Source organism: Bradyrhizobium diazoefficiens (assembly GCF_016612535.1).
Taxonomy (GTDB): Bacteria; Pseudomonadota; Alphaproteobacteria; order Rhizobiales; family Xanthobacteraceae; genus Bradyrhizobium; species Bradyrhizobium diazoefficiens_C.
Genome location: NZ_JAENXS010000002.1, coordinates 560,986 through 618,656, shown reverse-complemented (window position 1 = coordinate 618,656; position 57,671 = coordinate 560,986). Strand labels below are relative to the sequence as shown.

Here is a 57,671-nt window from a genome sequence, read left to right as displayed (position 1 = left end):
TCATCCCGGAATTCGTGGCGCTGACGCTGGCGCTGTCGACCTATACCGCGTCATTCATCGCGGAAATCGTGCGCGCCGGCATCCTGTCCGTCCACCAGGGACAGATGGAGGCCGGAGCTTCACTGGGCCTGAGCCGCGGCACCACGCTGCGGCTGATCGTGGTGCCGCAAGCGATGCGCGTGATCGTGCCGCCGCTGACCAATCAGTACCTCAACCTCACCAAGAATTCCTCGCTCGCGGTCGCGATCGGCTATCCGGATCTCGTTTCGGTTTGGGCCGGCACGGCGCTGAGCCAGACCGGGCAGGCGATCGAGATCATCGCCATGACGATGGGCGTCTATCTTCTGATCTCGCTCTTCACCAGCTTTGTGATGAGCGTTTACGGCTGGCGCCTCAACCGGAGCCTCGGCGCATGACCGACATCACTGCGTCATCCTTCGTGCGGCAGGACCTGGTCGCCGAGCGTCCGGCGCCGGTCAAGACCACCGGTATTGTCGGCCTGCTGCGCACCCGCCTGCTCAATTCGCCGACCAATATTCTGCTCACGATCGTCAGCGCCTTGCTGCTCTGGTTCACCGTCATTCCGTCGGTCAAATTCCTGATCGTCGATGCGGTCTGGAGCGGCCAGGACCGGACGGCCTGCCTGGCCGAGAACGCCGGATTCGCGGTCGGCGCCTGCTGGCCCTACATCCAGGCCAAGCTGCCGCAGCTGATCTACGGCTTCTATCCCGAGGCGGAGCGCTGGCGGGTCAATCTCGCACTGATCCTGGCGGCGGCCCTGCTGCTGCCACTGCTCATTCCCCGCCTGCCGGCCAAAGGGCTCAACGCCAGCTTGTTCTTCTTCGCGTTTCCGGTCGTGGCGTTCTTCCTGCTGCATGGCGGCGGCGTCACCGGTTTCGGCCTGAGCTGGACGGCCGGCCTGCTGGAATTGTTCGACGACAGCATCGTCAGCGCCGGACGGGGCCTGCTCAGCCTGAGCAAGACATCGGCGATCGCGCCGCTGCTCTGGGTTGCCGGCAATCTTATCGTGCTGATCGGCACAGGGATCCATTGGCTGATCTTCCCATTGATCTGGCTGCGCGACCAGATCCAGGGGACGGGCCAGTCGGTCTGGGTTGATTTTGCCATCACCACCGCGTTCGTCTCGCTGATCGCTTTCGTCCTCGGCGGCGGCCTGCGCGGCGGGGGGCGCGCGCTCGCATCAAGCATTGCCACCTTCGTCGCCATTGCCATCGTCATCAAACTGATGGGGCTCGACCACGGCGGTTTACCGATCGTCGCCACGAATTTGTGGGGCGGCCTGCTGGTGACGCTGGTGGTCTCCGTCACCGGCATCGTCACCTCGCTGCCGATCGGCATCGCGCTGGCACTCGGCCGCCGCGCCTCGATTCCCCTGATCCGAATCTTCTCGATCGCCTTCATCGAGTTCTGGCGCGGCGTGCCGCTGATCACCGTGCTGTTCTTCGGCACCTACATGCTGCCGCTGTTCCTGCCAGGTAACTTCACCATCGATGGCCTCGTGCGCGCCTTGATCAGCATAGCGCTGTTCACGGGCGCATATCAGGCCGAAAACATTCGCGGCGGCCTTGCGGCGATCCCGCGCGGGCAGGGTGAGGCCGCAGCCGCCCTGGGGCTGTCGTGGTGGAAGACGACCTCGCTGATCGTGCTGCCGCAGGCGCTGCGCCACGTCATTCCGAATCTCGTCAACAGCTTCATCTCGCTGTTCAAGGATACCACGCTGGTTTCGATCGTGGCGCTGTTCGATCTCCTGGGCTCGCTGCGGGCGTCTTTTTCGGATCCGAAATGGTCGACGCCGTCGACCCTGTTCACCGGCTTTGCTTTCGCCGGGATCATCTACTTCATCTTCTGCTTTGGAATGTCGCGCTACTCGCTCTTCGTCGAGCGCCGCCTCAACGCCCACCGCCGCAACTGATCGAGGCCGCCATGTCCGCTGAACCCATCGTCAACATTTCCGGCCTGAACAAATGGTACGGCGAGTTTCACGTGCTGCGCGACATCGACCTCGAGGTCGAGAAGGGCGAGCGCATCGTGATCTGCGGCCCTTCGGGCTCGGGCAAGTCGACCTTGATCCGCTGCATCAATGCGCTCGAGGAGTTCCAGGAGGGGGAGATCGTCGTCGACGGTATCGAGCTCGGGCCCAATCTCAAGCATGTCGATGCGGTGCGCCGCGAAGTCGGCATGGTGTTCCAGAGTTTTAACTTATTCCCGCATCTGACGGTGCTGGACAATTGCACGCTGGCGCCGATCTGGGTGCGCAACATCCCGAAAAAGGATGCCGAAGCGGCCGCCATGAAATTCCTGGAGCGGGTCAAGATCCCGCACCAGGCTAACAAGTTTCCGGGGCAAATGTCCGGCGGCCAGCAGCAGCGCGTCGCCATTGCGCGCGCGCTGACCATGAACCCGAAGGTGATGCTGTTCGACGAGCCGACATCGGCGCTCGACCCTGAAATGGTCAAGGAGGTCCTCGACACCATGGTCGACTTGGCGAAAGAGGGCATGACCATGCTTGTCGTCACCCACGAGATGGGCTTTGCGAAGGAAGTGGCCAACCGCGTCGTCTTCATGGACGCCGGCCAGATCATCGAGGCCAACACGCCGAATGAATTCTTCGCCAACCCGCAGCATGCCCGCTCAAAGCTGTTCCTGAGCCAGATCCTGCGCTGATCTCCGGGACATCCCGGAGGCGCCGCCGGTGGACCGGGCGGCATTGCGAATCAGGTAGACTCTTCGACGGCCATCCTTCGGAGAGCGACCTTGCAGAGCAGCGCCGGCGCGCGCGCATTCCAGAACGCGCGATTGCAGAAGAAGTTCAAGAAGCAGGCGGAGGCCATCATCTCGGCCGCGAACGCGGCCCATGGCCAGGGCCGCTATGCGGAGACCGAAGCGCTCTGCCGCCAGATCCTGAATGAGCTGCCGGAGCATTTCAGCGCCTTGCATCTGCTTGGACTGTGCGCGTTCGCGGGCCAGCGCTTCGAGGAAGCAAGACAGGCATTCAAGCACGCCGTGACCGTTGACCCGCGCTCGGCACAGGCCTTTTCCGATTTGGGAGCTACGCATTTCGCACTTGGACAATATGAGGACGCGCGCACTTGCCTGGAAAAGGCCATCGCTCTGAAGCCGAACTTCCCGATGGCCCTGGCCAATCTCGGCAACGCGCTGCTGCACCTGAGCCTCGTCGAGCCGGCCATCGAAATGTACGATCGCGCGATCAGGCTGAAGCCCGACTACGTCGATGCGCTCAGCAATCGTGGTCTGGCGGAGCTGGCGCTGCGCCAATTTGACCGCGCCAGGCAAAGCTTCGAGCGGGCTCTCTTGTTTCAGCCGCGGCACGTGGAATCGCTCGTAGGCAAAGGTCTAGTCGGTATCGAGCTCAAGAGCTACGACGCGGCGAAAGCCGCACTCGAAGCGGCGCTCACGATCAGGCCCGGTTCGGCGAAGATCCTGGCGCACCGCGGACGGCTCAACTTTGAGCTGTCGCGGTCGAAAGAAGCGGCGGCGGATTTCGATGCAGCGCTAGCGCTCTCGCCAAGGCTCGAGGTGGCCTTGCAGGGCAAGGCGCAGGTCTCGCTCAGTCTGGGGAATACCGCGCAGGCGATCCTGGCCTGCACCACCTTGCTCGAGGAAAATCCGCGCTCCGCGATCGCGATGGCGCTGTTGAGCGCCTGTTTTGCCAACCAGGGAGAGATCGCTTCCGCGATCGAACTGCTCGACGCTGCGCTGGCAATTGCGCCGGATGCGGACTTGATCGGGCGAAAGATCTTCTTTCTGGACTTTCTCGCCGACGCCGATTTCACAGTCCAGCAGGCCGCACGAAAGCATTGGTGGGATGCGATCGGCGCCAAATTGCCACAGAGGAAGCTCTCACCCGGGCCGCTCGATCCCGACAGGCGGATCGTGGTCGGTTATGTCTCTGCCGAGTTCTGGTATCACTCCGCGGCGTTCGCCCTGTTACCTCTGCTGCGCCATCATGATCGCGCCCAATTCGAAATCGTCTGCTATTCGTGCTCGCCGACACAGGATGAGGTGACCGCCAGATTCAAGCAATTGGCGGACGTCTGGGTCGATGCCTGGCGGCTTTCGGACGACGAGCTGGCCGATCGTATCCAGGCGGACAAGGTCGATGTCCTGATCGACGTGTCCGGGCATACCACCGGCAACAGGCTCTCCGTCTTCGCACGCAAGCCGGCCCCCATCCAGGTCTCAGGCTTCGGACATGCGTCCGGCACGGGCCTTCAGACCATGGATTACGTGTTTGCGGATCCGATCTTCATTCCGGAATCGGCGCGGCATCTGCTCGCCGAAAAAGTCTATGATCTGCCGTGTCTGAACACGATCGATCCCATCCTGGATGTGCCGCCTTCAGAGCTCCCGATGCTCCGGAATGGCTACGTGACCTTCGGTGTGTTCAACCGCATCAACAAGATCTCGGACGACGCCATCCGCGTGTGGTCGAACGTGATGCGCGAGGTGACGGGATCGAGGATCATCCTGAAGCATACGCTGCTCGACGATTCCCTGGTGCGCGAGCGCCTGATCGCCCGGTTCGTCGCGCATGGTGTTTCCGAGGGCAATATAACGTGCCTGGGCTCGACCCCGCGCCACGAGCATCTGGCGGCCTTCGCGCAGGTCGACATTTCGCTCGATCCGTTCCCGCAGAATGGCGGTATCAGCACCTGGGAATCGCTTTACGCGGGCGTTCCCGTCGTCGCCAAGCTCGGCAACGCGTCCTCGTCGCGCGCCGGCGGCTCTATCGTGGCGGCCGTCGGCCTCGATGACTGGGTGGCCGAGGATGACGATGGCTACGCCGCGATCGCCTGCAAATACGCGGCGGCGCCGGCTCATCTGGCGGAGTTGCGCGCGGACTTGCCGGCTCGGATCGTGGCCTCGCCCGCCGGCAATGTCGAAATTTACGCGGCCAGGGTCAGCGCAGGCTACCGCCAGTTCTGGCGCGACTATTGTGCCTCGGCTTCGCACGGCGAGGGCCCCGAAGCGTAAAATTCTACGCAATTCCGTCGCCGGCAGGAAACTATGTCTTCTGCGAGCCCCACCGCTTCACGCGTCTGAAAGCTCTTTCTGCGCATGTGACGCAAAAGGGGTGCGTTAAATGCTCGGTTTCGTGTTTGGCCTCAATGCCCGCCTCGGGCGATTGCATTTCTTCCTGGCCTCGGTCGCGCTGGCGATCGTGATGACCGCGATCTGCTTTGCGATCGCGATGGCCGTGCTACGGACGACGTCGCCGAGCATGATCCGGCCGGAAGACATCACCGGAAACTGGGCCATCATCGCCGCGATGATCTTTTTTGGACTTGCGACCTTCACGCTGCAATCGATGCGCATCCGCGACATCGGCTGGGATCCGGTCTGCGTGATTCCGGGCTGGATCGCGCTCATGATCGTCGATCATTTGGTGGCGGGCCGGTTTCCGGCCTGGACGATCGGCGAGGAGCATCAGGCCACGATGGTCGGCGGGCTGGTCAATCTCGCCCTGATGCTGGCACTCATGTTCTGGCCGAGCGGAGACAGCGAGGAATCCTACACGAACCCCTTCGAGCCGCGTGCGCGCACGGTGAAAAATCCTTCGACGTCGAACCAGCGCCTTGCGCGCGTGTCGCAGGGCTCGGCGCGTCCGACCTGGAGCTGATCCTGGGCTAGACGAACGGCAATTTGATGTTGCTGCGCTTCTCCAGCCATTCCGGCACCGGCAGGTTCTTGGCGCGCATGAAGTCGGCGTTGAACAGCTTCGACTGGTAGCGGCTGCCGGAATCGCAGAGCACGGTGACGATGGTCTTGCCCGGCCCGAGCTGCTTTGCGAGCCGCATCGCGCCGACAATGTTGATGCCGGTAGAGCCGCCGAGGCACAGGCCTTCGTGCTGGAGCAGCTCGTAGATTACCGTAACAGCTTCGGCATCGGGAATGAGATAGGCGTCGTCAACCTTCGCGCTCTCGACGATCGCGGTCGCGCGGTTGAGGCCGATACCTTCCGTGATCGAGCCGCCCGGCGTCGCCTTGGGATCGCCGGTCCTGAAGTATTCATACATGCCGGCGCCGTGCGGGTCCGCGCAGGCGATCCGGATGTTCTTGTTCTTCTCTTTCAGATAGCGGCTGGTGCCGGCCAGCGTGCCACCGCTGCCGACCGAGCAGACGAAGCCGTCGACCTTGCCGCCGGTCTGCTCCCAGATCTCGGGGCCGGTCGAGTCGTAATGCGCCTTGGCGTTGTCGAGATTGTTCCACTGGTCGGCGAACAGCACGCCATTCGGCTCGGTCTTGCGCAGCTCGTCGGCAAGGCGGCGGCCGACATGCTGGTAGTTGTTCGGATTGGAGTAGGGCAGGGCCTGTGATTCCAGCAGCTCGGCGCCACACAGCTTCAGAAAGTCCTTCTTCTCCTGGCTCTGCGTCTCCGGGATCACGATCAGCGTGCGGTAGCCGCGCGCGCTCGCCACGACCGCCAGCCCGATGCCCGTATTGCCAGCGGTCGCTTCCACCACGAGACCGCCCGGCTTCAGCTCGCCGCGCTTCTCGGCTTCCAGGATCATCCATTTGCCGGCGCGGTCCTTGACCGACTGGCCGGGATTCATGAACTCGGCCTTGCCGAGAATGGTGCAGCCGGTCAGTTCGGACGCACGCTTGAGTTTGATGAGCGGGGTGTTGCCGATGGCTTCGACAACGTCGTTTTTGATGGTCATGTCAGGCAATTACCGGCTGGTGCATAGGATGGACGCGACCCTAAAGTAGGGTCGCCAGCCTTACAAGCGACCCCTTGGCAAGCCGCCTGTGCAAGTTCTTATTGCTGCTTTGCGAAGATGACCTGCCGGACGTCGATATTTCCAGAGAGGAATCCCGCCTCGCAGTAAGCGAGATAGTACTCCCCCAGCCGCCGGAAGCGGTCGTCAAAGCCGCGCGGAAATTATTTCGCCAGGTGGCAAGCGTCTTGGCATAATCTTGCCCGAAGATGCGCTCGCGGATGACAGGAACACCAAACCGGTCGCCAAGCGACTTCAGCACAGCCGGCGAGGGCAGCCATGCCGCCGGGAAAGATGTAATGCTGGACGAAGGCGACCTCGCGTCGATAGCCCTGGAAGAGCCCGGCGCGGGGTATTGCGGTTGAACCGGTGCTGCACCCGTGCTGCCGGCGATGCTCGTTCCGATGACCGCGATGCGCATGTGTGTAAGCGTCCCGCCTCGTGTTGGACGAGCTACAGTGCATGGCGGCGCGGGTTTCAGTGGAGCGCGGGCGGCGTTCGCTGGTCTTGCTGCGAGTGTGGCCACAATATCACATGAAATCTTGGTAAGCTTGAACGCGCCTCATGATGGCGCAACAAATCAGGAAACCACTGCAACACAGCGATTTCTTGAATTTTCGTCGCTCAGGACAGGGTGCGCCCGGGTGTGCGTTTCGCACCTGCTGGACTGTCCCGCAGTTCCGCGCCCGGCTAGTATGAACTTCAGGTTCCGCAGAAAGCATCACACTGTGAACGAGTTCAAGAGAGGTCCCCGGCCGTCCGCCCGCGAATCGGCTAATCCAGCCGCGCGGTGGCGGCGTGATCTGCCCGGCAGGGGGTGGATGTGACACAGCGGGTTCCGGCCGTCGCCATGCGGCAATTCCTTGGTTCTGCGTCCCGGATGCTGCGTGCGGTCGCTGTGGTAAGCTTGGCATCCGGCTCGGGCGCCTGCGTGCTGACCCAGGACCTGCCCGATCCCGCGGTCGACGTTCCCGCGCTCTACAAATACGCCGGTAAGGCGGACGCGCCGCCGACGCTGGATTGGTGGCGCAGCTTCCGCTCGACGGAGCTGACGCAGCTGATGGAAGAGGCGCAGACTGTCAATCTCGACATCGCAGCCGCGGTCTCGCGCATCGTCGAGGCCGACGCCCAGGCGCGCCAGGCGGGCGCGGCGCTGTTGCCGAGCCTTTCCGGCACCGGGCAGGAGACTTATTCGCGCACGTCCGGCTCGTCGGCTTCAGGGCTTACCAATGGCGGCCGTGAGGTCGTCAACTACCAGGCTTCGTTGAGCGCAAGCTACCAGCTCGATTTCTGGGGCCAGAACCGCGACGCGCTGCAAACGGCGGAGGAGACCGCCAATGCCAACCGCTTCGACCGCGACACCGTCGCGCTGACGACGCTCGCAGCCGTCGCCAATGCCTATTTCGAGGTGCTGTCCTCGCAGGATCGCCTGCGCACCGCCCAGCGCAACATCGCAAGCGCCCAGCGCATCCTCGATGCCATCCGCGAGCGCCGCAAGGCCGGCACCGGCACCGATCTCGACGTCGCCCAGCAGGAAAGCGTGCTGGCGAACCAGAAGGCGCTGGTGCCGCCGCTGCGCCAGACGCTGGACCAGAACGCCAATGCGCTCGCGGTGCTGGTATCGCGCCCGCCGGAGAGCGTGCGCCTCGCGGGCGGCTCGCTGGACCGGATCGCGATCCCGCGCGTCACGCCCGGCCTGCCGTCGGAGCTTTTGACGCAGCGGCCTGACATCCGCCGCCAGGAGGCGCAGCTCGCCTCCGCCACCGCCAATATCGGCAATGCTCGCGCGCAGTTCTTCCCGACGATCCAGCTCACCGGCAATGGCGGCTATCAGAGCTCGGCGCTGGTCTCGCTGTTTCAGCCGCACGCGGCGTTCTTCCAGCTGGTCGGCAGCGCGACCCAGCCGATCTTCGACGGCGGCAAGATCCTCGGCAATTTCGAATACGCCAAGGCGCGGCAGGACGAATTGCTCCAGACCTATCGAAAGACCATCGTCCAGGCCTTTACCGACGTCGACAACGCACTATTTTCAATCAAGCAGACCACGATCAAGCTGCAATTGCAGCGCGACGTCGTCAACGCCTCACGCCGGGCCTTCGATCTCGCCGAGCAGCAGCTGCGCGCCGGCACGGCCGATATCGTGACAGTACTCAACACCCAGCTGACCCTGTTCCAGGCCGAAGACACCCTGGCGCAGGCGCAGCTCGCACGCCTTCTTGCCATCGTCAGCCTGTATCAGGCGCTCGGCGGCGGCTGGGAGCCGCGAATGGAGAAACCGGTCAATGCTCTTTAAGCCGGATATGAAGCAGGACGCGAAAGCGGGGACGGCGAAAAAGTCGCGCGGCCGCGGCTTCGTCATGACCCTGATCACGTTCGCAATCCTCGGCGGCCTCTTCTATCTCGGCTGGACCGTCATGCAGCAGAAGCCGCAGCAGGCGAACGGCCGCAACCAGCGCCCCGATCTGCCGGTGCCTGTGCTGGCGGCGACCCCGCGAGTCCAGGACGTGCCTGTTTATCTCGACGGCGTCGGCGCGATCCGCGCTCTCAACACGGTGACCGTGCGCTCGCAGGTCGACGGCAAGCTGATCGCGGTGAAGTTCACCGAAGGCCAGGACGTCAAGAAGGGCGACGTGCTCGGCGAGATCGACCCGGCGCTGTATCAGGCGACGTATGACCAGGCCGTCGCCAAGAAGGCCCAGGACGAAGCCCAGCTCGCCAATCAGCGCATCGATCTGACGCGCTACGAGCAGCTCGCGGCCACCAATGCCGGCTCCAAGCAGCAGGCCGACACCCAGCGCGCGGCGGTCGCCCAGACCGAGGCGCTGGTGAAAGCCGACCAGGCCTCCATTGAGAATGCGGCGGCGACGCTGAGCTACACCAAGATCGTGGCGCCGATCTCGGGCCGCGTGGGCCTGCGCCAGGTCGACCAGGGCAACATCGTCCACGCTTCCGACACCACGGGCCTCGTCGTCATCACGCAATTGCAGCCGATCGCGGTGTGGTTCAGCCTGCCGCAGCAGCAGATCATGCGCGTCAATGCCGCCGCCGCCAAGGGCGCACTCGCGGTCGACGTGTTCGGCAATGACGGCGTTACCGTGATCGACACCGGCAAGCTCACGGGCATCGACAACCAGGTCGACCAGACCACCGGCACGCTCAAGCTCAAGGCGGAATTCCCTAACGCCAACTACCAGCTCTGGCCGGGCCAGTTCGTCAATGTCCGCCTCAAGGTCGAGACCTTGACACAGGCGCTGGTGGTGCCGACGTCCGCCGTGCAGCGCGGACCGATCGGAACGTTCAGCTACGTCATCGGCGAGGACAACGTCGTCACAGCCAAGCCCGTGACCGTGACGCAGCAGAACGAGCATGACGCGGTGATTGCGAGCGGCCTGTCGCCAAACGACAAGGTCGTCACCACGGGCTTCGCCAATCTGTCCGACGGCTCCAAGGTCATCATCGGCCGCGACGAGCAGACGCCCTCGGCCGATCTTGCCCCGCGCAAGCGCACGCGTGCGCCGGATGGCCAGAAGAAAGACGGTCAGGCCAAGGACGGCCAGAAGGACGGACAAGGCAAGGACGGCGACTTCCGCGCGAAGCGGAAGAGCAGCGAGGGCGACCAGAAGGGCCAGACCGGTCCGGCGCCGGGGCCGGGGGCTCAACCATCGGGACCTGGAGCCAAGCAGCCATGATCCCGACAACAGCCGCCTGAGCGGCAGGCTATACGTCCCATGGGTGTCTCCGAACCCTTCATCCGCCGACCGATCGCGACCTCGCTGCTCGGCATTGCCCTGCTGATCGGCGGTGCGCTCGGCTATTTCGCGCTGCCGGTCTCGGCGCTGCCGCAGGTCGACTTCCCGACCGTGCAGGTGTCGACACAGCTGCCGGGCGCGAGCCCCGACGTGATCGCCTCGCTGATCACGGCGCCCCTGGAGCGTCAGCTCGGCCAGATCCCGTCGCTGACGGCGATGAACTCGACGAGTTCGTTTGGTGTCAGCCAGATTTCGCTCCAGTTCGACCTCAACCGCGATATCGACGGCGCGACCCAGGACGTGCAAGCCGCGATCAATGCGGCCGCCGGCGTGCTGCCCAAGACGCTGCCTTATCCGCCAACCTACGCCAAGGTGAACCCGGCCGATGCGCCGGTGATGACGCTGGCGTTGCGCTCCGACACGATCTCGCTGCGGGCGATGAGCGACATCGCCGACACGCTGCTGGCCCAGCGGCTCAGCCAGATTTCCGGCGTCGGCCGTGTTTCCGTGCTCGGCGGTCTGAAGCCGGCCGTGCGCATCCAGGCCGATCTGGCGCGGTTAGCTGCCTACGGCATTGCGATGGAGGATCTGCGCGCCGCCATCGCAAACGCCAACGTCTCGGGGCCAAAGGGCTCGCTCGACGGCGCGCAGCAATCCTACATCATCGCCGCCAATGACCAGATCGCCGCCGCCGACGCCTATAGGCCGATCATCATCGCCTATCGCAACGGCTCGCCGGTCACGATCGGCGACGTCGCGCAGATCGTCGACGGGCTCGAGAACGATCGCACCGGCGGCTGGTATCAGGGCACGCCGGCCGTCATCATCGATATCCAGCGCCAGCCCGGCGCCAACGTCATCGACGTCGTCAAGCAAATCCGCGCCGAAATCCCCAAGGTCCAGCGCGCGATTCCGGCCGGCGTGAACCTCACCATCGTTTCCGACCGCACCGTCACCATCCGTGCGTCCGTGCATGACGTGCAGTTCACGCTCATCCTCAGCGTGGTGCTGGTGACGCTGGTGGTACTGCTGTTTCTGCGCTCGTTGCGCGCCACGCTGATCGCGGGCGTGGCGCTGCCGCTGTCGCTGATCACGAGCTTCGGCATCATGTATTTTGCCGGCTTCAGCCTCGACAATCTGTCGCTGATGGCGCTCACGATCGGCACAGGCTTCGTCGTCGACGATGCCATCGTCATGATCGAGAACATCGTCCGCCACATGGAGAATGGCGACAGCGCGATGCAGGCCTCGCTGAAGGGCGCCAGCGAAATCGGCTTCACCGTGATCTCGCTGACGGTGTCGCTGATCGCGGTGTTCATCCCGCTGCTGTTCATGTCGGGCCTGGTCGGCCGCATGTTCCGTGAATTCGCGCTGACGCTCACCATCGCGGTCGTGACCTCTGCCGTGGTCTCGCTGACGCTGACGCCGATGATGTGCTCGCGGCTGCTGAAGCACGCCCATGAGGAGCTGGCGGTGCCGGGGCTTGCCGCGGTCAGCCGGTTCATCGATCGCACCGTCGAATTCTACCACCGCACGCTGCTCGTGGTCTTGCGGCACCAGCGCACCACGCTGGTCGTGACCTTCGCGACGCTGATCGCAACCCTGGTGCTCTATGTCGTCGCGCCAAAAGGCTTTTTGCCGCTTCAGGACACCGCCTCGATCACGGCGGTGACGGAGGCCGGAGCTGACGTCTCCTTCGGGGAGATGCAGAAGCGGCAGGCCGAGGCCGCCGACGTCATCAAGGCTGATCCAGATGTGACCGGCGTGGTCTCGGTGATCGGCGCGGGGTCGGTCAACCCGACCACCAATGTCGGCCGCCTCGTCATGACGCTGAGGCCGCGCGGCGAGCGCCGCGACGATGTCAGCGCGGTGATCACCCGGCTGAAGGAGAAGGTGGCCGGCATTGCCGGCATGACCGTCTACTTCCAGCCGGTGCAGGACGTGCAGATCTCGACCCAGTCGAGCCGCTCGCAATACCAGTACACGCTGACCGGCACGGATGCGGCGCTGGTGTCGGAATGGGCGAAGAAGCTCGTCGACGAGATGCGGCGCGATCCGTTGTTCCGCGACGTCTCTTCCGAGGCCCAGGAAGGGGGCCTGCGGGCGCAGCTCGATGTCGACCGTACCCGCGCCGGCCAGCTCGGCGTCAGCCTTCAAGCCATCACCGACACGCTGAACGACGCTTTTGCTCAGCGGCAGATCTCGACCATCTACGGTCAGGCCAACCAGTACCGCGTGGTGCTGGAGGCGCTGCCGATGTACCAGCGCGATCCCTCGATCCTGTCAAAACTCTATTTGCCGGGCGGCGCGAGCAGCTCCGTGGTCGGCGCGCCGAACGCCCAGGTGCCGCTCGACGCGGTGGCGACGCTGAAGCGCACCACGGCACCGCTGGCGATCTCGCACCAGGCGCAGTTCCCGGCGATCTCGCTCAGCTTCAACCTCGCGCCGGGCGCAGCTCTCGGCGACGCCGTCGACGCGGTGAAGACGATCGAGGCCCGGATCGAGATGCCGAACAGCATCGTCGGCGTCTATGCGGGTGACGCCGCCGAATTCGCCAAGGCACTTGCCGGCCAGCCGTGGCTGCTGCTCGCCGCCGTGATCACGATCTACATCGTGCTGGGCGTACTCTACGAGAGCTACATTCATCCCATCACCATCCTCTCGACGCTCCCCTCGGCCGGCGTCGGCGCCATCCTGGCGTTGATCCTGTGCGGGCAAGATCTATCCGTCATCGGCCTGATCGGCATCATCCTCTTGATGGGTATCGTCAAGAAGAACGCGATCATGATGATCGACTTTGCGCTGGAGGCGGAGCGCGGGCAGGGCATGCCGGCGCATGAGGCGATCGTGCAGGCGTGTCTGTTGCGCTTCCGTCCGATCATGATGACGACGCTTGCCGCGCTGTTCGGTGCGCTGCCGCTCGCGATCGAGAGCGGCACCGGCGCCGAGCTGCGCTTTCCGCTCGGCATCTCCATCATCGGCGGCCTGCTGCTGAGTCAGCTCCTCACGCTTTACACCACTCCGGTGATCTATCTCGCGCTCGACCGCATCAACCGTCGCCTCGAGCAGGCGCTCCCGCCGCCGGTGCCTGAGGCGCCGCCCACCGCCGGGGCGACCGAGGGGATGCAGTGATGGCATCGATCTCGGAGCCGTTCATCCGCCGCCCGGTCGCGACCACGCTGCTGTCGATCGGGCTGTTCCTGCTGGGGGGTGTCGCCTACGAGTTCCTGCCCGTCGCCTCGGTGCCGAATGTCGACTTCCCCGCGATTTTCGTTTCAGCGAGCCGCCCCGGTGCCGATCCGTCGGTGATGGCGGCCACCGTGGCCGCGCCGCTGGAGCGGCGGCTCGGGGAAATCGCGGGTATCAACCAGATCACCTCGACGTCGTCGCTCGGCACGGCGAACATCCAGCTCCAGTTCGACATCGGCCGCAACATCGACAAGGCGGCGCGCGACGTACAGGCCGCGATCAACGCCGCCCTGGTCGATTTGCCGAGCGATCTGCCGGCGCTGCCGCGCTTCCGCAAGGCCAACACGGCCGGCGCGCCTGTCTTCGTGCTGGCACTGACCTCAAAGACGCTGTCCGCCAGCGCGATCTACGACGTCGCCGATACCGTGCTGGCGCAGCGCATCTCGCAGGTGCCCGGCGTCGGCGACGTCACGGTGTCTGGCGCCGACCAGCCGGCGGTGCGGATCCAGCTCAACCCGGTGGCGCTCTCGAATGCGGGAATCGCGACCGACGACGTGCGCACCGCCATCATCAACGCCAACCCGCTTGGTCCCGTCGGCATCTTCAATGGCGAACGCCAGAGCGAGACGCTGTCGCTCAACCGGCAGATGCGCACCGCCAAGGAATTCCGAGACATCGTCATCAAGAACTCCAACGGCAATTTCGTGAAGCTCTCAGACGTCGCCGAGATCGAGGACGGCGTCCGCAACGCGCGCTCGATCGCCTGGTTCAACAAGCAGCCGGCGGTGCTGATCCAGATCACCAAGCAGGGCGATGCCAACGTCATCGACACCGTCGACCGGGTCAAGGCGCTGATCCCCAAGCTGAAGCAGTGGATCCCGGCCGGCGTCGACGTCTCCACTCTCGTGGACCGCACCAGCACGATCCGCGCCAGCGTGATGGACATGCAGTGGACGCTGCTTGCGACCGCGGTGCTGGTGATGGTCGTGGTGTTCGTGTTCCTGCGCCGGCTGACCCCGACGATCGCGGCCGGCATCTCAGTGCCGTTGGCGCTGGCCGGAACCTGTGCCGGGATGTGGGTCGCGGGCTTCTCGATCGACAATCTGTCGCTGATGGCGCTGGCGATTTCGGTCGGCTTCGTGGTCGACGACGCCATCGTCATGATCGAGAACATGTTCCGCAATCTCGAACACGGCATGCGGCCGTTCCAGGCGGCGCTGGAGGGCGCCAGGCAGATCGGCTTCACCGTGGTCTCGATCAGCCTGTCGCTGATCGCGGCGTTTACGCCGCTGATCTTCATGGACGGCATCGTTGGGCGTCTGCTGCGCGAATTCTCGCTGACGCTGACCTTCGCGATTTTGGTCTCGACCGTGGTGTCGCTGACGGTCACGCCCATGATCTGCGCCCACTACGTCCGGCAGACCACGTCGGGATCGGCGACCCTGTTCGACCGAATCATCGAGGGCTCGTTGACGCGCATCGTTGCCTTCTACACCCGCACCTTGCGCGCGGTGCTGGAGTTTCCGCTACTGACGCTGCTGGTATTCTTCGCCACCATCGGCCTGACGGTGATGCTCTACATCAAGGTGCCCAAGGGCTATTTCCCAACGGACGATTCCGGTTTCGTCATCGGCGCGACGCGCGCCTCGGCAGACATTTCGTTCCAGTCGATGCTCAACCTCCAGCAGCGCCTCGCCGACATCGTGATGCAGGATCCGGCCGTGGCCGGCATCGGCTCGACCGTTGGCAGTGGAGGCGGGCCGGGGGGCGCGACCTCGAACCGCGGCGTCATGTACATCAGCTTGAAGCCGCCCGAGGAGCGCGATCACATCTCGACGCAGGTCGTGATTGATCGGCTGCGGAAGGCACTGTTTCCCGTGCCCGGCATCCGCCTCTTCATGTTCGCCGCCCAGGACGTCCGGGCCGGCGGCAGGCAGAGCGATTCCAACTACCAGTATACGCTCTCAAGCACCGACCTCGATCTGCTCCAGAAATGGGCGCCGATCGTGGCCAAGCGCATGGAGACGGTCGAGGGCATCACCGATGTTTCGAGCAACCGCGATCCTGGCGGACTACAACTCACATTGAACATCGACCGCCAGAAAGCAGCAGCGCTCGGAGTCAGGGTCCAGGACATCGACAATGCGTTGAACAACGCGTTTTCGCAGCGGCAGATCTCGATCATCTACACCCAGCGCAACCAGTACATGACCGTGCTGGAGATCGATCCGAAATTCCAGGTCGATCCCTCAAATCTCGAACGCATCTACGTCGCCGGCGCCCACGACGTGCAAGTACCGCTGTCCGCCGTGGTGCACGCAACGCGTAGCCTCGCCGCGCTCGCGGTCTATCATTCGCAATCGGTTCCCTCGACCACGGTGTCGTTCAACACTTTGCCGGACGTGCAGCTCCAGGCCGCGACCCAGAACATCCAGCGCGCGGTCGAGGAGTTGCACATGCCCGAAGGCATCCGCGGCAGCTTCGACGGCAATGCCGGCGATTTCGCCAAGACCAGCGGCCGGCAGCCGCTGCTCATCCTCGGCGCGCTGGTGGCGATGTATATCGTGCTCGGCGTGCTCTATGAGAGCCTTGCCCATCCCCTCACGATCATCTCGACGCTGCCCTCGGCCGGCCTCGGCGCGCTGCTTGCGCTCCAAATCACCAATACGCCGCTGACGGTGATCGCCTTCGTCGGCATCATCCTGTTGATCGGCATCGTCAAGAAGAACGGCATCATGATGGTGGACTTCGCGCTCGACGCCGAGCGCCAGCGCGGCCTGTCCTCGGCGGAAGCCATCTTCGAGGCCTGCCAGGCGCGCTTCCGCCCGATCCTGATGACGACCATGGCAGCGCTGTTCGCAGGCATTCCGCTGGTCGTCGCGACTGGGCCGGGCACGGAGTTGCGGCGTCCGCTCGGCATCACCATCATCGGTGGCCTGTTCGTCTCGCAGATCCTGACGCTCTACACCACGCCCGTGATCTATCTGCTGATCGACCGGCTGCGCCGGCGGTCCGAGCCGCGTGCGCTGGCAGCACCGGCGGAATAGGTTGTTGAAGCGCCGCTTCAAGCGTATAGCGGCGGCATGTCGAACCCCGCTGAAACCACGGCCGTCGTAGCAGAGCCGATTCCCGAATGTCCGCACTGCCAGAAGCCGATGCCGCTGTGCATCTGCGACAGTGTCTCGCCGGTAGAAAACCGCCTTGGGCTCCTGATCCTCCAGCATCCGCAGGAGCAGGACAGGGCGCTCGGCACCGCGCGGCTGCTTGCAAGGCATTTCCCGAAGGCGACCCTGCGGGTCGGCCTGTCCTGGCCGAGCCTGTCCAAGGCGCTCGGGCACCCGATCGAGAACGCCTCGCACTGGGCCGTGCTCTATCTCGGCTCGGCGCGCGCGACCGATCTCGACGTGGAGGGCGAGATCGTCGCGCTCAACCGCAAGGGCGAGGTCGCGGAGAACCAGCGCGCCATCCTCGGAAAGCTCGAAGGCGTGGTGCTGCTCGATGGCACCTGGAGCCAGGCCAAGGCGCTGTGGTGGCGCAACCCCTGGATGCTGAAATGCCAGCGCGTGATCCTCAACCCGGCGCGCCCCTCGCGGTACGGGAGCCTGCGCCGCGAGCCGCGCAAGGACGGGCTGTCGACCATCGAGGCGGCTGCGACGCTGCTGGCCGGCCTGGAGCGGCGGCCCGACATCGCCGAGACGCTCAACGCGAGCTTTGAACGGCTGTTAACGCGCTACCGCGAGGTTCAGGCCGAGCTGCCGGAATTGGCGCCAAAGCCCGCGCCAAAAGGCCGCCGGCGCGATTTCCGGCGCCGCAAGCGGGCCTGACATCAGCCGGTTTCATCCGTACGGTTGATTGCCCAGCCAAGAGCAGGCAGATACAGACCACCGGCCGACAGGCCTGTGGCCTGCCATCATGTCGCAGCGTCGCAAATCCGGGAAAGCAGAAGGGGCAGCCGAATTCAGCGCGCAGCGAAGGAGATCCTGGCCCAGGCGGCGCAGTTCGATCGTTGGGGCACGCTCGCCCTGATGGACATCTCGCTACGCTACCGGCGAACCGTGATCGGACCGCTCTGGATCACGCTGACGCTGGCGGCGACGATCGTCAGTGTCGGCACGGTCTATGCGGCGCTGTTCAAGCAGGACATCGCCAGCTTCCTGCCGCCCTTCGCCGTCGGCCTGATCGTCTGGACCTTGATCGCCACCACGCTTCAGGAGGGCTCCAACATCTTCGTGGCCTCGGGCCATCTGATCAAGGCGGTGCCGGCGCCGCTGATCGTGCACGTGCTGCAAATGGTCGCGCGCAACGTGCTCATCTTCGCCCATCATCTCGTGATCGTCGCGCTGCTTTATGTCGTGATGCCCTGGCCGCTGCACTGGACCATGCTGCTCGTGGTGCCCGGCTTTGCGATCTTGCTCATCGTGCTGCTCGGCGGCTCGCTCGCCCTCGGCCTGCTCTGTGCGCGCTTTCGCGACATTGGATCTGCGATCGTGAGCGGACTGCAATTCATCTTCTTCCTCACGCCGGTGATCTGGACCGAGGACAGCGTGCGCGGCACCGCGTTCGCCTGGCTGACGCGGGCCAATCCGTTCGCGACGCTGCTCGATCTCGTGCGCAGGCCGCTGCTGTCGCAGCCGATGGATGCGGAGCAATGGCTGCTCGGCCTGGCTTACGCGATCGCCATGGCCGTCATTGGGCTGGGCTGCTACACAAAATACCGCCGCCGCGTGGCGTATTGGCTGTGATGCCCGAGATGAGCCGCGAAGCCCATATCATGTTGCGCAACGTCTCGGTGACGTTTCCGGTGCTGTCGTTCCGCGACCGCTCGCTGCGCAGCCGCTTCGTTCGCGCCGTGACGCTGCGCCGGGAGGCGCCGCGCCCGCACATCGTCAACGCGCTGAACGACGTGAATCTTGAGGTTCGTGCGGGCGACCGCGTCGCCATCGTCGGCGCCAACGGCGCCGGCAAGACCACGCTGCTGCGGGTTCTCGCCGGCATCTACCATCCGACGGCGGGCAGCATCGACGTGCTCGGCCGTTGCCTGCCGTTGTTCGACCTGTCGGCCGGCTTCGACGAGGAGGCCACCGGCTACGAGAACATCATGCGCCGTGGGCTCGTGATCGGCGCGCGGCGTACCGAGATCGACGCGCTGCGCGCGGAGATCGCCGAATTTACCGAGCTCGGCGATCGGCTCGACCTGCCGCTGCGCACCTATTCCAGCGGCATGATGCTGCGGCTGATCTTCGCGGTCGCGACCGCCATCGAGGGCGAGATCGTGCTGCTCGACGAATGGCTCGGTGTCGGCGACCAGCAATTCCGGAAAAAAGCGCGGCAGCGGCTCGACGAGATCGTCGCGCGCGCCGGCATCCTGGTGCTGGCCTCGCACGACATCGACCTGATCAAGAGCACCTGCAATCGCGCGATCCTGCTGCAGAAGGGGCGGATCACCGGCGCCGGACCGACCGAGGAAATTCTCAGCCAATATCTCGCGAGCGCGGGAAGGGAATAAGGAGGCGGCCGGTGGTCGCCGCGACGTCGTCGCTCCGCGGTTCGATAGGCCTGTCGCGTCAAGTGGCGCTTGAGGCGACACATTCTCAGCTTTGTATACCGGCGCCTCAATGTCGGGCCGTGTGGCTTTGAAGCACTAGTGGTTCCCGGCCGGGAACCCATAAAAGTAGGCGTATCCATATGCTTGTAGTTGCATCGTCATACTATTGGAGGTTTTCGTGAAAATTAAGTTCACCGCTGCCGCCGCCATCCTTCTGGCTTCCACGTCGATCGGTTTCGCAGCCGATATGGCGGTCAAGGCGCCGTACGTTGCGCCGGCCGCGGTCCGGAGCTGGACGGGATTTTATCTCGGCGGCCACGTCGGCGCCGGTTGGGGCACCACGGAGTCGACGCTGACCGCCATCAATCCCGGCGGCGCGATCCCCGGCGGCTTCGCCATCGCTCAAAATAGCAGGAGCGGTTTCCTCGGCGGCGGCCAGATCGGCTACAATTTCCAGTCCGGCTGGGCTGTCTTCGGTGTCCAGGGCGACATTGATGGGATGGACGTGAAGGGCACGACGCCTTGCTTGGCCGGGGTCGCTTCGTGCACGGCGAAGAGCAATTGGATGGGGACCGTCACGGGCCGGTTCGGTGGTGTCGTCGGCGATCGCACCCTTGTCTATGTCAAGGGCGGCGCGGCCTGGATGCACACCGACCACACTCTCGGCGTTACCGCTGGTTTTGGTGCTCCTGCCGTGGGGTCCGTCAGCTCAAGCAGCACGACGCTTGGCTGGCTGTTGGGTCTGGGCGCCGAATACGCCTTCGACCAAAACTGGAGCGCGTTCATCGAATACGACTACGTCGACTTCCAGAAGAAGAACATTGTGTTCGACTTCTCGGGTCTCGTCGGTGCGGCCGCTACGGGCAACGTCGATATCAAGAACAAACTCTCGATCGCGAAAATCGGCCTGAACTACAAGTTCGGCGGCCCGGTCGTCGCAAGGTACTGATCGTTCCTTCGCTCTCATCACAGCAAAGGCCCCGCTCTGCGGGGCCTTTTTTGCGGCAAGCCGGGGCTATGGAGCGTCAGAAGTTGGGCGTGCAGATTGGACGAAGGCGGTTGCCTAAATCCTTGATCCCCTATATTGCTCCGCCCTCGTTGGGGCCACGTGGCGGAGTGGTTACGCGCCGGTCTGCAAAACCGTTTACTCGGGTTCGAGTCCCGACGTGGCCTCCATCGCAAGCCTCTGGTATTTCAGTATAAAATCGATCTCGGCACGAATTCCACCCCTCGCTGATGCGGAGCGCGCCTGGGGCGCGTGCACCGGGTTTGCCCGGGGCTTGCTGGAAACCCTCGATTCACGCCCGATGGCATAGACTTCGCATCTGCGAAGGGATGCAATTCCCGACATCGAGCGCTGGAGCAGAAGTGGGCGAGATCGTCCGATTTATTCCGAAGTCCGAGCTGGAGCGGGCTCGCCTCATTGCCGAGGCGCGCGCGATCTATGACAGCATCTTCCCGCCGACCGCACCCGACCGGGCGCCGCAGGACGGCGAGGAGAGCGTCAAGAATTGATCGCAAGCCGCGCGCGTTGCGCGTCCGTTCGCGAGATCTGATTAGACTGGCCGAGCGCGTCTCAGCAGGCGGCGTACCAGCCGTCCGGAAAGGGCAGGAGGGGCCAGGCCCCCTCATTGTCGTTCGCGGCCTTGGGCGTCACGTGAAAGCTCCACGAGCGGGGCACGAATTCCTCCTCCGGCGTGGGCGCGAAATCGTCATTGATCATGGCGTCGCGGACGGTATCCAGCAGCAAGTTGAATTCGGCTTCGCTCATCACACCCCCCGGAACACGGATGGCGCACTGTCGCAAAGCCGGTTTGTCACCCGATTGATCCGATCGGTCGCATTTTAGCGATCGGCCGATCGAGACTCGATTGGTTAGCGATTTCTGAAATCCCCGTGGAAACTCTAGGTTCCTATGGGGGGCGTCGGTGTGAAAGAGATCACATCCCCCGCGCTTTGTTCCTCCTACCCCTTTGCACGCGCCGGCCAACGCAGGCCGGGCGAGCAGGGGCAGACAGGAGACTGGTTATGAAGCCGAGGTTCTTGCGGTGTGCGGGCGTGAGAAGCCGGGCGCGACGCGCCTCAACGGTCGGGCTGTTCCTGACGCTGTTTGCCTCCGCCGCCCAGGCGCAACAGGGAACCCCGGAACAGCGCCGGGCCTGCACCCCCGACGTCTACCGGCTCTGCGCCGGCGAAATCCCCAACGTCCGCGCCATCACCGCGTGCCTGCGCCGTAACCGGTCAAGCCTGAGCGAGGCTTGTCGCTCCGTGTTCGATCAGGCCGGCGGCTGATATATCTGGTCTGTGGGTTTGTGCGCAGCAAGTAGCTCGTGCGGGCTCGCGAATCCGGCATAGTCGGGCTGTGGATATGCTGCGGATGGACTGTGGACGGCTGTGAAGTGCTGCGGCTTCCGATCGCAGATACGCCGCTCATCTGGCATATGTCAGTCAGTAGACGACATATTTCCGTTAAATGATCTCACTGATTGATTTCCTGGACGTGCAAATGACCGCGTCATTCGGGATTATTTGGTTCACCCGAATTCGGAATTGCGTGCAGGGGCAATGAGCGAAGCGATATTCGGGACGGCGGCCAAGCACATGGCGACACCCCGGATATCGCTTCGCTCATTCAGGCCACGATCCCTTGCGTTGCCTGACGGGCAAAACACCCAATGGACGGGTCAATCCGCTCACGGGAAAATATTCTACTTTACCGAAATTCGGCTTTGGCGTATTCGTGTGCCACCTCCAGCCAAACATCGGTCTCCTGCCCCGGACGCAGCGCTGCGCGCAGCGGTGCGTCCGGGACACGAGAGCTCGCATTTCGTCTCAAATTGCAACCCGCACGTGCAAGAAGTCTTGATCCGCGGTGATCTAGAGGTGATTGCCCGCCTTGAACGCTCGCGCCGGCCACCGCGACTAACCTTTAGCGTGCACAAGGATCAGTAGAACGTGATCGAGCTTTCCCCTTGTAAAGCACCAAAATGGTGCTTTAGTGCTTTCCATGAGCCAATCGCCCCGAAACGCGCCATCTGCGCTGCGTTACAGGCTAGCCCCCGATCCGGCCGCCAGGGCCGCGATGGAGGCGACGTTCAGGGCCTATGACCGCATGATGGAGATCCTGGATGAGGTCGCGCGGAGCCATAATGTGGGCTCCAACGTCGTCCTGCTGCATGCCCATGCCTATGACCCGATCCGGAAAGAAACCGCGCTGCCGTCGCGGCTGGTGACACTGGGTCTGCGCGACCGCGCCGACTATCGCGCGGCGCAAGGCCGCCGCCTGCCACTCGACGACAAGCTCGCCAAGATCAAGGGCCCGGCCACCATTTCGATTTCGACCGTCCAAGGGCGCTTCAGCGTGCCCTTCGATTACGCCGGCTACGCCGAGGGCTGGGGGCAGAGCGTGCCCGCGCACCTGATCCGCACCGACGACGGTTTCGAGGTTCACTACGGCGTCACGCCGAACAGTCTGCCAGAGGAGGAGAACGCCATGGATACCATTGCTGCCGCTCCCGAAAACTTCCTGTCACGGGTCGGACGTCTGATCGCCGGCATCGCCTATGACGCGATCGAGCAGGCGGAAGGCAAGAACAAGCTTGGGGTGGTCGGACAGGCCATCCGCGAGATCGAGCGCGCCGAAAGCGAGGCACGCGATGCGCTCGCGGCTGCGCGCGCCGAGGAATACCGGCTCAACGCCCGCCGCACCGAAATCGAGCGCGAGATGACCGATCTCGCCCCCAAGATCGAGGGCGCGATCGCTGACAGCCGCGACGATCTCGCACGTGCCGGCATCGCGCGGCAGATGGACCTGGAGGCGCAGTTCGAGGTGCTCACGCGTGCCATCGACGAGAACAACGAGAAAATCGAGCAATGCGTGACCTCGCTGCGCGCGGTGCTGTCGGCGCTCCAGGATGCCGAGCAGCGCCGCGCCGATCTCGCAAAGAGCGAGGCGGCCGCAAGCCAGCAGGCTTCCACGTCACGGCGGAAGTCCGGCGGCAGCTCGGCGGCGGCGAAGGCGTTGCGTGCGGGGAGGGCGGTGGCGCGTGCCACCGGTGTTCCGGCCCCCATCCCGTTTTCAAGCGACATCGACGAGCTCAGCACGTTGCATCGCGACAAGGAGATTGCAGCGAGGCTGGCGCGGTTGAAGTCGCGCTCCTGAGTCATGTGTCATGAGCACTTTGCTCGAACACGTCATGGCGCCGGAGGTCAGGCCGTTCGCGATCGCCGCGGCCATGATCCTCATCGTCGGCTCGCTCGAGGTGGTCACAATGCTGGTCGGGGCCTCGCTGAGCGAGATGCTCGGCACCAGCATCGATTTCAGTCACCCGAGCGACAACGGCGTGATCAACGCCATCTCCTGGATCAATGTCGGCGGCGTGCCGCTGCTGATCTTCCTGCTGCTGCTGCTCGGCGCCTTCTCCATTACCGGCTTCCTGATCCAGGACGTCGCACGGATGGTGGCGGGGCCGTTGCCGGCCACCGTCGCCTCGCTCGGAGCCGTCGCCGTCTCGGTCCCGCTGGTCCGTGCCGCGAGCGGGGCTATCGCGCAGATCATTCCCGAGGATGAAAGCTACGCGGTCGGCCTCGGCGATCTCGTCGGCCGTGTCGGCGAGGTCGTCGTCGGACCGCTCGACCAGGGTCCGCCCGGCCGCGTCAGCGTCGCTGACGTCCACGGCAACAGGCACTTCGTCTGGGCAGTCGCCGCACCTTCCTCGTCGCCTCTGCAGCAGGGGACCATGGTCCTGCTGGTCGATCGCGCCGGTACCCGCTTCGTGGCGGTCAAAGCCGACGATGAACTGAAACCATCCAAGCCGAGTCTAAGCAGCTAACGCGTCTAAGCAACTGGCAAGTCATTATCGGAGAAAGTCATGTTCGACATCGCAGTCCCGGCCATGATCGGCGTCGCACTGATCATGGTCCTGGGCATCGTCTTCACCATCCTCTACAAGCGCGCCACACGCGACGAGGCCTTCGTGCGCACCGGCCTCGGCGGCAAGAAAGTCGTGCTCGACGGCGGCGCCATGATCCTGCCGATCTTCCACTCCTATGCCAGCGTCAATTTGAAGACGCTGCGGCTCACCGTCGAGCGCAAGGAGCGGGAATCCCTGATCACCAAGGACCGCCTGCGCGTCGATATCGTCGCCGAGTTCTACGTCCGCGTCCGCCCCGACGATGAGAGCATTGCACTCGCGAGCCAGACTCTGGGCGCGCTGACGAATGACGCCGAAGCACTGCGCAACCAGGTCGAAGCGAAATTCGTCGACGGCCTGCGGTCGGTGGCGGCCACCATGACCATCCTGGAGCTTCAGGAAAAGCGCAGCGATTTCGTCAAGCACGTGCAGGCGACCGTGGAGTCCGACGTCAAGTCGAACGGCCTCGAGCTTGAATCGGTGTCATTGACGAAACTCGACCAGACCGACGTCAAATTCTTCAATCCCGAGAACTTCTTCGACGCCGAAGGCCTGACCCAGCTGAAAACCGTCACCGAAACGCGCCGGCGCGACCGTAACTCGATCGTCCGCGACAACGAGGTGGCGATCGCCCAGAAGGACCTCGAGGCACGACAGCAGACCCTGACCATCGAGCGCACCAAGAAGGAGGCGGAGTTGTCGCAGGAGCGCGACATCGCCAACAAGACCGCCAGCACCCGCGCCGAAGTCGCCACCGCCACGCAGACCGCACGCCTGACCGAGGAGAACGCCCGCATCGACACCGACCGTGCCGTGGCCGAGAAGGAGGCGGGCGCCAAGCAGGTCAAGGAAACCGCGGTGATCGAATCGGATCTCGCCATCAACAAGCGCAAGACCGACGCCCAGCGCGAGATCCAGATCGCGACCCAGGAGAACGAGATCCAGATTGCGGCCAAGAGCAAGACGACGTCGGAAGCCGTCGCCGAAGCCAAGACGGCCGAAGCGCTCGCCGTCTCCGCCGAGGAAAAGGTCGTCACCGCGCGCGCCGTCGAGGTCGCCGATCGTGCCCGCCTGACCCAGGTGCTGGCTGCACGCACCGAGGCCGAACGCAAATCGACCGAGGTGATCGTGGCGGCGGAAGCCGAGAAGAAAGCGGCGCTCGACCGCGCCGAGGCCACCAAGACGCTCGCCACGGCCGAAGCCGAGTCCAACAAGATCAAAGCCGTCGGCGTCCGCAACATCGGCGAGGCCGAGGCCGCCGTCATCACCATGAAGAACGAGGCGCAGAACAAGCTCGGCAGCAACGTCATCGATTTCGAGATCGCCAAGAAGCGGATCGAGACCATGCCCCTGGCGCTGGCCGAGATCGTCAAGCCGATCGGAAACCTCAAGGACGTTCGCATCCTGCACACCGGTGGCGCATTCGGCGGCAGTGGAGCTGGCGTCGGCAATGTCGGCTTCGGCGAGGGGCTGGCCGGCGAACTGCTCAAAGTGCACGCGCTGCGTCCGATGATCGACGAGATCCTGCGCCAGAGCGGCTTTGCGCCGGGCGACGATCCCGTGAAGGCGCTGGTCGGCGCCGTCACCGGCAAGGCGAATGGTGCTGCGATCGCGCCGGCGGCTGTGCCTGCGCCGGAGCAAACAAACGGCGCCGATCTATGAATGCCGGTTCATTGCTGCGGAGAATTCGAATCGATAAAAGCTGCCTGTGCGCGTCTCGCGTCGCGCACAACTCCGGAGCGCTGATCGAGGTGTGTTGAACCTTTCGATCGCGCTCCGGACGAATCTTTCGAGGCAATTTTGGTTGCCGCGGCGCCTGCGCCGATCGACGTCAGGGGCCGAGGGCTGTTTTCCATTGGGGATTTCACATGAAGTATTTTCTGTCTGCGCTGATCGCCGTGGGTCTTTCGCTTGCCGCCACGGCGTCCTTCGCCGCTGACGCCCGCAACGTCACCGTCGTCAACGAGACCGGCTACGCCATCAAGTTCCTGGGCTTCAATGCACCGGACGATGGCCTGGACGAATGGGACAACGAGCTCGACAAGGTTTTGCAGAACCAGGCGAGCACCTATGTCGAGTTCGACGAGGACGATGAAGGCTGTGTCTGGAACATTCGCGTCGACTGGCAGAATTATGACGAGTCCGTGCTCTGGAAGAACGTCAATCTCTGCAAGATGACCGCGCTTCGACTGCGCTACGACTCCGGCACCAAGACCACGTCGTTCGTCGCCGAGTAAGTTTTTGACCCGACACCGCCCGGACGAGGGGGCCATACGGCCGTTCTTCCATGCGTTTCGGGCGATGGCGAATTCGTCCTTTGCAAGCGGAAGCGGCTTTGTTATACGCAGCCGCGCGCGAACGACTGGTTCGCCTTTTCCTCGGTAGCTCAGCGGTAGAGCATCCGACTGTTAATCGGATGGTCGCAGGTTCGAATCCTGCCCGGGGAGCCAAATTCCGCTGTAATTTCAGTTTCTTATAGTCACGCCCTGAAGTGACGCGTGATGCTGTTTGAGCAATCTCTCAATACCGGTCCACCCGCATCCACAGAATCGCGGTCAAGCAGACGTGTGTGATCGCGTGATCAGGGCGGCACCAAATCGACTTAATTCAATCGAGCTTCGCAGCCGCCGGATTTTTACGGAGCTGATTACTATGCCAATAATCCAGGTCGACGGTTCCCAAATGGCCCCCTCGATTCTGCCGGCAGATATCCCCGAGCTCAGTGACGATGAATGCCTGGCCCGTCTCGCACGCGCCGTCGAGGCGCACGATTCGGCACGGCTGGACGAAGTCGCCGCGTTGATCAGCCGCCTCGCGGTTACGATCGAATAGGCCATTTGGACCCGATGCGCTGGGCTGCGGATGGTCCTGGTCTTCAAGCCAACGGCCATGTTGCGTTTTCGCCGAGCATGTTCCAAAGATGCCGCCAACTTTCGTTCGCGGCATCGTCCGCATTTCAGGGTCCGCAAATGTCCGGTTTCTCGACCGCGCGCCTAAAAATGGTCGATGGCCAGGTGCGCACCACTGACGTCACTGATCGTCGAATTCTCGATGCCATGCTCATGGTTCCGCGCGAGGCCTTCGTGCCCGCCAGCCGGCAGGCACTGGCTTATCTTGACCTCGATCTCGACGTGAGCGAAGGCGGCGCGGCCAAACGGTTCCTGATCAAGCCAGCGCTGACCGGCAAGCTGCTCCAGGCCGCCGAAATCGACGAGAACGACAATGTGCTGGTCGTCGGCTGTGCCACCGGTTACCTCGCCGCGCTGGTCGCGAAGCTTGCGCGCCAAGTCACGGCAACGGAAACCGATTCGGCTCTGGCTGCGAAAGCCAAGGATGCCTTCGCCGCCATCGGGCTCAGCAACGTCACCTGCAAGGCCGCCGCTTGTGCCGACGGCGATTCGTCCGCCGCGCCCTATGACGTGATCGTCCTCAATGGCGCCACCGAGGTGACGCCCGATCGGCTCTTCGGCCAGCTCAGGGAAGGCGGACGGCTGGTCGGGGTCTCGGCTGAATCTCGGCCCTCCCGGGCCATGATTGTGACCCGCTCCCACGGTGAATTCGGCTATCGGCCGCTGTTCGATGCGGCAGCCCCGGTGCTTCCCGGGCTGGAACGGGCCGCCGCCTTCGTTTTCTGACCGCCCAAAGCCCGTTAAAATCCCGTTCTGAATCAGAAGTGTGGCCGGGATGCTGCACGTGAAGAGTTTCCACTGAGAACTACCCAGAGGGTGTTCCGTCGCGCTCGACCGCGTCCTATGTTGCTGCGGGGCAACGACTCCACTCGGATACGGTAACCAGGTTCGCGGGCACGAACCTGACGTGAGAATGAACGGATTTTCAGGGATGCATGGGGTGAAGTTCTTCACCGGAGCAGCGGTTTCGGTCTTGCTGACGGCGCTTGCCGGGCCGATGCCTGCCTTGGCGGACACGATCGAGGCCGCGCTGGTGCGCGCCTATCAGAACAATCCGCAGCTCAACGCGCAGCGCGCCCAGGTGCGCTCGACCGACGAGAACGTGCCGCAGGCGCTGTCGGGCTACCGCCCCAAGGTTAATGTGACCCTCGGCACCGGGTATCAATATCAGGATATCCAGCAAGTGCAGAAGGGCCTCGCCATCCATAGCGATCCGCCCCTTCAATCCAATAGCGCCAGCCTGACGGTCAACCAGACGCTCTACAACGGCAATCAGACTGGCAACAGGACGCGTGCGGCGGAGAGCCAGGTCTCGGGGGCCCGCGAAGCGTTGCGCGTGCTCGAGCAGACCGTGCTGCTCCAGGCCGCCACCGTCTATATGGATTATCTGCGCGATGCGGCAACGCTGGAAGTCCAGCGCAGCAACGTGCGCGTGCTGGAGCAGACACTCAAGCAGACGCGCGACCGCTTCAATGTGGGTGAGGTGACCCGCACCGACGTCGCGCAATCCGAGGCCCAGCTGGCGGCCGGCAATACGCAGGCGCTGACCGCCGAATCGAACCTGACCACGACCCGCTCCAACTTCCGCCGCATCATCGGCAACGAGCCGGCAAACCTCGCGCCGGGTTCGCCGGTCGATCGCTTCCTGCCGGGGACGCTTCCCTCTGCGGTCAATCTCAGCCTGGTCGAGAACCCCAACGTTACGGCGTCGATGTACGGCATCGACGTCAACTATCTCCAGGTCAAGATCAATGAGGGCGCGCTGCTGCCAACGGTCACCTTCCAAGCTGGTGTCAGTACAGCCTATCAGCAGACCTTGACGGTGTTCCGAACCAATACCGCGTCCGCTATCGCGACTGCTTCCATACCGATCTATCAAGGTGGCGCCGAATACTCGCTGATCCGCCAATCGAAAGAGAACTTGGCGCAGCAGCGCCTGAATCTCGAAACGACGCGTGACCAGACCCGCGCAACCGTCGTGACGGCATGGGGACAGCTGGCCGCCGGCAAGGCGCAGGTGCAGTCCGCTCAGGCGCAGGTCACGGCTTCCGAGATCGCGCTGAACGGCGTGCGTGAAGAAGCCAAGGCCGGCCAGCGCACCACGCTCGACGTACTCAACGCGCAGCAGGCGTTGGTCAATGCGCGCGTCGCGCTCGTCACCGCACAGCACGACCGCGTGGTCGCATCCTACTCCGTGCTCAGCGCGGTCGGCCGCCTTGCACCGCAGGTGCTTGGCCTCAACACCACGGTCTACGATCCCAGCGTGCACTACCAGCAGGTCCGCGACAGCTGGGCCGGCGTGCGCACGCCCGACGGGCGCTGATTGCCGTAATCCTCCGGTCGACCTCGCAAACAGCCGAGGTCGACCGGCGCTTTGCTTGCAATCATCAAAATCCCTGACATAGCCTTGCCAAGAAGCTGCGGGTCGATTCGCTCCGCATTCGATGTTGCATGCGTAATGCTTGAGTGACGGGGGAGGGGCACACCGCCTCACGTTGAGCCGTGATCTGGGGACAAGTCTGGCTGTTACGACGAAAATGTCGGGCCACACATCCGGAACCGGCCAATCCCGTCGTGCTTGGTGTAAAACAACGCATGCGAGGGCGTTGATGATGTGGAGTCGGAGATGACGCAGCCTGCAAAGGTCACAGAACCCTCCATGGAGGAGATTCTGGCCTCGATCCGGCGCATCATTGCCGATGATGAGGCCAAGCCGCCGCCGGCAGAGGCCGCAAAGCCAGCGCCTGCGCCCGCCGCAGTGCCGACACCAAAGCCACAGGCGATGGCCGACGTTCCACCCTCCAAAGTCGCGCCTGCAAAACCTGCCGCTGAAAAGCCCGCGCCACCGCCGGCCGCGAAGCCCGCGCCGCCGCCACCGCCACCGCCCGCGGCGGATGCCGGCCCGAACAACCAGGACGATATCGACGCGCTGCTGGCGGGCCTCGACGGGGCTACTTCTACGCCCGAGGTCAGAGCCCCGGAACCCGAGCCGGAGCCCGAACCCGACGTGCTCGAGCTGACCGACGAGATGGCGGTTGATCCCGTGCCAACACCGGCGCCGCCGCCTCCGAGCTTCCGCAGGGTCGAGCCGCGTGACGATCTCGAATTCGCCGAAGTGCCGCCGCCCCGTTCGACGCCTGCGCCGTCCTATGCGCCGGTGGACTTCGATGCTCCGTCGCTGCCGCCGCAGCAGCCGATCCTGGCCCAGTCGACCGTCTCGGCAGTCGAATCCGCCTTCAACTCCCTGGCCCACACGGTGCTCAGCAGCAATGCGCGGACGCTGGAGGATTTGGTCAAGGAGATGCTGCGTCCGATGCTGAAATCCTGGCTTGACGACAATCTGCCGGGCCTCGTCGAACGCATCGTGAAGGCCGAAATCGAGCGGGTTTCGCGCGGCGGCCGCTGAGCCGGGCTGCTCGGCCCCGATAAAGCCCTGCTCCTGCGTCATGCTCGGCCTGCCGATCGGGCCGGAAAGCCCTTTTGCCGCTGAGCTTTCCGTTGACTTGAACCCCGTGCGCGGCTTTCTAGCGCCCCATGATCGAGAAAAACTACCAGCCCGCCGATATCGAAGCCCGCATGTCCGTCGTCTGGGAGGACAGCCTTGCCTTCAAGGCCGGCCGCCCCGACCGCCGTGACGCCGTGCCCTTTAGCATCGTGATCCCGCCACCGAACGTGACGGGCTCGCTGCATATGGGCCACGCCCTCAACAACACGCTCCAGGACATCCTGTGCCGCTTCGAGCGCATGCGGGGCCGTGACGTGCTGTGGCAGCCCGGCACCGACCATGCCGGCATCGCCACCCAGATGGTGGTCGAGCGGCAGCTGATGGAGCGCCAGCAGCCCGGCCGCCGCGAGATGGGCCGCGAGAATTTTCTGGAGCGGGTCTGGCAGTGGAAGGCGGAGAGCGGTGACACCATTATCAACCAGCTCAAGCGGCTCGGCGCCTCCTGCGACTGGTCGCGCGAGCGCTTCACCATGGACGAGGGCCTGTCGAAGGCCGTGGTCAAGGTGTTCGTCGAGTTGCACCGAGACGGCCTGATCTACAAGGACAAGCGGCTGGTGAACTGGGACACCAAGCTGCTCACCGCGATCTCCGATCTCGAGGTGCAGCAGGCCGAGGTCAGAGGCCACCTTTGGTATCTGCGCTATCCGATCGAGGGCAAGGTTTTCAGCCCCGAGGATCCCACGAGCTTCATCGTCGTCGCGACCACGCGGCCCGAGACGATGCTCGGCGACACAGGCGTGGCCGTGCATCCCGAGGATGAGCGCTATCAAAAGCTCGTCGGCAAGAACATCATCCTGCCGCTGGTCGGCCGCAAGGTGAAGATCGTCGCCGACGAATACTCCGATCCGGAGAAGGGTTCGGGCGCGGTCAAGGTGACGCCGGCGCACGATTTCAACGATTTCGAGGTCGGCAATCGCCACGGCCTGCGCCGGATCAGCGTGCTTGACAAGGAAGGTTGCCTCGATCTCCTCGACAACGAGGACTATCTGCGCGGCCTGCCCGAAGGCGCGTCGCAATTCGCCCAGGAGTTTCACAAGGTCGATCGGTTCGCGGCGCGAAAGCGCATCGTCGAGCGGTTGGAATCGTTCGGCTTCGTCGAGCGGATCGAGCCGCACACCCACATGGTGCCGCATGGCGATCGCTCCAACAGTGTGATCGAGCCCTACCTGACCGACCAGTGGTACGTCGACGCCAAGACGCTCGCAAAACCCGCGATCGCGGCGGTGCGTTCGGGCGAAACGACGTTTGTGCCGAAGAACTGGGAAAAGACCTATTTCGAGTGGATGGAGAACATCCAGCCCTGGTGCATCTCGCGCCAGCTCTGGTGGGGCCATCAGATCCCGGCCTGGTATGGTCCCGACGGCAAGGTGTTCGTCGCCGAGACCGAGGAGGAGGCCGTCAGCCACGCGCTTGGCTATTACGTCGAGCAGGAAGTCATCACGGCCGAGCAGGGCCGCGAGATGGCGCTCGACCGCAACAAGCGCGAGGGCTTCATCACCCGTGATGAAGACGTGCTCGACACCTGGTTCTCCTCGGCGCTGTGGCCGTTCTCGACGCTCGGCTGGCCGGACGAGACGCCCGAGGTGCAGCGCTACTATCCGACCAATGTGCTGGTCACAGGTTGGGACATCATCTTCTTCTGGGTCGCGCGAATGATGATGATGGGCCTTCACTTCATGAAGGAGGCGCCGTTTTCGACCGTCTATATTCACCGGCTCGTTCGCGACGAGAAGGGCGCCAAGATGTCGAAGTCGAAAGGCAACGTCATCGATCCGCTCAACCTGATCGACGAATTCGGTGCTGATGCTCTCCGCTTTGCGTTGGCACGCGAGGCGGCGCACACGCATGACATCAAGCTTTCGTCGCAGCTTGTCGAAATCAATCGCAACTTTGCGACCAAGCTCTGGAATTCCTGCCGCTTCGCCGAGATGAACGATTGCGTCGTCCCGGAAGGCTTCGAGCCGGCGAAGACGAAGGAGCCGCTGAATCGCTGGATCGCGCACGAGACGGCGGAGGCCACGCGCGCAGTGACCGAGGCACTTGAGGCTCATAGCTTCAATGAAGCTGCGGCTGCGATGTACCGGTTCGTCTTGAACGTCTATTGCGACTGGTATGTCGAACTCGCAAAACCTGCGCTGCTCGGCGCCGACGGCCCGCTGAGAGCCGAAACCCGCGCCATGGTCGCCTGGGCGCGCGACGAGATCCTGAAGCTGCTGCATCCCTTCATGCCCTTCATCACCGAAGAGCTGTGGGAGGTGACGGCCAAGCGCGACGGCCTGCTTGCGCTCGCGCCGTGGCCGCTGAAGCCGGAGGGGCCGACGCCTGAGCAGCTGGCGATGCTTGCGGCTGCGGCGGGGTCGACCGATCCGCTCATCTCGCCGGCCTTTGTGATGCCGATGTTCGACCATGCCGATTTCACCGATCCCAAGGCGGAAGCCGAGATCGGCTGGGTGATCGACCTCATCACGCAAATCCGCTCGGTGCGCGCCGAGATGAACATCGCGCCGGCGACCCTGACGGCGTTGGTGCTCGCGGGCGCCTCGACCGAGACGAAGGAGCGCGCGCCGCGCTGGACCGACGTGATCAAGCGCATGGCGCGGCTGTCGGACATCTCGTTCGCCGACCGCGCTCCCGATGGCGCGGTTCAGCTCCTTGTGCGTGGGGAGGTCGCTGCGCTGCCGCTGAAGGGCGTGGTGGATTTCGCCGCCGAGCGCACGCGCCTCGACAAGGAGATCGCCAAGGCCGACGCCGACATCAAACGCGCCGAGTCCAAGCTCGCGAACGAAAAGTTCGTCGCCAACGCGGCCGAGGAGGTCGTCGAGGAGGAGCGCGAGAAGCGCGAGGCAGCGCTGGCGCGCAAGGCCAAGCTGCTCGAGGCGATGGAGCGGCTCAAGCAGGCGTTGTAGGCCTATTTGGGAAACGGCTTGCTGAGGAATTTCGAGCCTTTGACGCCGTAGCGCCAGGGCAGCTCGACGGCCTTGGTGATGCCGATCCGGATGCCCGCCGCCACCTCCAAATCGGCCGACCGCGCATGCAGCGCGATCGGCGGCCGATCCAGCGGCAGCGTGTTGTGGGCGATGGTGATGCCGAGCGCTTCCGTGAGCTTGCCCGGGCCCGAGCACAGCGCGTGCAAATCCTGGAGATGGCGACGGCGGCGCATCGTGGCCAGGCCATGCGTCGGCTCCAGCGCGCGGATCAGCACGGCGGCGGCCGAGCCTTGCTCCTCGCAGACGAAGTTGATGCACCAGTGGATGCCGTAGGAGCGGTAGACATAGACGTAGCCGGGCGGACCGAACATGATCCGGTTCCGCGGCGTCGGGCCGTTGTAGGAATGCGCCGCCGGCTCGGTATGATGATAGGCCTCGACCTCAACGATGATCCCGCCGACGCCGTCGACCAGCATGGTCGCACCGATCAAATCGGGCGCGACCTCGTGGACGCTGCGTCCGAAAAAGGCACGCGTCAGCCGCTTGCCGAGCCGCGGGGTAGAGGTCTTCGAGACTGGAGCCATTCGAGCTGAGAATCGCCTGAGAACGGAGCAGGATATTGCCCATATCTGCCATGTTCCCTGAAGCAGGGCGAGCCGGGTTGCGGCAGGCAGCCAGACCGACTAGGTAGGACCTGAACAGACCGGACAGCCCATGGTCGTTATTGTCGACACCATCTCGAACCCGTTGCGCCCGCGTCACCCTGAAAAGGTGAACCGCCCCGATTCCGCTTCGCCGCCGAAGCCGGACTGGATCCGCGTGCGCGCGCCCAACACCCGCGGCTATGCCGACACCCGCAATATCGTGCGCGCCAACGGCCTGCACACGGTGTGCGAGGAGGCGGGCTGCCCGAACATCGGCGAGTGCTGGGACAAGAAGCACGCCACCTTCATGATCATGGGTGACACCTGCACCCGGGCGTGCGCGTTCTGCAACGTCAAGACCGGGCTGCCCAATGCGCTGGATGCCGCCGAGCCGCAGAACGTCGCCGAGGCCGTGGCCAAGCTTGGCCTCGCCCACGTCGTCATCACCTCGGTTGACCGCGATGATCTCACCGACGGCGGTGCCGAGCATTTCGCCCAGACCATCCGCGCGATCCGGGCAGCCTGTCCCTCGACCACGATCGAGATCCTGACGCCCGACTTCCTGCGCAAGGACGGGGCGCTGGAGGTTGTCGTCGCGGCCAGGCCCGACGTCTTCAACCACAATCTCGAGACCGTGCCGTCGCGTTATCTGACGGTGCGGCCCGGCGCGCGCTATTTCCACTCGATCCGGCTGTTGCAGCGGGTCAAGGAGCTCGATCCCACCATCTTCACCAAGTCCGGCATCATGGTCGGCCTCGGCGAGGAGCGCCACGAGGTGCAGCAGGTGATGGACGATCTGCGCTCGGCCGACGTCGATTTCCTGACCGTCGGGCAATACCTCCAGCCGACCCGCAAGCATCACGCCGTGATGCGCTACGTGCCGCCGGACGAGTTCTCGTCCTACGAAAAGGTCGCCTACACCAAGGGATTCCTGATGGTGTCGGCGAGCCCGCTCACCCGTTCCTCGCATCACGCCGGCGAGGACTTTGCGAGACTGAAGGCTGCGCGGGCCGCGACCGCGCGCTGAACTGATATGCCCAAATTTTCGAGCAAGCGCCGTGTCAATCACAGCGCATCCAAGATGTTTGATCTGGTCGGCGACGTCGAGCGCTATCCGGAATTCGTGCCGCTGTGCAGCGCGCTGAAGATCCGCCAGCGCATGGCAAAGCCCGATGGCACCGAGGTGCTGGTCGCCGACATGACGGTGTCGTTCAAGCTGGTCAAGGAATCCTTCACCAGCCGCGTGACGCTCGATCGCGCCAATCTGAAGATTCTCGTCGAATATCTGCAAGGTCCGTTCAGTAATCTGGAAAACCGCTGGACGTTCGAGCCCAAGGGGCAACAGGATGGTAATGACGTCTGCGACGTCGGTTTCTTCCTCGCCTACGAGTTCAAGAGCCGCATGCTGGCGCTGTTGATGGGCTCGATGTTCGATGCCGCATTCGCCCGCTTCTCCACCGCCTTTGAGAAACGCGCCGACGCGATCTACGGCCGGCCGAAGCTGGCGTCGTCGTAGTCTTTCCGGTCTGGCACGCTCTCTCCCCCGTCATTGCGGACGCGACAGAGCATGAGGAAATGCCGTTCACGACCACCTCGCGTCCCGAGCGCAGACATAGTCTCGCACCCTCGCGGCTCATTTCGCCCGAGCTTTGCTTCGTCGTGTCGCCCTCTTTTGTCAGAGGGCGCAGGGAAGACCGGGCACCGGCTGGCACCCGCGGTCCACTGTGCGAAGGTTGCGCTACAAGAGGCTGCACAGCGGCATACAGGTGAAGCCTAACACACGGCCTTCCCTGCGCAGTGGGTTGACGGCTTATGCCGAGCTCTCCCCGGGGAGCGATGCACTATTGCCCCCGTCGCCTTAGCGACACCCCCGAACAACGGGCCTTTCGCGGCATATTCAACTACAATGCGAGTCGGGCGCGGGGCTTTTCGGAGTGGGACCAGGGGATATGGCGCGCTGGAAACAATCGTGGAGCGAGGAAGAGCTCAGCAAGCTCAGGCAACTCGCTGGCACCAAGCCGATCACGATGATCGCAAAAGAGCTTGGCCGCACCACAGGAACGGTGCTTGCGAAGGCGATTGAGCAAAAGCTCCCGGTCATGCATCCGGACGCGAGAGCGGCGTCGCTTCGCTCACCCGGGCTACGGGATTGTTCACCCGCGCGGTGACCGCGGGGTCCGGCGCTTCACGACGTGACGACGCGGCGAGCGTGTCACGCGCGGACGCAGGCGGGTTGCCGCGGCAGGGCGGCGCGGCTTGGTCGCAGCTTGCGGGCCACGGGCAAGATCCATCAGCATGCGCAGCGCCTCGACAACTGAGCGTTGCCGCACGGTCGTGCGGCCGATCGCGCCGAAACGCTGCTCGCGATGAACGATGCGGCCATCGCGCGCGGCGACGGCGAAATGCACCAGCCCAACCGGCTTGCCGGGGGTGGCGCCCCCGGGGCCGGCAATGCCGGTGATGGCAACCGCAAGGTCGACACCGGCCCGCTCCAGAGCACCGATCGCCATGGCGATCGCGGTCTCCTTGCTGACGGCGCCGAAATTGGTGAGCGTGCCGGCCTCGACCCCTAACATCGCGCGTTTGGCGTCGTTGGAATAGGTGACGAAGCCGCGGTCGATGACGTCAGAAGAGCCGGGGATGTCGGTCAGGGCTCCGGCGACGAGGCCGCCGGTACAGGACTCCGCCGTGGCGATCGTCAGCTTGCGCATCCGGCACAAATCGAGCAGCGAGCGGGAGAGGGCGCGTGCGTCGCTGCCGCCCATGACCTAGACGCTCCAAGTCTTGTCGTTGAAAGTCTTTTCATTAAACGGGAGACGGATGGTGGCACTCGCAGTGGCCGCGATGCCTTCCTCGCGGCCGGTGAAGCCGAGCCGCTCGCTGGTGGTCGCCTTCACCGCGACGCGGGAGATGTCAACGCCGGAGATCTCGGCGATGCGCGCGCGCATGGTGTCGCGCAAGGGGCCGATCTTCGGCCGCTCGCAGATCATCGTCACTTCGAGATTGGCGATGCGGCCGCCGCGCAGGGTCACGCGCTCGATGGCGTATTTCAAAAACTGGTCGGAGGAGGCGCCCTTCCATTTCGCGTTGCTCGGCGGGAAGTGCGAGCCGATGTCGCCGTCGGCGAGCGCGCCGAGGATGGCATCCACCAGCGCATGAAGGCCGACATCGCCGTCGGAATGCGCCAAAAAGCCCCTGGTGTGCGGCACGCGCACGCCGCAGATCATGACGTGGTCGCCCTCGCCGAAGGCGTGCACGTCGTAGCCCGTGCCGGTCCTGATATCGCCGAGCAGGCTGGCCAGGCGCGCTTCCTCGCGCACGAAATCCTCGGGGGTGGTGAGCTTCATGTTGGCAACATCGCCTTCAAAGGTCGCAACCGTCAATCCCGCCCATTCGGCGATCGCGGCATCATCGGTAAAATCGCTGCGGCCTTGCTTTGCCGCGCGACGATGCGCTTCGAGGATGACATCGAAACGAAAAGATTGCGGCGTCTGGGCGATTCGCAAGCGTGCCCGGTCCGGCGTGTCCGCGACGTTGCCGTCTTCGCTCGTCACCTTGATGGTGTCGGTCACGGGGACGACGGGGATTGCCGCGCCCGTGCGGCTTGCCGCCTCGATCGCGCGCGAGATCACGCCTGCCGAGACGAAGGGACGCGCGGCGTCGTGGATCAGGACGATGTCGGGCTCGTGCTTGGCGAGCGCTTCGAGACCGGCGAGCACCGAAGCCTGACGCGTCGTGCCGCCATTGGTGGGTGCCTCGTGCTTGAGGCCTGCGACCGCTGCCGTGAACATCGCGCTGTCGTCGGGGTTCACCACCGGCTGCACCGCGAACACATCGGGATGGGTGCTGAAGGCTTCCATGGCGCGGAAGATCACCGGCACGCCGCCGATCTCACGATATTGCTTCGGGCCGCCGGCGCCTGCGCGCAGGCCACGTCCGGCCGCGACAAGAACGACTGCGGTGCGCTGTGATTTCGCCATAGGACTCAAATATTCAATTGCTAAGGGAAGCGTCGGGAGTGGGGTGATTAGCCGGCATGCCTCTAGCACGGCAGGCCCGCAAAAAAAGGGGGTTTCCCCGGATTGTGGGATTCAGCATTTTGCTGCACTGCACTTGAAAGATTTGCAGAACTGTCTAAACTGTAGGCATGACGCTTGACTGCACAAGAATTGTGCGCAAGATAGGTCAGGCAGGCGCGATGAGGCCCTGCCAGTCAACGAGACCACTGTGACCGGCCAGGCAGGATCAGGCACTAAGCCTTTGAAAATAGGTGACATTGAAGTCACTACCCCGGTCTTCCTGGCACCGATGTCGGGGGTGACGGACTCGCCCGTGCGCCGGCTGGCCGCCGAGCTGGGGGCAGGTCTGGTCGTCTCCGAAATGACGGCGAGCGATGAACTCGCCAATGGCCACCGCATGTCGCGGTTGCGCTGCGAAGCGACCGGGGTTGGGCCGCATGTGGTCCAGCTCGCCGGCTGCGAGGCGCATTGGATGGCGGAAGGCGCTGGGATCGCCGAGGCCGAGGGCGCCGACATCATCGATATCAACATGGGCTGTCCGGCCCGCCACGTCACCGGTGGCCAGTCGGGCTCGGCCCTGATGCGCGATCTCGATCACGCCGTCAGCCTGATCGAGGCAACGATTGCGGCCGTGAAAGTGCCGGTGACGTTGAAGATGCGACTCGGCTGGGACGACGGCAGCCGTAACGCGCCGGAGCTGGCGCGCCGCGCGGAAGCCGCCGGCATCATGCTCGTCACCGTGCATGGCCGCACCCGCTGCCAGTTCTACAAGGGCGAGGCCGATTGGGATGCGATCCGCGCGGTGCGCGAGGCGATCTCCATTCCGCTCGTCGTCAACGGCGACATCACGTCTTACGAGAAGGCGCTTGCGGCGCTTCAGGCCTCCGGCGCCGATGCCGTGATGATCGGCCGTGGTGCACAGGGCCAGCCCTGGTTGCCCGGCCAGATCGGTCGTCGCCTGAAGGGCGGGGCGGCTGAAGCCACGCCGTCGCTCGAGACGCAGCTCCATTATGTCCGCACGCTCTATGAAGGCGTCTGCGCGCTCTACGGCCTGCGCGTCGGGCTCAAGCATGCGCGCAAGCATCTTGGCTGGGCGCTGGATGTCGCCGCCGATGCGAGCGGCGCGCCGGTCGAAACGCTGAAAGCCTGGCGCCGGAAGATCCTGACCTCCGAAGACCCGCGTCTCGTTCACCAGTCACTGCAAGATGCTTTCGACGACTTTGCATGGAGCGCTGCTGCATGAGCTCAGCCGCTGAACATCGTCGGCCGGTTTCGTCCGACAGCGATGCGATCCTGGATGCCTTGCCCAATCCCGTGCTGCTGATCGGGCCGGACGGCAAGATCGTCGGCGCCAACATCGCGACCGAGGCCTTCTTCGATATCTCGACGCAATTCCTGAAGCGCCAGTCACTGAAAGAGCTGGTGCCGTTCGGCAGCCCCTTGCTGGCACTGATCGACCAGGTGCGCTCGTCGAACGCGGCGGTCAACGAATACAAGGTCGATCTCGGCACGCCGCGTATGGGCGGCGACCGCCAGGTCGATCTGCATGTCGCTCCGCTCACCGAGCGGCCCGGCCATATCGTGGTGATGCTCCAGGAGCGATCCATCGCCGACAAGATGGACCGGCAGCTCACCCATCGCAGCGCCGCGCGCTCGGTGATCGCGCTGGCAGCCATGCTCGCGCATGAGATCAAGAACCCGCTCTCCGGCATTCGTGGCGCGGCGCAGTTGCTCGAGCAGCAGGCGTCCTCCGAAGACCGCATGCTGACCCGCCTGATCTGCGACGAGGCCGATCGCATCGTCACGCTGGTCGACCGCATGGAGGTGTTCGGCGACGAGCGTCCCGTGGTGCGCGGCCCCGTCAACATCCATTCCGTGCTCGACCACGTGAAGCGACTGGCGCAGTCGGGCTTTGCCCGCAACATTCGCTTCGTCGAGGACTACGATCCGTCGCTGCCGCCGGTGCTGGCGAACCAGGACCAGCTGATCCAGGTGTTCCTCAATCTGGTGAAGAACGCCGCTGAAGCGCTGATCGACGTTCCCGACGCCGAGATCCAGCTCACCACCGCATTTCGTCCCGGCGTGCGGCTGTCAGTCCCCGGTCAAAAAACCCGGGTATCCCTGCCGCTGGAATTCTGCGTGAGGGACAATGGACCAGGCGTGCCGGACGATCTTCTGCCCAATCTGTTCGACCCCTTCGTGACCACCAAGCAGACAGGCTCCGGGCTCGGTCTGGCGTTGGTCGCCAAGATCGTCGGCGATCACGGGGGCATCATCGAATGCGAGTCTCAGCCGCGCAAGACCAACTTCCGCGTGCTGATGCCGATGTATTCCACATCGGCCAAACCCGCAGATCACAGCAGTCGCGACGGCTCTGCCGGGAAGTCGTCGTCTGCATCACAGGGGGCAAAATGAGGATTAACAATGCCCGCAGGTAGCATTCTCGTAGCTGATGACGATACCGCCATCCGCACGGTTCTCAACCAGGCGCTTTCCCGGGCCGGGTATGAAGTCAGGCTGACCGGCAATGCCGCGACGCTGTGGCGCTGGGTCAGCCAGGGGGAGGGCGATCTCGTCATCACCGACGTGGTGATGCCCGACGAAAACGCCTTCGACCTGTTGCCGCGGATCAAGAAGATGCGGCCCAATTTGCCGGTCATCGTCATGAGCGCGCAAAACACCTTCATGACGGCGATCCGCGCCTCCGAGCGCGGCGCCTATGAATATCTGCCAAAGCCCTTCGATCTAAAGGAGCTGATCGCCATCGTCGGCCGCGCACTCGCCGAGCCGAAGGAGCGGGTCTCGACGCCGGACGACGACGCCGAGATGGAGGCGATCCCGCTGGTCGGCCGTTCGCCGGCGATGCAGGAAATCTATCGCGTGCTCGCGCGCCTGATGCAGACCGACCTCACCGTGATGATCACGGGCGAGTCCGGCACCGGCAAGGAATTGGTGGCGCGCGCACTGCACGATTACGGCAAGCGCCGCAACGGCCCGTTCGTCGCGGTCAACATGGCGGCGATCCCGCGCGATCTCATCGAGTCGGAATTGTTCGGCCATGAGCGCGGCGCCTTCACCGGCGCCAACACCCGCGCCTCCGGCCGGTTCGAGCAAGCCGAGGGCGGCACGCTGTTCCTCGACGAAATCGGCGACATGCCGATGGAGGCGCAGACCCGCCTGCTGCGCGTGCTCCAGCAGGGCGAATACACCACCGTCGGCGGCCGCACCCCGATCAAGACCGACGTGCGGATCGTTGCGGCCTCCAACAAGGATCTGCGCGTCCTGATCCAGCAGGGTCTGTTCCGCGAAGATCTGTTCTTCCGCCTCAACGTCGTGCCGCTGCGGTTGCCGCCGTTGCGCGAACGCATCGAGGATTTGCCGGATCTCATCCGTCACTTCTTCGCGCTCGCCGAGAAGGATGGCCTGCCGCCGAAGAAGCTCGACTCGCTGGCGCTGGAGCGGCTCAAGCAGCATCGCTGGCCCGGCAACGTGCGCGAGCTGGAAAACCTGGCGCGGCGTCTCGCCGCGCTCTATCCGCAGGACGTGATCACGGCCTCCGTCATCGACGGCGAGCTCGCACCGCCCTCGGTCAGCCCCGGTGCCGCAGCCCAGCAGGGCGTCGACAATCTCGGTGGTGCGGTGGAAGCCTATCTCTCCTCGCACTTCCAGGGCTTCCCGAACGGCGTGCCGCCGCCGGGTCTCTATCACCGCATCTTGAAAGAGATCGAGGTGCCGCTGCTCACGGCCGCACTCGCCGCCACCCGCGGCAACCAGATCCGCGCCGCCGACCTGCTTGGGCTCAACCGCAACACGCTGCGGAAGAAGATCCGGGATCTCGACATCCAAGTGTATCGGAGCGGGGGTTAGTTTCTCGCGACAAACGCTAGACGTTTGCGCGGCGGTGGCTCAGCTCCCCCTACCAAAGGTGAGCTGAGCCTGTCCGGATCGCGCTGGCCCTTGTGGCTGACGCGGTGAGCAGAAGTCCGAATCGGGCTGAAATGTTCCGCTGGAACGTTCGAATGGGTCACCCGGCCGCAGTCACCCGGCCGCAGAATCCGGCGCCACACCTATCTGAGCAGGCGGGCAGCGACCGGCTCGATATTGGCCATTTCCGCGGTCTGATCCTGCCTGCTTGGGCCATTGACCAGGAGGTCAGAGGCCACGATCAGCAGCAGCACCGCCGACACCATCATTCCGAGAAAGAACCTGTCCATGCCGGGTCAAGCCGGAATGGCCGGATTCCGTTCCGGAGTATTTGCCCACGATCCGGCATCCTCTGTGGATGCGCGCGTCCGTCGCAGTGGGGGCGCCGCGGAATTGTCGCAATTCGGCAACAATGTGGTACGAATACATCAGTATCCGCCCGACGCGGACCCGTTTTCAGCACCCCATTGCCGGAATGACCAGCGCAGACACCTCGGCCGCATCCTTTGACACGGCCCCAGCGGAAGAGCCCCGGCGTTGGTCGGTGCGGCGCTGGCTTGCGCCGTTTGCGGTGGCGTTGGCGCTGCTGTCGGCCTTCCTGACCTTCCTGGTCCTGACCGGACTGACGGGTATCGATCCGACGCCGGAGGTTGTCCGCTCGTTCTACCTGATCAATGCCGGCACGATCCTGCTGCTGGTCGGGATCATCGTCCGCGAGCTCTGGCAGTTGATCCTGGCGCGACGGCGGGGCCGGGCGGCGGCACGCCTTCATGTCCAGATCGTCAGCCTGTTCTCGATCGTCGCCGTGCTGCCGGCCGTGCTGGTCGCCGTCGTCGCCAACGTCACCCTCGAGCGCGGCCTCGACCGGCTGTTCTCCGGGCCGACCAAGGAAGTGATCCAGAACTCGCTGACGATCGCACGCGCCTACATGCAGGACCACGCCCAGCTGATCCGCGGCGACATCATCGGCATGGCCAACGACATCGCCCATGCCCGGCCGCTGTACGACCAGGATCGCCGCTCGTTCCGCGAGATGCTAACGTCGAGCGCCGGCTCGCGCAATTTGCCGGGCGCGATGATCATCGACAAGAACACCAACATCCTGGAATCGGCCGACACCGGCATGCGGCTGGCCTATTCGCCGCCGGCGCCGGACTTCCTCAGCAACGTCAACGAGTCCGAGCCCGAGATCGCGGTGCTGCCCGACGCGAGCTACGTCGCCGCGGTGATCCGCCTGCGCGCCTTCAGCGACACCTTCCTCTATGTCGCGCGGCCGCTTGATCCCAACGTCGTCAATCAGCTGAAGCAGACCGAGGTCAGCGTTGCCGAATACGCCCAGATCGAGTCACGCCGGCTCGGCATCCAGGTGGCGTTTGCGCTGATGTTCGCAGTGATCGCGCTGACCATCCTGATGGCCTCGGTGTTGATCGGGCTGAACTTCGCCAACTCGCTGGTGGCGCCGATCCGGCGGCTGATGAACGCGGCCCACACGGTCTCGACCGGCGACCTGAATGTGAAGGTGTCCGTGCATCAGTCGGAAGGCGACCTCGCCCAATTGGGTGAGACCTTCAACAAGATGACGCAGGAATTGCGCAGTCAGCGCGACGAGCTCGTCAACGCCAGCGACCTCATCGACAGCCGCCGCCGCTTCATCGAAGCCGTGCTGTCCTCTGCGAGCGCCGGCATCATCGGCGTCGATACCTCGGGCAGCGTCGGCATCCTCAACCGCTCCGCCGAGAAGCTGATCGGCCATTCCGAGGCCGAGACGCTCGGCCATCCGCTCTCCGACGTGCTGCCCGAGCTCGACGAGATGATGACGGCGGCGCGGGAAGGGACCCAGCGCCTCGTGCAGGGCCAGATCACGATCACGCGCGACGGGCAGGAACGCAACCTCTCGGTCCGCGTCAGCGCCGAGAAGAACCAGCCGCACGACAGCTACATCATCACGCTTGACGACATCACCGAGCTGGTTTCGGCGCAGCGCACCTCGGCCTGGGGCGATGTCGCGCGCCGCATCGCCCACGAGATCAAGAACCCGCTGACGCCGATCCAGCTCTCGGCCGAGCGCATCCGCCGCAAGTTCGGCAAGGACATCACCGAGGCCAAGGACAAGCAGATCTTTGAGCAGTGCACCGACACCATCGTGCGCCAGGTCGACGATATCCGCCGCATGGTGGACGAGTTCTCGCGTTTCGCGCGGATGCCGAAGCCCGTGATGGAAGGCGAGGACGTCGCCGACACCGTGCGGCAGGCGGTGTTCCTGATGAAGGTCGCCCATCCCGAGATCGATATCGAGGCCGAGTTCAAGGAAGATCCGCTGCGCGCCCAGTTCGATCGGCGGCTGATCTCGCAGGCGGTCACCAACATCGTCAAGAACGCCACCGAGGCGATCGAGCAGGTCCCGCCGGAAGAATTGGGCAAGGACAACGGAAAGGGCCGCATCGACGTCGTGGTCTCGCGCGAAGGCGAGGACGTGCTGATCGACGTCATCGACAACGGCATCGGCTTGCCCAAGGTCGCGCGCTCGCGGCTGCTCGAGCCTTACGTGACCACGCGCGCCAAGGGCACTGGCCTGGGCCTGGCCATCGTCGGCCGCGTGCTGGAAGACCATGGCGGCCGCATCGAGCTGAAGGACGCCTCCGACTTCCGCGAAGGCCAGCGCGGCGCCTGGATGCGGATGCGCTTTGCGATCTCCGGTCGGCCTGCGAACGCCGACGGGACCGAGCCGGCGCCGGCGGCCGACACCCTGGATATCAACGAAACGTCTGCGGATTCCGTCAAGACGCAGGAAACAAATGAGCCGGCGGCCGAAACCAAAGAGCCGGATGAAAAGACCAATGATTCAACGAAGATCGAAGCCTCAACAGGCAGCTGACAAGACAGGCGCGACCCATGGCAAGTGAAATTCTGATTGTCGATGATGAGGCCGATATTCGGGATCTCGTTGCCGGCATCCTCGAAGACGAGGGTTTTGTCACCCGGACCGCACGCGACAGCGACTCGGCGCTGGCCGAGATCGCCAACCGCCGACCGCATCTGGTCTTCCTCGACATCTGGCTGCAGGGCTCCAAGCTCGACGGCTTGCAGCTGCTGGAGCAGGTCAAGAAGGACAACGCCGATCTGCCCGTGGTGATGATCTCCGGCCACGGCAACATCGAGACCGCGGTCGCCGCGATCAAGCGCGGCGCCTATGACTTCATCGAGAAGCCGTTCAAGGCCGACCGGCTGATCCTGGTCGCAAATCGCGCGCTGGAGAACTCTCGCCTCAAGCGCGAGGTGAAGGAGCTGAAGCAACTCGCGCCAAGCGCGAGCTCGCTCGTCGGCCGCTCGCCGAGCATGAACCAGCTGCGCCAGACCATCGAGCGCGCGGCGAAAGCCAACAGTCGCATCCTGATCGTCGGCCCCGCCGGCGCCGGCAAGGAGCTGACCGCGCGCACGCTGCATACGGCCTCGGGTCGCGCCGACGGCCCATTCGTGGTGATCAACGCGGCTGCGATCACACCCGAGCGCATGGAGAATGAGCTGTTCGGCATCGAGCAGTCCAATGGCGAGCATGCGCGCAAGCCGGGCGCGCTCGAGGAAGCCCATGGCGGCACGCTGTTCATCGACGAGATCGCGGACATGCCGCGCGAGACCCAGAACAAGATCTTGCGCGTCCTGGTCGAGCAGTCGTTCCAGCGCGTCGGCGGCACCGCCAAGGTGCAGGTCGACGTCCGCATCATCTCCTCCACCGCGCGCAACCTCGAGGAGGAGATCGCGGCCGGTCATTTTCGTGAGGATCTCTATCATCGGCTCTCCGTGGTGCCGATCCGCGTGCCCGCGCTGTCGGAGCGGCGCGAGGACATTCCGGAATTGATCGACTATTTCATGGAGCAGATCTCGGCCGGCAGCGGCCTGCCCAAGCGCCAGATCGGGCAGGACGCGATGGCGGTGCTGCAATCGCATGTCTGGCCGGGCAATGTGCGCCAACTCCGCAATAACGTTGAGCGAGTCATGATTCTGGCCGCCGGCGGACCGGAGGTGATCATCACCGCCGATATGCTGCCGCAGGATGTCGGCTCGATGGTGCCGGCGATGCCGACCAGCAACAATGGCGAACACATCATGGGCCTGCCGCTGCGGGAGGCCCGCGAAGTGTTCGAGCGCGACTATTTGATTGCTCAGATCAGCCGTTTCTCAGGAAATATTTCTCGTACGGCCGAATTTGTTGGCATGGAACGTTCGGCGCTGCACCGAAAGCTGAAGGCGCTCGGCGTCGGCTGATGTCGGCGGCCCGCGCCGACGATCAGGGATAAGCGAGGAAAATCATCGATTTCCGTAGTTTTTCGGGGCAATCGGACGAGCCCTGCCGCCGGAAGCGGCTTGCCTAATAAGCCGACCTGTCCTCTAATCAAACCGCTGTTCCTTCCGAGGGGGATCTCATGAGGGACGGCAACCGGAAGAAGGCCCACATTTTCAAAACAGGGCCGCAATCGGCGCAATAACAAGAAACTCAAAGCGAGAAAAAAACAATGGCGGCAGACCGCGCACAAAACCTGCAGGACACCTTCCTTAATCACGTTCGCAAAACCAAGACGCCACTGACGATCTTTCTGGTCAACGGAGTGAAGCTCCAGGGCATCGTGACCTGGTTCGACAATTTCTGTTTGTTGCTTCGGCGCGACGGTCACTCGCAGCTCGTTTACAAGCATGCGATCTCGACCATCATGCCGGGCGCTCCGATCCAGCTGTTCGAAGGCGGCGAGGATCAGCCGGCTTGAGAGTGACCTGATTGGAACCCCGGAATTTCGACGGGGATGCCGATCGTCCGCGATCGGCAGGGGCTCAACAAACGGGGCGGGTGCTGGTCATCGGCCCCTATTTGCGGGTGCGCGCAGGCAATGCCGACGCGCAATCGGAGAGTCTTGTTCTGCGAAACGCCGAGGCTCGGCTCGATGAAGCCGCCGGCCTCGCGCGCGCGATCGATCTCGTCGTTGCGGATGCCATCATCGCACCGATCAGCCAGATCCGCCCGGCCACTTACATCGGCAAGGGCAAGGTCGAGGAGATCGCTGCTCTGGCCAAAAGCCTCGACGTCGAGCTCGTGGTGATGGATTGCGCGCTGGCGCCGATCCAGCAGCGCAACCTCGAGAAGGAGTTGAACGCCAAGGTGCTCGATCGCACCGGGCTCATTCTGGAAATCTTCGGCCGCCGCGCCAAGACCAAGGAAGGCTCGCTTCAGGTCGAGCTCGCCCATCTCAACTACCAGCGCTCGCGCCTCGTGCGCTCATGGACCCATCTCGAACGCCAGCGCGGCGGGTTCGGATTCATGGGCGGTCCGGGCGAGACGCAGATCGAAGCCGACCGCCGCCTGATCCAGGAACGCATCTCCAAGCTCGAAAGCGAGTTGAAGAAGGTGCAGGCGACGCGGCGGCTGCATCGCGCCGGCCGCCAGCGCGTGCCGTATCGCGTGGTCGCGCTGGTCGGCTACACCAATGCCGGCAAGTCGACGCTGTTCAATCGCCTGACCCGCGCCGACGTGCAGGCCGCCGACATGCTGTTTGCCACCCTCGACCCGACGCTGCGCGCGCTGACCCTGCCGCATGGCGGCAAGGCGATGCTGTCGGACACCGTCGGCTTCATCTCCAACCTGCCGACCCAGCTCGTCGCCGCCTTCCGCGCCACGCTGGAGGAGGTGCTGGAAGCCGACGTCATCCTGCATGTCCGCGACATCTCGCACGAGGACGCGGAAGCGCAGCAGAGCGACGTCGATGCGGTGTTGCGCCAGCTCGGCATCAATCCCGACGATAGCGGCCGCATCATCGAGGTCTGGAACAAGATCGACCGTTACGATGCGGAGCAACGCGAAAATCTCCTGAACATCGCCGCGCGCAGACCGGAAGATCATCCGGCCATGCTGGTCTCGGCCGTGTCGGGCGAGGGGATCGAGGCGCTGCTCGCCATGATCGAGGAACGGCTAGCCGCCAAACGCACCACGCTCGATCTCTCCATCGACGCTGCCGACGGCGCCGGCATCTCCTGGCTGCACCGCAATGCCGAGGTGCTGGTGAAAGAGCTGCACGACGGCCGCTTCGACATGACCGTGCGGGTGGACGAGACCAAGCGGGATATCGTGGTGAACCGGTTCGACGCCGTGCCGCGCGTGGCGTGACCGGCTCGACGGGAACGACGCAGATGGAATTGGCATCAATTCTCACTTGCCCGGAATGCGGCCATCAGTCGGCCGAGACCATGCCCTCGGACGCGTGCCAATACTTCTATGATTGCAAGGGCTGCGGCTCGCGCCTGCGGCCGAAGCCGGGCGACTGCTGCGTGTTCTGCTCCTATGGAACGGTGCGGTGCCCGCCGAAACAGGGCGAGCGATCCTGTTGCAGTTAGCGATTTGCAGTTCTGTTCTCTGCTTTGCTCAAGCTTCCGCCAGCAAGCTGAGAGAGCTCAATTGGACAGGTCGAGGCTCATGAACTGGTTGTGCGGGCTCGCCTGATAGTCGGCGAACGGCTCGCACGGTCCGAAGCCGACGCTGCGGTACAGCGCGACGGCCGGAACGTGCAGCGGCGCCGTGCCGGTTTCCAGGCTGAGACGCGCATATCCGCGCCTGCGGCCTTCTGCGATGATGTGCTGGAGAATGCTGCGCCCGACACCGGTGCCCCGCGCAGAGGGAGCCGCGCGCATCGACTTCACTTCGCCATGCGTGTCATCCAGCTGTTTCAGAGCACCAAATCCAAGCAGCACACCGCCCTGCCAAGCCGTCCAGAACGTCACTTCCGAAGCCGAAAGACCGCTCGCATCGAGTGCCTGCGCGTGCTCGCCCATCACACTCTGCAGCTCTCGCAGATGATGCGCGAGCAAGTCGGCGACATAAGGGGCCGTCGGATCGTCCTGCCTGATGTCCACGTCACGCCCTCGTCGTCGTATCGGTCCGCGTTTGAGCAGGCCCGGGCGCACCCTTCGCCTCGTTCCACAGTGCGTCCATCTCCGCCAGCGAGGCCTGCTCCAGCGTCCGCCCCTGCGCCTCCAGCGCTCGTTCGATATAGGCAAAACGCCGTTCGAACTTGGCGTTGGTCGCACGCAACGCGGCTTCCGGATCCGCATCGACATGGCGGGCGAGGTTGACGAGGGCGAACATCAGATCGCCAGTTTCCTCTGCGATCTCTTGCTTGTCGTTGCGGTCCAGCGCGGCCTCGATCTCGTCGGCTTCCTCGCGGATTTTTGTCAGCACCGCGCGTGGGTCGTTCCAATCGAAGCCGACGGTGGAGGCCTTGCGCTGCAGCTCCATGGCCCGGGTCAGCGCGGGCTGGCCGGCCTTCACGCCCGCGAGCAGAGATTTGTGCGTTGGGATCGCTTCGGGCGGCCGGCGCGCGGCGCGCTCGGCTTTCTCCTCGGCCTTGATGCGGTCCCAGACTTCCTTGACGTGGGAGGAGGCGAGGTTGCCCTCCTTGTCGGCGAAGACATGCGGATGGCGCCGGATCATTTTTCGCGTGATGGCTTCGACGACGTCGCCGAATGCAAAGGCGTTTTGCTCCGAAGCCATCTGGGCGTGGAACACCACCTGCAACAGCAGATCGCCAAGCTCTTCGCGAAGGTCGTCGAGATCGCCGCGGTCGATGGCGTCGACCACCTCATGGGCTTCCTCGATCGTGTAAGGCGCGATGGTCGCAAAATTCTGCTCGAGGTCCCAGGGGCAGCCGGTCACAGGCGTGCGCAGCGCCGCCATGATCTCGATCAGGCGGGAAATGTCGCGGGAAGGGGTCATTGCGGGGCAGTCTCCTGGGTCCAGAACCTTATGCCAAAAGCGGCCCGCCGTTCCCAGCACCGGCATGCGGAACAGGTCGATTTCCACTGATTGGCTGATACGTTCCGCAGTGCTAAAGCGCGGGCCATGAGTGACGCATTTTCATCACAAACCGCGCTGGTGCTGTTCTCCGGCGGCCAGGATTCCACCACCTGTCTCGCTTGGGCGCTGAGCCGGTTTGCGCGGGTGGAGACGCTCGGCTTCGACTACGGGCAACGCCACGCCGTCGAGCTCGACTGCCGCGAGCAGTTGTTCGACGGCATCAAGAGCCTGCGCGCCGATTGGGCGGCAAAACTCGGCGAGAGCCATACGCTGTCGATCCCAACGCTTGCAGCGGTGTCCGAGACCGCGCTGACGCGTGACGTTGCGATCGCGATGGGCGCGGACGGGCTGCCCAACACGTTCGTGCCCGGCCGCAATCTGGTGTTCCTGACGTTTGCCGCGGCGCTGGCCTACCGGCGCGGCATCACGGATATCGTCGGGGGCATGTGCGAGACCGACTATTCCGGCTATCCCGACTGCCGTGACGACACCATCCGCGCCATGCAGGCCGCGCTCTCGCTCGGCATGGCGAGACAATTCGAACTGCATACGCCGTTGATGTGGATCGACAAGGCGGCGACGTGGAAACTGGCGCACGACCTCGGCGGTGATGGGCTCGTCGACCTCATCCGCGAGCAGTCGCACACCTGCTATCTCGGTGAACGCGGCGCGCGGCATGATTGGGGCTATGGCTGCGGGGAGTGCCCGGCGTGCAGCCTGCGCGCGAACGGGTGGCGGGAGTATGTGGCGGGAAGGTAGGCGCGTCTCTCTCCCCCGTCATAGCGAGGAGCTCTTGCGACGAAGCAATCCAGACTGTCTCTGCGGAGGGATTCTGGATTGCTTCGCTACGCTCGCAATGACGGAGTGTGTGGAGGCAGCTTACCGAAAATCCTCGACCTTCAGCTCGATCGGCTTGCCGTGTGGCGTCCTGTCCGCCGCATGGTCCCAGGCGTCGCGATAGCGGTGCAGCGTGTCCATCGACGCGACGCCCTTGCTTGCGACCAAGCCTTCCAGCGTGGCGAGCCAGTGCAGATAGTAGGTCTCGCCCGTGTCAGGGTCGCCGGCGGCCTGCGCGCGTTTGATCTCGGAGGCGAGCGCCGCAGCCCATTCCGGCCAGGTAAAGACGCCGCGGTCGTGCAGCGTCAGCGCCATGGCGAAGGCATGGGCTTCCCAAGGCGCGCGGAACACCGGACCCTCGTCGTCGCGTGGAATGCTCGGTATGGCGGCCGTCGCGGCGGCAGCAGCGCTGCTGCTCATTACGCAAGATCCAGATAGGGCTCGAACGCGTCGATCGAGACCTTCAGGGTCGGATCGCCGTCCGTGCCCCAGAGATCGCGTCCCTCGAACACGACCGTGTAGAGCCATTGCGGATTTTCGCCGAGCTCCATCGCCGCCGAATCCGGAAACACGTGGCAGCCATGGTTCAGCTCGACCACACCGAGATGGCCGCGCACGTAGCGCGGCAGCCTTGTGTGTGTGGTCGGATGGATGTTCTTAGCCCGTACGCGGTCGCCGATGTTGAATTTGGCGGGTGCAGGGGCAGGGCGGGCGAACTTGCCGCGCACCATGATGCGTTCGACCTGGTTGAGGTCGAACTTGCCGTGTTTGAGCGCTTTCGGGGCTTGCATCGCGTGGCCGGCGGCGATCTCCTGTCTGGTGAGATAGCCCTTCTCGATCAGCATCTCCTCGAGGCCGAGGAACCATTTCTTGTAATAGGAGCTGGAGAGATAAACATGCGGCGGCAGCGTCTCGCGGTAGAAGCGCGAGGTGTCGATGTTGAAGGCACCGGCGGCGCCCATCGCGCGCACCATGGCCAGCACGCGCGCTTCCCAGTCCACATGGAACATCGGCTCGTTCGGCTCGGGCTCGACTTTGCCGAACCCATCCATGCCGCCCATGTCGTGCACGCCGTTCACGACGGCGCTCCGGGCGTCCTGGCAAAGCCGGTGCCGATCATGGAATCGCGCGTGACGAGCTCGGCAAGCTGCTCCTCGCCCCAGCCTTCAGTGCCTTCGGGGCGCATCGGCAGCACCAGGAAGCGCGTCTCGGCCGTGGAATCCCACACCCGGATTTCCGTGTCTTTCGGCAGCGTGACGTTGAAATCGGCGAGCACGCCGCGCGGGTCCTTCACCGCGCGCGAGCGGTAGGGCGAGGCCTTGTACCAGACCGGCGGCAGCCCCAGCATCTCCCAGGGGTAGCAGGAGCACAGCGTGCACACGACCATGTTATGGCGCTCTGGCGTGTTCTCGACCACGACGAGATGGTCGCCGACACGGCTGACATGGCCGAGCGTGCCGATCGCCTTGGAGCCGTCCTCCAGCAGCGCCTTTTTGAACGCCGGATCGGTCCAGGCCTTGGCAACGACGCGCGCACCGTTATGCGGGCCGATCTTGGTCTCGTAGGCCTGGATGATGGCGTCGAGCGCAGCCGGCTCGACGTAGCCTTTTTCGGTCAAGATCGTCTCGAGCGCGCGCACGCGCAGCTCGGTCTCGGACAATTCCGAATGATCGTGATGATGGTGGTCGTGATCGTGGCTCATGGAGCGGAAGATTAAGCGAAACTTTCCCCGCCTGTCGAGCCTTCGTTGCAGTGCAATTCAGCCACGTGTTCGTGACGCCATTTGTGGGCTAGCATCAACGCAAATCAGCTTCGGAGAGACCCATGAAAGACTTCGTCAAGATCGAGAAGGGCCTCGGGCCCGAGGGACGGATCGCGGTGGTGCGGTTCGACCGCAATGACGGCATCAACGCCTTGTCGCCGGAAGCGCTGCGCCAGCTCACGGCAGCCGCGCGCAGCTTCGAGGATGACGCGGCAACATCAGTCGTGGTGCTCACCGGCAATGTGGGCACATTCAGCGCGGGCTTCGACCTCAAGGACGCCGAAGGGCGCGCGCGCAAGGAGATGGACCTCGGCACGCTGCGGCGGCATCTCAAGCTCGGACCGCGCCTCACCCATGCCTGGCAGGAGATGGAGCAGATCACGATTGCAGCAATCGAAGGCTTTTGCGTCGGCGGCGGCGTGGCGCTGGCGGTGGCGCTCGACTTCCGGATCATGGGCAGCGACGCGCATCTGCGCGTGCCCGAGATCGGGCTCGGCATGAACATGAGCTGGCAGAGCATTCCGCGCATGCTGCATCTGATCGGACCGGCCCGCACCAAGCAGGCGGTGATCCTGGCCGATCAGCGCATCAGCGCGGACGAGGCCTATGAATGGGGCCTGGTGGAGCAGGTCGTTGATCCCGGCAAGGCGTTCGACGCAGCGATGGATATGGCCTGGAAGGTCGCTGCGCAACCGCCGCTCTCGGTCGCCATGACAAAGCTCACGGTCAACCGCCTTGCACACGCGCTGGATGATCTTGCCAGTCACATGGATCTCGATCAGTTCGCGCTGGCGAGCCTCACCGAGGACCACAAGGAGGGCGTCGAGGCGTTCCTCGGCCGACGCAAGCCGCACTTCAAGGGACGGTAGACCTTGAGCCGGGTTGGAGACGTTGACCCAGGTCATTGATCACGCCGCGGACAGTCCCTATACGCGGCGCAGGGACCAAAGCGGCCCCGCCAACGGGCGGCACGTTGCGACAACCATCGAGGGGGAGGGCCCATGGCCGCCAGTTCGCAGGCGCCTGAGGCGAAACGATTTCGCTGGAAACTGATCGCACCGCTCGTGGTATGGTTGGCGATCTATCTCTGGCCGGTGCCGGCGGGTCTTAACGTCAATCAGTGGCACTATTTTGCCGTGTTCGCGGCCGTCATCACCGGGCTGATCCTGGAATCGATGCCGGTCGGCGCGGTCGGCCTGATCGGACTGACGGTTGCCGGCGTTGGCGGCTATATCGATGCCGATCCCAACAAATCGCTGCGTTGGATGCTCGCCGGCTTTGCCGAGAGCACGGTGTGGCTGATCGTCGGCGCCTTCGTGTTCTCGATCGGCTATCGCAAGAGCCAGCTCGGCCGGCGCATCGCGCTGGTGCTGGTGCGGCGGCTCGGCGGCAACACGCTCGGCCTCGGTTATGCGGTTGCGATCTCGGACTTCCTGCTCGCGCCGGCGACGCCCTCGAACACCGCGCGCAGCGGCGGCATCGTTTATCCCATCATCAGCAACATACCGCGCATCTACGGCTCCGAGCCGGGCCCGACCGCCGGCAAGATCGGGACCTATGTAATGTGGACCGCGTTCGCGGCGACCGCGATCACGAGTTCGCTGTTCTTCACCGCGCTGGCGCCGAACGCGGCGGCGCTGGCGATCGCCAAGAAGACGGTCGGCGTCGACGTGAGCTGGGGCCAGTGGTTCGTCGGCTTCGCACCGCTCGGCCTTCTGCTGATGATTCTCGTCCCGTTGCTCAGCTACGCGATCTGCCGGCCGGAGGTGAAGCGCAGCCCCGAAATCTCGGAATGGGCGGCGAAAGAGCTCGCGGAGATGGGCCCGATGTCGCGCAACGAGTGGATCATGCTGGCCTTGATCATACTCGCGATGTTCCTGTGGATCGCGGGATCGAGCCCGAACATCCACGTCCCCTTGCTCGGCTCGAACTTCGTCAACGCCACCACCGTCGTATTCATCGTGATCTCGCTGATGCTGGTCACGGGCGTGATCGCGTTCGCCGACATCGTCAGCGAGAAGGGCGCCTGGGAGGTGTTTTTCTATTTCACCTCGCTGCTGACGCTGGCCTCGGGCCTCAACGAAATCGGCTTCGTCAAATGGTTCGCCAATGAATTCGCAAAACCGCTCGTGGGGCTGTCGCCGTCGACCGCGATGATCCTGCTGGTCGCGCTGTTCTTCTGGATCCACTATTTCTTCTCGAGCATCACCTCGCATACCGCAGCGGTGCTGCCGGTGGTGCTCGCGGTCGGCTCCGGCATCCCCGACCTGCCGGTGACGACGCTTGCCATGGTCTGCATGTATTCGCTCGGCCTGATGGGCGTGATCTCGCCCTACGCAACGGGGCCGGCGCCGATGTATTACGGCAGCGGCTATATCGGGAAGGGCCAGTTCTGGGGCTTTGGCCTGGTCTTCGGACTGCTCTATTTCGCAGGCCTGCTGGTGATCGTGATGCCGTGGCTGCAAATGGTTCGGTGAGTGTCAGGCGGCGAACCCGGCTGGCATGGTGAAGGATTGATTCTTCGGCGGAGCAGGGCATGCCGCCAGGGATGAACCTTCCGACCCGGCAACGCCACCAAGCCTGGAGAACCTCACTCCGTCATCCGGACATCGCAATGAGATCGCTTGCCTTACTCTGCCTGCTCGCCTTCGCCACGCCCGCACACGCGGCGTCTCCCGAGCAGCACTATCTCGACCTGCGCGACCGCTACATCGCAAAATTTTCCAAGGCCAAGGAGAGCGACGAGACCTCCAAGCAGCACGATGCAGCGCTCGACGAGCTGACCGGCGTGCTGCGTGGCCTGGTGGGGCCGGTCGCGATCAAGGGGCTGCCTGCAGAGGGCAAGACGAACGCCGACACGCTCTTCAAAGGTGACTCAGGCTTCGGCCACCTCGACGGTCTCGGTTTCGCAACCGAAGGCGACAAGATGCAGGCCGTGGTGACCACGACCGCGCTGCTCAAGCACTGGCTCGCCGAGCACCGCGCGGACGGCATGCCGGAAGATATTGGCGCGGCATTCAGGTCAGACCGCTTCTACTATCAAGCAATCCAGGACTCGGCCTTCGCCAAATATGCCGAGCTACCGATCACAAAGCCCGCGTCCGCGAGCGCTGCAGTTGCCGTGCTCGGCGTCCGCGGCAATGGCGACCTGAAGGGGCCGCCGCACGAGATCGACGTGGTCGCGATCCAGGGCGGCAAGGTGTTCTTCCTCGCCGCAACCGATGCCGTGAAAACGGCCGAGATCCCGGCTTGTGAGAAGGTCTGGAAGCAGATGATGGCGAAAAAGGTCCCGGAGGATTCCATGGACAAGGAAGATCAGGCGATGGACGCCTATACCAAGTGTTTCGCCAGGAAGGCGCCGAGCCAGAGCTGGTTCGCAGCGGCGACGAAGAAGGCGCAGAGCCAGCTGGAGCTGTTGCCGCTGCGCTAACCGAACGGGAACCGGCGTTCCGGCAGGCCTTGCGCGCTGTTTCCGGACTGGTGACGATCCCGGCAAAATGGTTCGGTGGCTGGTTGCATCGGAAACAATGGCAAGGAGCAGGAAAATGGCTGCCAAGATCATGATCCTCAACGGACCCAATCTCAATTTCCTCGGCATCAGGGAGCCGCATATCTACGGCCGGACGACGCTGAAGGAGATCGAGGCGAGCTGCCAGGCCTTGGCCGATCATCTCGGCGTCTCGATCTCGTTCCATCAGTCCAACATGGAAGGCGAGCTCGTCAGCCTGATCCAGTCGGCCCATGGTGCGGCGGATGCGATCATTATGAATCCGGCGGGCTATTCCTTCACGTCGATCGCGCTGATCGATGCTCTGAAGATCTTCGAGGGGGTGAAGATCGAGCTGCATATCTCCAACATTCACGCGCGAGACGAGCTTCACCGCCACTCGATCACGTCGAGTGCCTGCACGGCCGTCATTTGCGGCCTCGGACCGTACGGCTATCTCGCCGCGATCATGGCGGCCGTTCAGAAGCTCGGACAATTGCCTGAAACGATCCCGCCGGCTCTGCGCGGGCTTGCGGCCGCCGGCACGGCGTAAGGAGAGGGCGACGCGCGGAGCGGGATTTCTCGCCGTCTAAGGAGCCGCAGTGCTGCCGCTGCGTTAAAGCGCGCTGCCGCCGATATTCCAGCCGCGGCCGCTTTCGCCAAAGATCTCGTATCCCGTCGGCGTCACCACGACCGTGTCCTCAAGCTTGATGAAGCCGCGCCTGGGATGCTTCATCGTTGTTTCGATCGACACCACCATGCCGGGCTCGAGCGGGAGCCGGGCGTCGGTGTCATCGTAGGGAACCGGGCCCTTGGCGGTCAGGCGAGGGGCCTCGTGGCTGACGAGACCCATGCCGTGGGCCAAAAAGTCCGTGCAGTCGCGCTGGGTGATCTGGGCAAGCTGGCGCTCGGCCGCGACGTAGATGTCGCCGCCCATGGCGCCCGGCCGGACCGCGGCAAAGGCCGCGCGCTGGACCGCCTCGATCTCGGCCAGGCAATCCCTGAGTTCGGTATCGGGATCGCCGAGCACGGCCATGCGCGCGAGATCGCCGATGTAGCCGTGATAGTTGCCGCCGGAGTCGAGCGACAGCACGTCGCCTTGCTCCCAACGCTGCGCCGACGGCGCCCGGTTATGGCTGTTGCCGCAGGCGAGCAGGCAGTATTCGAAGGTCAGGCCGCGATTGGCTTCGGCGACCCGCAACGCATCCGACAATTGTTGCTTGGTCGTGCCCGGCCCGTGCCCGGCGATCACCTCCAGCATCGAGGCAATCACCAGCTCCGAGGCGGTCTTGAGTTTTGCCAGCTCGTCCGCCGACTTCGCTGCGCGCAGTCGCTCCAGGACCAACAGCGCGTCCTTGAGCTCGGCGCCGGGCAGGGCGTCGGCAAGTGCCCGGCCCGCATCCATCGGCAGGAACGCCATCTCGACCCCAACCCGCTTCAACGGCACACCGGCATCCCGGATCAGCGTCACGGCGCGCGTGACGGCATCAACCGAGCCGTTGGACTCGGTCCGGACCTGAGGCACCCAGGTCGGCGCCACGGCGCGCTGATGGGTCTCCAGTCGATGCCCGATATAGACGGCTTTCTCCGGCGCGCCCTTGGGATAGACCAGGACGGGCAGATAGCGGCTGACGCCGAGCGCATCCATGTAGTCGAAGAAGATCGC

Annotated in this window: 51 protein-coding genes, 2 tRNA genes and 1 pseudogene (2 of these 54 only partly in view); 41 read left to right on the top strand and 13 right to left on the bottom strand. The window is 64.2% G+C overall.

Annotated elements, in window-relative coordinates; translation table 11 throughout:
• The 5 genes from JJE66_RS19685 to JJE66_RS19665 form a co-directional block, all read left to right on the top strand.
• Window positions 1–416, top strand: partial view of an amino acid ABC transporter permease gene (locus tag JJE66_RS19685; protein WP_200516114.1) — the end only. The gene continues 790 nt to the left of window position 1, outside the view; 416 of the gene's 1,206 nt are visible here — the last part of the coding sequence; its start codon lies off the left edge, out of view; its stop codon occupies window positions 414–416.
• Window positions 413–1,933: an amino acid ABC transporter permease gene (locus JJE66_RS19680; RefSeq protein WP_200516113.1), complete on the top strand. Its 1,521-nt coding sequence runs from the start codon at window positions 413–415 to the stop codon at window positions 1,931–1,933. Before JJE66_RS19685 ends, JJE66_RS19680 begins: the two co-directional genes overlap by 4 nt.
• Before the next feature lie 11 nt (window positions 1,934–1,944).
• Window positions 1,945–2,685 (top strand): amino acid ABC transporter ATP-binding protein, encoded by a 741-nt coding sequence (locus JJE66_RS19675; protein ID WP_200516111.1) that lies wholly within the window; start codon window positions 1,945–1,947, stop codon window positions 2,683–2,685.
• Between the two features lie 90 nt (window positions 2,686–2,775).
• Complete coding sequence (locus JJE66_RS19670; RefSeq protein WP_200516109.1) at window positions 2,776–5,016, top strand: glycosyltransferase family 41 protein; 2,241 nt, start codon at window positions 2,776–2,778, stop codon at window positions 5,014–5,016.
• 109 nt (window positions 5,017–5,125) lie between these two features.
• Window positions 5,126–5,662 (top strand): DUF805 domain-containing protein, encoded by a 537-nt coding sequence (locus tag JJE66_RS19665; protein WP_200516107.1) that lies wholly within the window; start codon window positions 5,126–5,128, stop codon window positions 5,660–5,662.
• A gap of 7 nt (window positions 5,663–5,669) precedes the next feature.
• Here JJE66_RS19665 and JJE66_RS19660 read toward each other — a convergent pair whose 3' ends face one another.
• A complete protein-coding gene (locus JJE66_RS19660) occupies window positions 5,670–6,704 on the bottom strand; it encodes a cysteine synthase A (RefSeq protein WP_200516105.1) in 1,035 nt (344 codons plus the stop codon).
• A 98-nt stretch (window positions 6,705–6,802) separates the two neighbouring features.
• Window positions 6,803–7,099: pseudogene (locus JJE66_RS19655) on the bottom strand (class I SAM-dependent methyltransferase); the annotation flags it as partial.
• Window positions 7,100–7,578: 479 nt separating this feature from the next.
• Here JJE66_RS19655 and JJE66_RS19650 point away from each other — a divergent pair.
• From JJE66_RS19650 to JJE66_RS19605, 10 genes are all read left to right on the top strand, one after another.
• Window positions 7,579–9,054, top strand: a complete 1,476-nt coding sequence (locus JJE66_RS19650; protein ID WP_200516104.1) for an efflux transporter outer membrane subunit — start codon at window positions 7,579–7,581, stop codon at window positions 9,052–9,054.
• On the top strand, window positions 9,044–10,450 hold the full coding sequence (locus JJE66_RS19645) for an efflux RND transporter periplasmic adaptor subunit (RefSeq protein ID WP_200516102.1): 1,407 nt from the start codon (window positions 9,044–9,046) through the stop codon (window positions 10,448–10,450). Before JJE66_RS19650 ends, JJE66_RS19645 begins: the two co-directional genes overlap by 11 nt.
• Before the next feature lie 39 nt (window positions 10,451–10,489).
• Window positions 10,490–13,642, top strand: a complete 3,153-nt coding sequence (locus tag JJE66_RS19640; protein ID WP_200516100.1) for an efflux RND transporter permease subunit — start codon at window positions 10,490–10,492, stop codon at window positions 13,640–13,642.
• Window positions 13,642–16,746, top strand: a complete 3,105-nt coding sequence (locus tag JJE66_RS19635; RefSeq protein WP_200516098.1) for an efflux RND transporter permease subunit — start codon at window positions 13,642–13,644, stop codon at window positions 16,744–16,746. Before JJE66_RS19640 ends, JJE66_RS19635 begins: the two co-directional genes overlap by 1 nt.
• 36 nt (window positions 16,747–16,782) lie before the next feature.
• Entirely contained in the window at window positions 16,783–17,523 is a 741-nt protein-coding gene (locus JJE66_RS19630; RefSeq protein ID WP_200516097.1) for a tRNA-uridine aminocarboxypropyltransferase, read from the top strand.
• A 201-nt stretch (window positions 17,524–17,724) separates the two neighbouring features.
• On the top strand, window positions 17,725–18,441 hold the full coding sequence (locus JJE66_RS19625) for an ABC transporter permease (protein WP_246756616.1): 717 nt from the start codon (window positions 17,725–17,727) through the stop codon (window positions 18,439–18,441).
• A gap of 8 nt (window positions 18,442–18,449) precedes the next feature.
• Window positions 18,450–19,205 carry an ABC transporter ATP-binding protein gene (locus tag JJE66_RS19620; protein WP_200516095.1) on the top strand — a complete coding sequence of 252 codons (756 nt, stop codon included), beginning with the start codon at window positions 18,450–18,452 and terminating at the stop codon, window positions 19,203–19,205.
• A gap of 205 nt (window positions 19,206–19,410) precedes the next feature.
• Window positions 19,411–20,193 carry an outer membrane protein gene (locus tag JJE66_RS19615; protein WP_200516093.1) on the top strand — a complete coding sequence of 261 codons (783 nt, stop codon included), beginning with the start codon at window positions 19,411–19,413 and terminating at the stop codon, window positions 20,191–20,193.
• 153 nt (window positions 20,194–20,346) lie between these two features.
• A tRNA-Cys gene (locus JJE66_RS19610) sits at window positions 20,347–20,420 on the top strand.
• Between the two features lie 192 nt (window positions 20,421–20,612).
• A complete protein-coding gene (locus JJE66_RS19605) occupies window positions 20,613–20,759 on the top strand; it encodes a hypothetical protein (RefSeq protein ID WP_200516091.1) in 147 nt (48 codons plus the stop codon).
• Window positions 20,760–20,820: 61 nt separating this feature from the next.
• Here the strand turns inward: JJE66_RS19605 and JJE66_RS19600 are convergent, their stop codons facing one another.
• Window positions 20,821–21,015, bottom strand: coding sequence for a hypothetical protein (locus JJE66_RS19600; RefSeq protein WP_200516089.1), 195 nt, complete (start codon window positions 21,013–21,015; stop codon window positions 20,821–20,823).
• Window positions 21,016–21,272: 257 nt separating this feature from the next.
• Between JJE66_RS19600 and JJE66_RS19595 the strand changes: the two genes are divergently transcribed.
• The 11 genes from JJE66_RS19595 to JJE66_RS19545 all read left to right on the top strand — a co-directional run bounded on the left by JJE66_RS19595 (window position 21,273) and on the right by JJE66_RS19545 (window position 33,477).
• Window positions 21,273–21,536: a hypothetical protein gene (locus JJE66_RS19595; RefSeq protein ID WP_200516087.1), complete on the top strand. Its 264-nt coding sequence runs from the start codon at window positions 21,273–21,275 to the stop codon at window positions 21,534–21,536.
• 706 nt (window positions 21,537–22,242) lie between these two features.
• Window positions 22,243–23,406, top strand: a complete 1,164-nt coding sequence (locus tag JJE66_RS19590; RefSeq protein WP_200516085.1) for a PspA/IM30 family protein — start codon at window positions 22,243–22,245, stop codon at window positions 23,404–23,406.
• Window positions 23,407–23,416: 10 nt separating this feature from the next.
• Window positions 23,417–24,076, top strand: a complete 660-nt coding sequence (locus tag JJE66_RS19585) for an OB-fold-containig protein (RefSeq protein ID WP_200516083.1) — start codon at window positions 23,417–23,419, stop codon at window positions 24,074–24,076.
• A gap of 39 nt (window positions 24,077–24,115) precedes the next feature.
• Window positions 24,116–25,819 (top strand): flotillin family protein, encoded by a 1,704-nt coding sequence (locus tag JJE66_RS19580; RefSeq protein WP_200516081.1) that lies wholly within the window; start codon window positions 24,116–24,118, stop codon window positions 25,817–25,819.
• 206 nt (window positions 25,820–26,025) lie between these two features.
• Complete coding sequence (locus JJE66_RS19575; RefSeq protein ID WP_200516079.1) at window positions 26,026–26,394, top strand: hypothetical protein; 369 nt, start codon at window positions 26,026–26,028, stop codon at window positions 26,392–26,394.
• Between the two features lie 138 nt (window positions 26,395–26,532).
• Window positions 26,533–26,607, top strand: a tRNA-Asn gene (locus JJE66_RS19570).
• Window positions 26,608–26,809: 202 nt separating this feature from the next.
• Window positions 26,810–26,989, top strand: a complete 180-nt coding sequence (locus tag JJE66_RS38135) for a hypothetical protein (protein ID WP_246756615.1) — start codon at window positions 26,810–26,812, stop codon at window positions 26,987–26,989.
• Window positions 26,990–27,126: 137 nt separating this feature from the next.
• Complete coding sequence (locus tag JJE66_RS19560) at window positions 27,127–27,792, top strand: protein-L-isoaspartate O-methyltransferase (RefSeq protein ID WP_200516075.1); 666 nt, start codon at window positions 27,127–27,129, stop codon at window positions 27,790–27,792.
• A gap of 205 nt (window positions 27,793–27,997) precedes the next feature.
• Window positions 27,998–29,389: a TolC family outer membrane protein gene (locus JJE66_RS19555; protein ID WP_200518592.1), complete on the top strand. Its 1,392-nt coding sequence runs from the start codon at window positions 27,998–28,000 to the stop codon at window positions 29,387–29,389.
• A 303-nt stretch (window positions 29,390–29,692) separates the two neighbouring features.
• On the top strand, window positions 29,693–30,472 hold the full coding sequence (locus JJE66_RS19550) for a PopZ family protein (protein ID WP_200516074.1): 780 nt from the start codon (window positions 29,693–29,695) through the stop codon (window positions 30,470–30,472).
• A 128-nt stretch (window positions 30,473–30,600) separates the two neighbouring features.
• A complete protein-coding gene (locus JJE66_RS19545; protein ID WP_200516072.1) occupies window positions 30,601–33,477 on the top strand; it encodes a valine--tRNA ligase in 2,877 nt (958 codons plus the stop codon).
• Window positions 33,478–33,479: 2 nt separating this feature from the next.
• Here JJE66_RS19545 and JJE66_RS19540 read toward each other — a convergent pair whose 3' ends face one another.
• Window positions 33,480–34,082, bottom strand: a complete 603-nt coding sequence (locus tag JJE66_RS19540) for a DNA-3-methyladenine glycosylase (protein WP_200516070.1) — start codon at window positions 34,080–34,082, stop codon at window positions 33,480–33,482.
• Window positions 34,083–34,212: 130 nt separating this feature from the next.
• Between JJE66_RS19540 and lipA the strand changes: the two genes are divergently transcribed.
• Both lipA and JJE66_RS19530 read left to right on the top strand, forming a co-directional pair.
• On the top strand, window positions 34,213–35,169 hold the full coding sequence (gene lipA, locus JJE66_RS19535; protein WP_200516068.1) for a lipoyl synthase: 957 nt from the start codon (window positions 34,213–34,215) through the stop codon (window positions 35,167–35,169).
• A gap of 6 nt (window positions 35,170–35,175) precedes the next feature.
• Window positions 35,176–35,658: a type II toxin-antitoxin system RatA family toxin gene (locus tag JJE66_RS19530; protein ID WP_200516066.1), complete on the top strand. Its 483-nt coding sequence runs from the start codon at window positions 35,176–35,178 to the stop codon at window positions 35,656–35,658.
• Between the two features lie 637 nt (window positions 35,659–36,295).
• Here the strand turns inward: JJE66_RS19530 and JJE66_RS19525 are convergent.
• Window positions 36,296–36,907: a CinA family protein gene (locus tag JJE66_RS19525; protein ID WP_200516064.1), complete on the bottom strand. Its 612-nt coding sequence runs from the start codon at window positions 36,905–36,907 to the stop codon at window positions 36,296–36,298.
• A gap of 3 nt (window positions 36,908–36,910) precedes the next feature.
• Window positions 36,911–38,122: a bifunctional 2-C-methyl-D-erythritol 4-phosphate cytidylyltransferase/2-C-methyl-D-erythritol 2,4-cyclodiphosphate synthase gene (locus tag JJE66_RS19520; protein WP_200516062.1), complete on the bottom strand. Its 1,212-nt coding sequence runs from the start codon at window positions 38,120–38,122 to the stop codon at window positions 36,911–36,913.
• 280 nt (window positions 38,123–38,402) lie between these two features.
• Between JJE66_RS19520 and dusB the strand changes: the two genes are divergently transcribed.
• The 3 genes from dusB to ntrC are packed head-to-tail and all read left to right on the top strand — an operon-like array spanning window position 38,403 to window position 42,028.
• Complete coding sequence (dusB, locus tag JJE66_RS19515; RefSeq protein ID WP_200516060.1) at window positions 38,403–39,404, top strand: tRNA dihydrouridine synthase DusB; 1,002 nt, start codon at window positions 38,403–38,405, stop codon at window positions 39,402–39,404.
• The gene (locus JJE66_RS19510; RefSeq protein ID WP_200516058.1) at window positions 39,401–40,576 is read left to right on the top strand and encodes a nitrogen regulation protein NR(II); all 1,176 of its coding nucleotides are present in this window, start codon (window positions 39,401–39,403) and stop codon (window positions 40,574–40,576) included. Before dusB ends, JJE66_RS19510 begins: the two co-directional genes overlap by 4 nt.
• 9 nt (window positions 40,577–40,585) lie before the next feature.
• Window positions 40,586–42,028, top strand: coding sequence for a nitrogen regulation protein NR(I) (ntrC, locus tag JJE66_RS19505; protein WP_200516056.1), 1,443 nt, complete (start codon window positions 40,586–40,588; stop codon window positions 42,026–42,028).
• 200 nt (window positions 42,029–42,228) lie between these two features.
• Here ntrC and JJE66_RS19500 read toward each other — a convergent pair whose 3' ends face one another.
• On the bottom strand, window positions 42,229–42,375 hold the full coding sequence (locus JJE66_RS19500; RefSeq protein ID WP_200518949.1) for a hypothetical protein: 147 nt from the start codon (window positions 42,373–42,375) through the stop codon (window positions 42,229–42,231).
• Between the two features lie 185 nt (window positions 42,376–42,560).
• Between JJE66_RS19500 and JJE66_RS19495 the strand changes: the two genes are divergently transcribed.
• The 5 genes from JJE66_RS19495 (at window position 42,561) to JJE66_RS38130 (ending at window position 48,463) form a co-directional block, all read left to right on the top strand.
• A complete protein-coding gene (locus JJE66_RS19495; RefSeq protein ID WP_200516054.1) occupies window positions 42,561–44,960 on the top strand; it encodes a PAS domain-containing sensor histidine kinase in 2,400 nt (799 codons plus the stop codon).
• Window positions 44,961–44,977: 17 nt separating this feature from the next.
• Window positions 44,978–46,348: a sigma-54 dependent transcriptional regulator gene (locus JJE66_RS19490; RefSeq protein ID WP_200516052.1), complete on the top strand. Its 1,371-nt coding sequence runs from the start codon at window positions 44,978–44,980 to the stop codon at window positions 46,346–46,348.
• Window positions 46,349–46,596: 248 nt separating this feature from the next.
• On the top strand, window positions 46,597–46,845 hold the full coding sequence (gene hfq / locus JJE66_RS19485) for an RNA chaperone Hfq (protein WP_007591126.1): 249 nt from the start codon (window positions 46,597–46,599) through the stop codon (window positions 46,843–46,845).
• 11 nt (window positions 46,846–46,856) lie between these two features.
• Window positions 46,857–48,236: a GTPase HflX gene (hflX, locus tag JJE66_RS19480; RefSeq protein ID WP_200516050.1), complete on the top strand. Its 1,380-nt coding sequence runs from the start codon at window positions 46,857–46,859 to the stop codon at window positions 48,234–48,236.
• Window positions 48,237–48,259: 23 nt separating this feature from the next.
• Entirely contained in the window at window positions 48,260–48,463 is a 204-nt protein-coding gene (locus JJE66_RS38130) for a GDCCVxC domain-containing (seleno)protein (protein ID WP_246756466.1), read from the top strand.
• Between the two features lie 57 nt (window positions 48,464–48,520).
• Here JJE66_RS38130 and JJE66_RS19475 read toward each other — a convergent pair whose 3' ends face one another.
• Entirely contained in the window at window positions 48,521–48,979 is a 459-nt protein-coding gene (locus tag JJE66_RS19475; RefSeq protein WP_200516048.1) for a GNAT family N-acetyltransferase, read from the bottom strand.
• A gap of 1 nt (window position 48,980) precedes the next feature.
• Window positions 48,981–49,838 carry a nucleoside triphosphate pyrophosphohydrolase gene (mazG, locus tag JJE66_RS19470; protein ID WP_200516046.1) on the bottom strand — a complete coding sequence of 286 codons (858 nt, stop codon included), beginning with the start codon at window positions 49,836–49,838 and terminating at the stop codon, window positions 48,981–48,983.
• Between the two features lie 126 nt (window positions 49,839–49,964).
• Here mazG and queC point away from each other — a divergent pair, with 126 nt between their 5' ends.
• Window positions 49,965–50,678, top strand: a complete 714-nt coding sequence (gene queC, locus JJE66_RS19465) for a 7-cyano-7-deazaguanine synthase QueC (protein ID WP_200516044.1) — start codon at window positions 49,965–49,967, stop codon at window positions 50,676–50,678.
• 120 nt (window positions 50,679–50,798) lie between these two features.
• Here the strand turns inward: queC and JJE66_RS19460 are convergent, their stop codons facing one another.
• From JJE66_RS19460 to nthA, 3 genes are read right to left on the bottom strand one after another with little or no spacing between them, the layout of a single operon-like run.
• A complete protein-coding gene (locus tag JJE66_RS19460; RefSeq protein WP_200516042.1) occupies window positions 50,799–51,176 on the bottom strand; it encodes a nitrile hydratase accessory protein in 378 nt (125 codons plus the stop codon).
• Window positions 51,176–51,835: a nitrile hydratase subunit beta gene (nthB, locus tag JJE66_RS19455; protein WP_200516040.1), complete on the bottom strand. Its 660-nt coding sequence runs from the start codon at window positions 51,833–51,835 to the stop codon at window positions 51,176–51,178. The genes JJE66_RS19460 and nthB overlap by 1 nt, the downstream gene beginning before the upstream one ends.
• A complete protein-coding gene (gene nthA / locus JJE66_RS19450; RefSeq protein ID WP_200516039.1) occupies window positions 51,832–52,458 on the bottom strand; it encodes a nitrile hydratase subunit alpha in 627 nt (208 codons plus the stop codon). Before nthA ends, nthB begins: the two co-directional genes overlap by 4 nt.
• Before the next feature lie 122 nt (window positions 52,459–52,580).
• Between nthA and JJE66_RS19445 the strand changes: the two genes are divergently transcribed.
• The 4 genes from JJE66_RS19445 to JJE66_RS19430 all read left to right on the top strand — a co-directional run bounded on the left by JJE66_RS19445 (window position 52,581) and on the right by JJE66_RS19430 (window position 56,558).
• On the top strand, window positions 52,581–53,387 hold the full coding sequence (locus tag JJE66_RS19445; protein WP_200516037.1) for an enoyl-CoA hydratase/isomerase family protein: 807 nt from the start codon (window positions 52,581–52,583) through the stop codon (window positions 53,385–53,387).
• A gap of 132 nt (window positions 53,388–53,519) precedes the next feature.
• Window positions 53,520–54,995: a DASS family sodium-coupled anion symporter gene (locus tag JJE66_RS19440; protein ID WP_200516036.1), complete on the top strand. Its 1,476-nt coding sequence runs from the start codon at window positions 53,520–53,522 to the stop codon at window positions 54,993–54,995.
• A gap of 137 nt (window positions 54,996–55,132) precedes the next feature.
• Window positions 55,133–55,948 carry a hypothetical protein gene (locus JJE66_RS19435; protein WP_200516034.1) on the top strand — a complete coding sequence of 272 codons (816 nt, stop codon included), beginning with the start codon at window positions 55,133–55,135 and terminating at the stop codon, window positions 55,946–55,948.
• A 115-nt stretch (window positions 55,949–56,063) separates the two neighbouring features.
• A complete protein-coding gene (locus tag JJE66_RS19430) occupies window positions 56,064–56,558 on the top strand; it encodes a type II 3-dehydroquinate dehydratase (RefSeq protein WP_200516032.1) in 495 nt (164 codons plus the stop codon).
• Between the two features lie 63 nt (window positions 56,559–56,621).
• Here JJE66_RS19430 and JJE66_RS19425 read toward each other — a convergent pair whose 3' ends face one another.
• Window positions 56,622–57,671 carry the 3' portion of a Xaa-Pro peptidase family protein gene (locus tag JJE66_RS19425; protein WP_200516030.1) on the bottom strand. It continues 147 nt past the right edge of the window, so the window shows 1,050 of its 1,197 coding nt (coding positions 148–1,197); its start codon lies off the right edge, out of view — the gene reads right to left on this strand; it ends in the stop codon at window positions 56,622–56,624.

Coding starts and splice junctions, on each gene's coding strand:
- JJE66_RS19430 (WP_200516032.1), top strand. CDS start 56,064: ATGGCTGCCAAGATCATGATCCTCAACGGACCCAATCTCAATTTCCTC.
- JJE66_RS19575 (WP_200516079.1), top strand. CDS start 26,026: ATGAAGTATTTTCTGTCTGCGCTGATCGCCGTGGGTCTTTCGCTTGCC.
- JJE66_RS19635 (WP_200516098.1), top strand. CDS start 13,642: ATGGCATCGATCTCGGAGCCGTTCATCCGCCGCCCGGTCGCGACCACG.
- JJE66_RS19520 (WP_200516062.1), bottom strand. CDS start 38,122: ATGGCGAAATCACAGCGCACCGCAGTCGTTCTTGTCGCGGCCGGACGT.
- JJE66_RS19645 (WP_200516102.1), top strand. CDS start 9,044: ATGCTCTTTAAGCCGGATATGAAGCAGGACGCGAAAGCGGGGACGGCG.
- mazG (WP_200516046.1), bottom strand. CDS start 49,838: ATGACCCCTTCCCGCGACATTTCCCGCCTGATCGAGATCATGGCGGCG.
- JJE66_RS19445 (WP_200516037.1), top strand. CDS start 52,581: ATGAAAGACTTCGTCAAGATCGAGAAGGGCCTCGGGCCCGAGGGACGG.
- JJE66_RS19460 (WP_200516042.1), bottom strand. CDS start 51,176: ATGAGCAGCAGCGCTGCTGCCGCCGCGACGGCCGCCATACCGAGCATT.
- JJE66_RS19525 (WP_200516064.1), bottom strand. CDS start 36,907: ATGGGCGGCAGCGACGCACGCGCCCTCTCCCGCTCGCTGCTCGATTTG.
- JJE66_RS19660 (WP_200516105.1), bottom strand. CDS start 6,704: ATGACCATCAAAAACGACGTTGTCGAAGCCATCGGCAACACCCCGCTC.
- JJE66_RS19630 (WP_200516097.1), top strand. CDS start 16,783: ATGTCGAACCCCGCTGAAACCACGGCCGTCGTAGCAGAGCCGATTCCC.
- JJE66_RS19490 (WP_200516052.1), top strand. CDS start 44,978: ATGGCAAGTGAAATTCTGATTGTCGATGATGAGGCCGATATTCGGGAT.
- JJE66_RS38135 (WP_246756615.1), top strand. CDS start 26,810: ATGCCAATAATCCAGGTCGACGGTTCCCAAATGGCCCCCTCGATTCTG.
- lipA (WP_200516068.1), top strand. CDS start 34,213: ATGGTCGTTATTGTCGACACCATCTCGAACCCGTTGCGCCCGCGTCAC.
- JJE66_RS19435 (WP_200516034.1), top strand. CDS start 55,133: ATGAGATCGCTTGCCTTACTCTGCCTGCTCGCCTTCGCCACGCCCGCA.
- JJE66_RS19495 (WP_200516054.1), top strand. CDS start 42,561: ATGACCAGCGCAGACACCTCGGCCGCATCCTTTGACACGGCCCCAGCG.
- JJE66_RS19595 (WP_200516087.1), top strand. CDS start 21,273: ATGAAGCCGAGGTTCTTGCGGTGTGCGGGCGTGAGAAGCCGGGCGCGA.
- JJE66_RS19665 (WP_200516107.1), top strand. CDS start 5,126: ATGCTCGGTTTCGTGTTTGGCCTCAATGCCCGCCTCGGGCGATTGCAT.
- ntrC (WP_200516056.1), top strand. CDS start 40,586: ATGCCCGCAGGTAGCATTCTCGTAGCTGATGACGATACCGCCATCCGC.
- JJE66_RS19440 (WP_200516036.1), top strand. CDS start 53,520: ATGGCCGCCAGTTCGCAGGCGCCTGAGGCGAAACGATTTCGCTGGAAA.
- JJE66_RS19500 (WP_200518949.1), bottom strand. CDS start 42,375: ATGGACAGGTTCTTTCTCGGAATGATGGTGTCGGCGGTGCTGCTGCTG.
- queC (WP_200516044.1), top strand. CDS start 49,965: ATGAGTGACGCATTTTCATCACAAACCGCGCTGGTGCTGTTCTCCGGC.
- JJE66_RS38130 (WP_246756466.1), top strand. CDS start 48,260: ATGGAATTGGCATCAATTCTCACTTGCCCGGAATGCGGCCATCAGTCG.
- JJE66_RS19675 (WP_200516111.1), top strand. CDS start 1,945: ATGTCCGCTGAACCCATCGTCAACATTTCCGGCCTGAACAAATGGTAC.
- JJE66_RS19620 (WP_200516095.1), top strand. CDS start 18,450: ATGAGCCGCGAAGCCCATATCATGTTGCGCAACGTCTCGGTGACGTTT.
- JJE66_RS19545 (WP_200516072.1), top strand. CDS start 30,601: ATGATCGAGAAAAACTACCAGCCCGCCGATATCGAAGCCCGCATGTCC.
- JJE66_RS19625 (WP_246756616.1), top strand. CDS start 17,725: ATGGACATCTCGCTACGCTACCGGCGAACCGTGATCGGACCGCTCTGG.
- JJE66_RS19640 (WP_200516100.1), top strand. CDS start 10,490: ATGGGTGTCTCCGAACCCTTCATCCGCCGACCGATCGCGACCTCGCTG.
- JJE66_RS19680 (WP_200516113.1), top strand. CDS start 413: ATGACCGACATCACTGCGTCATCCTTCGTGCGGCAGGACCTGGTCGCC.
- JJE66_RS19540 (WP_200516070.1), bottom strand. CDS start 34,082: ATGGCTCCAGTCTCGAAGACCTCTACCCCGCGGCTCGGCAAGCGGCTG.
- JJE66_RS19585 (WP_200516083.1), top strand. CDS start 23,417: ATGAGCACTTTGCTCGAACACGTCATGGCGCCGGAGGTCAGGCCGTTC.
- JJE66_RS19510 (WP_200516058.1), top strand. CDS start 39,401: ATGAGCTCAGCCGCTGAACATCGTCGGCCGGTTTCGTCCGACAGCGAT.
- JJE66_RS19550 (WP_200516074.1), top strand. CDS start 29,693: ATGACGCAGCCTGCAAAGGTCACAGAACCCTCCATGGAGGAGATTCTG.
- hfq (WP_007591126.1), top strand. CDS start 46,597: ATGGCGGCAGACCGCGCACAAAACCTGCAGGACACCTTCCTTAATCAC.
- JJE66_RS19600 (WP_200516089.1), bottom strand. CDS start 21,015: ATGAGCGAAGCCGAATTCAACTTGCTGCTGGATACCGTCCGCGACGCC.
- nthA (WP_200516039.1), bottom strand. CDS start 52,458: ATGAGCCACGATCACGACCACCATCATCACGATCATTCGGAATTGTCC.
- JJE66_RS19560 (WP_200516075.1), top strand. CDS start 27,127: ATGTCCGGTTTCTCGACCGCGCGCCTAAAAATGGTCGATGGCCAGGTG.
- JJE66_RS19580 (WP_200516081.1), top strand. CDS start 24,116: ATGTTCGACATCGCAGTCCCGGCCATGATCGGCGTCGCACTGATCATG.
- JJE66_RS19555 (WP_200518592.1), top strand. CDS start 27,998: ATGCATGGGGTGAAGTTCTTCACCGGAGCAGCGGTTTCGGTCTTGCTG.
- JJE66_RS19530 (WP_200516066.1), top strand. CDS start 35,176: ATGCCCAAATTTTCGAGCAAGCGCCGTGTCAATCACAGCGCATCCAAG.